This is a genomic window from Labedella endophytica (genome assembly GCF_003990045.1).
Lineage (GTDB): Bacteria > Actinomycetota > Actinomycetes > Actinomycetales > Microbacteriaceae > Labedella > Labedella endophytica.
Genome location: NZ_RZGZ01000005.1, coordinates 1 through 55,790, shown reverse-complemented (window position 1 = coordinate 55,790; position 55,790 = coordinate 1). Strand labels below are relative to the sequence as shown.

General features: G+C 68.9%; 52 protein-coding genes and 4 tRNA genes (1 of these 56 running past the window's edge). 29 read left to right on the top strand and 27 right to left on the bottom strand.

Annotated features, from left to right (window positions below):
* The 3 genes in view from ELQ94_RS15375 to ELQ94_RS15365 are tightly spaced (at most 1 nt apart) and all read left to right on the top strand, a layout consistent with a single transcriptional unit that may run on beyond the window.
* Positions 1-1,039, top strand: the 3' portion of a protein-coding gene (locus ELQ94_RS15375) for an ABC transporter ATP-binding protein (RefSeq protein ID WP_127051256.1). It extends 443 nt beyond the left edge of the window; 1,039 of the gene's 1,482 nt are visible here — the last part of the coding sequence; its start codon lies off the left edge, out of view; its stop codon occupies positions 1,037-1,039.
* Positions 1,036-1,833 (top strand): energy-coupling factor transporter transmembrane component T family protein, encoded by a 798-nt coding sequence (locus ELQ94_RS15370; RefSeq protein ID WP_127051255.1) that lies wholly within the window; start codon positions 1,036-1,038, stop codon positions 1,831-1,833. Before ELQ94_RS15375 ends, ELQ94_RS15370 begins: the two co-directional genes overlap by 4 nt.
* Before the next feature lies 1 nt (position 1,834).
* The gene (locus tag ELQ94_RS15365; RefSeq protein WP_243697065.1) at positions 1,835-2,452 is read left to right on the top strand and encodes a nucleoside/nucleotide kinase family protein; all 618 of its coding nucleotides are present in this window, start codon (positions 1,835-1,837) and stop codon (positions 2,450-2,452) included.
* A 33-nt stretch (positions 2,453-2,485) separates the two neighbouring features.
* Here ELQ94_RS15365 and ELQ94_RS15360 read toward each other — a convergent pair whose 3' ends face one another.
* From ELQ94_RS15360 to orn, 5 genes are all read right to left on the bottom strand, one after another.
* A complete protein-coding gene (locus tag ELQ94_RS15360) occupies positions 2,486-3,715 on the bottom strand; it encodes a D-alanyl-D-alanine carboxypeptidase family protein (protein WP_127051254.1) in 1,230 nt (409 codons plus the stop codon).
* Positions 3,716-3,773: 58 nt separating this feature from the next.
* Entirely contained in the window at positions 3,774-4,115 is a 342-nt protein-coding gene (locus ELQ94_RS15355) for a metallopeptidase family protein (protein ID WP_127051384.1), read from the bottom strand.
* 52 nt (positions 4,116-4,167) lie between these two features.
* Positions 4,168-5,787, bottom strand: a complete 1,620-nt coding sequence (locus tag ELQ94_RS15350; RefSeq protein ID WP_127051253.1) for a serine/threonine protein kinase — start codon at positions 5,785-5,787, stop codon at positions 4,168-4,170.
* Between the two features lie 203 nt (positions 5,788-5,990).
* Positions 5,991-6,063, bottom strand: a tRNA-His gene (locus ELQ94_RS15345).
* Between the two features lie 52 nt (positions 6,064-6,115).
* The gene (gene orn, locus ELQ94_RS15340) at positions 6,116-6,736 is read right to left on the bottom strand and encodes an oligoribonuclease (protein WP_127051252.1); all 621 of its coding nucleotides are present in this window, start codon (positions 6,734-6,736) and stop codon (positions 6,116-6,118) included.
* A gap of 121 nt (positions 6,737-6,857) precedes the next feature.
* On the opposite strand from orn, the gene ELQ94_RS15335 reads away from it, so the two are divergent.
* Positions 6,858-7,079 (top strand): SCO4848 family membrane protein, encoded by a 222-nt coding sequence (locus ELQ94_RS15335; RefSeq protein WP_127051251.1) that lies wholly within the window; start codon positions 6,858-6,860, stop codon positions 7,077-7,079.
* Positions 7,080-7,143: 64 nt separating this feature from the next.
* Here the strand turns inward: ELQ94_RS15335 and ELQ94_RS15330 are convergent.
* Positions 7,144-7,215: transfer RNA gene (locus ELQ94_RS15330), tRNA-Arg, on the bottom strand.
* 155 nt (positions 7,216-7,370) lie between these two features.
* Between ELQ94_RS15330 and mvk the strand changes: the two genes are divergently transcribed.
* From mvk to nadE, 4 genes are read left to right on the top strand one after another with little or no spacing between them, the layout of a single operon-like run.
* Positions 7,371-8,321: a mevalonate kinase gene (mvk, locus tag ELQ94_RS15325; RefSeq protein ID WP_166404861.1), complete on the top strand. Its 951-nt coding sequence runs from the start codon at positions 7,371-7,373 to the stop codon at positions 8,319-8,321.
* Positions 8,318-9,292, top strand: a complete 975-nt coding sequence (gene mvaD / locus ELQ94_RS15320) for a diphosphomevalonate decarboxylase (protein ID WP_127051250.1) — start codon at positions 8,318-8,320, stop codon at positions 9,290-9,292. Before mvk ends, mvaD begins: the two co-directional genes overlap by 4 nt.
* Positions 9,289-10,380, top strand: a complete 1,092-nt coding sequence (locus ELQ94_RS15315) for a phosphomevalonate kinase (protein WP_127051249.1) — start codon at positions 9,289-9,291, stop codon at positions 10,378-10,380. The genes mvaD and ELQ94_RS15315 overlap by 4 nt, the downstream gene beginning before the upstream one ends.
* A gap of 23 nt (positions 10,381-10,403) precedes the next feature.
* Complete coding sequence (nadE, locus tag ELQ94_RS15310) at positions 10,404-11,237, top strand: ammonia-dependent NAD(+) synthetase (RefSeq protein WP_127051248.1); 834 nt, start codon at positions 10,404-10,406, stop codon at positions 11,235-11,237.
* 102 nt (positions 11,238-11,339) lie between these two features.
* Here nadE and ELQ94_RS15305 read toward each other — a convergent pair whose 3' ends face one another.
* On the bottom strand, positions 11,340-12,128 hold the full coding sequence (locus tag ELQ94_RS15305) for a hypothetical protein (RefSeq protein WP_208007755.1): 789 nt from the start codon (positions 12,126-12,128) through the stop codon (positions 11,340-11,342).
* A gap of 105 nt (positions 12,129-12,233) precedes the next feature.
* Entirely contained in the window at positions 12,234-12,503 is a 270-nt protein-coding gene (locus ELQ94_RS15300) for a hypothetical protein (RefSeq protein WP_127051247.1), read from the bottom strand.
* A gap of 303 nt (positions 12,504-12,806) precedes the next feature.
* Here ELQ94_RS15300 and ELQ94_RS17375 point away from each other — a divergent pair, with 303 nt between their 5' ends.
* The 4 genes from ELQ94_RS17375 (at position 12,807) to ELQ94_RS15280 (ending at position 15,888) form a co-directional block, all read left to right on the top strand.
* On the top strand, positions 12,807-13,124 hold the full coding sequence (locus tag ELQ94_RS17375; RefSeq protein ID WP_166404859.1) for a single-stranded DNA-binding protein: 318 nt from the start codon (positions 12,807-12,809) through the stop codon (positions 13,122-13,124).
* A 67-nt stretch (positions 13,125-13,191) separates the two neighbouring features.
* The gene (locus tag ELQ94_RS15290; protein WP_243697064.1) at positions 13,192-13,689 is read left to right on the top strand and encodes a DUF6993 domain-containing protein; all 498 of its coding nucleotides are present in this window, start codon (positions 13,192-13,194) and stop codon (positions 13,687-13,689) included.
* A gap of 40 nt (positions 13,690-13,729) precedes the next feature.
* Positions 13,730-15,412, top strand: coding sequence for an energy-dependent translational throttle protein EttA (gene ettA, locus ELQ94_RS15285; RefSeq protein ID WP_127051245.1), 1,683 nt, complete (start codon positions 13,730-13,732; stop codon positions 15,410-15,412).
* Positions 15,409-15,888 (top strand): acyl-CoA thioesterase, encoded by a 480-nt coding sequence (locus ELQ94_RS15280; protein ID WP_208007761.1) that lies wholly within the window; start codon positions 15,409-15,411, stop codon positions 15,886-15,888. The genes ettA and ELQ94_RS15280 overlap by 4 nt, the downstream gene beginning before the upstream one ends.
* Positions 15,889-15,916: 28 nt before the next feature.
* On the opposite strand, the gene ELQ94_RS15275 is transcribed toward ELQ94_RS15280, so the two are convergent.
* Positions 15,917-16,780: an acyl-CoA thioesterase gene (locus tag ELQ94_RS15275; RefSeq protein WP_208007753.1), complete on the bottom strand. Its 864-nt coding sequence runs from the start codon at positions 16,778-16,780 to the stop codon at positions 15,917-15,919.
* Positions 16,781-16,834: 54 nt separating this feature from the next.
* Here ELQ94_RS15275 and ELQ94_RS15270 point away from each other — a divergent pair, with 54 nt between their 5' ends.
* The gene (locus ELQ94_RS15270) at positions 16,835-17,494 is read left to right on the top strand and encodes a DUF8185 domain-containing protein (protein WP_127051243.1); all 660 of its coding nucleotides are present in this window, start codon (positions 16,835-16,837) and stop codon (positions 17,492-17,494) included.
* A gap of 10 nt (positions 17,495-17,504) precedes the next feature.
* On the opposite strand, the gene ELQ94_RS15265 is transcribed toward ELQ94_RS15270, so the two are convergent.
* The 3 genes from ELQ94_RS15265 to pepN all read right to left on the bottom strand — a co-directional run bounded on the left by ELQ94_RS15265 (position 17,505) and on the right by pepN (position 21,564).
* Positions 17,505-17,897: a globin gene (locus ELQ94_RS15265; RefSeq protein WP_127051242.1), complete on the bottom strand. Its 393-nt coding sequence runs from the start codon at positions 17,895-17,897 to the stop codon at positions 17,505-17,507.
* A complete protein-coding gene (locus tag ELQ94_RS15260) occupies positions 17,890-18,933 on the bottom strand; it encodes a mechanosensitive ion channel family protein (protein WP_127051241.1) in 1,044 nt (347 codons plus the stop codon). The genes ELQ94_RS15265 and ELQ94_RS15260 overlap by 8 nt, the downstream gene beginning before the upstream one ends.
* Positions 18,934-19,017: 84 nt before the next feature.
* Complete coding sequence (pepN, locus tag ELQ94_RS15255) at positions 19,018-21,564, bottom strand: aminopeptidase N (RefSeq protein ID WP_127051240.1); 2,547 nt, start codon at positions 21,562-21,564, stop codon at positions 19,018-19,020.
* Positions 21,565-21,652: 88 nt separating this feature from the next.
* Between pepN and ELQ94_RS15250 the strand changes: the two genes are divergently transcribed.
* From ELQ94_RS15250 to ELQ94_RS15240, 3 genes are read left to right on the top strand one after another with little or no spacing between them, the layout of a single operon-like run.
* Positions 21,653-22,279, top strand: coding sequence for a mycothiol-dependent nitroreductase Rv2466c family protein (locus ELQ94_RS15250; RefSeq protein WP_127051239.1), 627 nt, complete (start codon positions 21,653-21,655; stop codon positions 22,277-22,279).
* Positions 22,280-22,332: 53 nt separating this feature from the next.
* Positions 22,333-22,806: a ribose-5-phosphate isomerase gene (locus ELQ94_RS15245; RefSeq protein ID WP_127051238.1), complete on the top strand. Its 474-nt coding sequence runs from the start codon at positions 22,333-22,335 to the stop codon at positions 22,804-22,806.
* Positions 22,799-23,809 carry an Fpg/Nei family DNA glycosylase gene (locus ELQ94_RS15240; protein WP_127051237.1) on the top strand — a complete coding sequence of 337 codons (1,011 nt, stop codon included), beginning with the start codon at positions 22,799-22,801 and terminating at the stop codon, positions 23,807-23,809. The genes ELQ94_RS15245 and ELQ94_RS15240 overlap by 8 nt, the downstream gene beginning before the upstream one ends.
* Positions 23,810-23,907: 98 nt before the next feature.
* Here the strand turns inward: ELQ94_RS15240 and ELQ94_RS15235 are convergent, their stop codons facing one another.
* Together ELQ94_RS15235 and ELQ94_RS15230 are read right to left on the bottom strand one after the other, a co-directional pair.
* The gene (locus ELQ94_RS15235; RefSeq protein ID WP_127051236.1) at positions 23,908-24,390 is read right to left on the bottom strand and encodes a Dps family protein; all 483 of its coding nucleotides are present in this window, start codon (positions 24,388-24,390) and stop codon (positions 23,908-23,910) included.
* A 114-nt stretch (positions 24,391-24,504) separates the two neighbouring features.
* The gene (locus ELQ94_RS15230) at positions 24,505-28,344 is read right to left on the bottom strand and encodes an SCO7613 C-terminal domain-containing membrane protein (protein ID WP_127051235.1); all 3,840 of its coding nucleotides are present in this window, start codon (positions 28,342-28,344) and stop codon (positions 24,505-24,507) included.
* Positions 28,345-28,462: 118 nt separating this feature from the next.
* Here ELQ94_RS15230 and ELQ94_RS15225 point away from each other — a divergent pair, with 118 nt between their 5' ends.
* A complete protein-coding gene (locus ELQ94_RS15225) occupies positions 28,463-29,008 on the top strand; it encodes a gamma carbonic anhydrase family protein (protein ID WP_127051234.1) in 546 nt (181 codons plus the stop codon).
* A gap of 151 nt (positions 29,009-29,159) precedes the next feature.
* On the top strand, positions 29,160-30,683 hold the full coding sequence (gene putP, locus ELQ94_RS15220) for a sodium/proline symporter PutP (protein WP_127051233.1): 1,524 nt from the start codon (positions 29,160-29,162) through the stop codon (positions 30,681-30,683).
* Here the strand turns inward: putP and ELQ94_RS15215 are convergent.
* Positions 30,680-30,877, bottom strand: a complete 198-nt coding sequence (locus tag ELQ94_RS15215) for a hypothetical protein (protein WP_127051232.1) — start codon at positions 30,875-30,877, stop codon at positions 30,680-30,682. The genes putP and ELQ94_RS15215 overlap by 4 nt on opposite strands.
* Positions 30,878-31,139: 262 nt before the next feature.
* A tRNA-Gly gene (locus ELQ94_RS15210) sits at positions 31,140-31,213 on the bottom strand.
* A 211-nt stretch (positions 31,214-31,424) separates the two neighbouring features.
* On the opposite strand from ELQ94_RS15210, the gene ELQ94_RS15205 reads away from it, so the two are divergent.
* From ELQ94_RS15205 to clpX, 5 genes are all read left to right on the top strand, one after another.
* Positions 31,425-31,501: transfer RNA gene (locus tag ELQ94_RS15205), tRNA-Pro, on the top strand.
* A 43-nt stretch (positions 31,502-31,544) separates the two neighbouring features.
* Positions 31,545-32,894 carry a trigger factor gene (gene tig / locus ELQ94_RS15200; RefSeq protein WP_127051231.1) on the top strand — a complete coding sequence of 450 codons (1,350 nt, stop codon included), beginning with the start codon at positions 31,545-31,547 and terminating at the stop codon, positions 32,892-32,894.
* Between the two features lie 158 nt (positions 32,895-33,052).
* Positions 33,053-33,667 (top strand): ATP-dependent Clp protease proteolytic subunit, encoded by a 615-nt coding sequence (locus ELQ94_RS15195; RefSeq protein WP_127051230.1) that lies wholly within the window; start codon positions 33,053-33,055, stop codon positions 33,665-33,667.
* A gap of 35 nt (positions 33,668-33,702) precedes the next feature.
* Positions 33,703-34,371, top strand: a complete 669-nt coding sequence (locus ELQ94_RS15190) for an ATP-dependent Clp protease proteolytic subunit (protein WP_127051229.1) — start codon at positions 33,703-33,705, stop codon at positions 34,369-34,371.
* 138 nt (positions 34,372-34,509) lie between these two features.
* A complete protein-coding gene (gene clpX, locus ELQ94_RS15185) occupies positions 34,510-35,787 on the top strand; it encodes an ATP-dependent Clp protease ATP-binding subunit ClpX (protein ID WP_127051228.1) in 1,278 nt (425 codons plus the stop codon).
* Positions 35,788-35,872: 85 nt separating this feature from the next.
* On the opposite strand, the gene ELQ94_RS15180 is transcribed toward clpX, so the two are convergent.
* Entirely contained in the window at positions 35,873-37,912 is a 2,040-nt protein-coding gene (locus ELQ94_RS15180) for a M3 family metallopeptidase (protein ID WP_127051227.1), read from the bottom strand.
* A 63-nt stretch (positions 37,913-37,975) separates the two neighbouring features.
* Here ELQ94_RS15180 and ELQ94_RS15175 point away from each other — a divergent pair, with 63 nt between their 5' ends.
* On the top strand, positions 37,976-38,794 hold the full coding sequence (locus ELQ94_RS15175) for a methyltransferase domain-containing protein (protein WP_127051226.1): 819 nt from the start codon (positions 37,976-37,978) through the stop codon (positions 38,792-38,794).
* Between the two features lie 8 nt (positions 38,795-38,802).
* Here the strand turns inward: ELQ94_RS15175 and ELQ94_RS15170 are convergent, their stop codons facing one another.
* The 7 genes from ELQ94_RS15170 to ELQ94_RS15140 all read right to left on the bottom strand — a co-directional run bounded on the left by ELQ94_RS15170 (position 38,803) and on the right by ELQ94_RS15140 (position 47,359).
* Entirely contained in the window at positions 38,803-39,048 is a 246-nt protein-coding gene (locus ELQ94_RS15170) for a hypothetical protein (protein WP_127051225.1), read from the bottom strand.
* A complete protein-coding gene (locus tag ELQ94_RS15165) occupies positions 39,045-39,527 on the bottom strand; it encodes a GNAT family N-acetyltransferase (protein ID WP_127051224.1) in 483 nt (160 codons plus the stop codon). The genes ELQ94_RS15170 and ELQ94_RS15165 overlap by 4 nt, the downstream gene beginning before the upstream one ends.
* A gap of 11 nt (positions 39,528-39,538) precedes the next feature.
* A complete protein-coding gene (gene valS, locus ELQ94_RS15160; protein WP_127051223.1) occupies positions 39,539-42,124 on the bottom strand; it encodes a valine--tRNA ligase in 2,586 nt (861 codons plus the stop codon).
* A gap of 76 nt (positions 42,125-42,200) precedes the next feature.
* Positions 42,201-43,877 (bottom strand): dipeptide ABC transporter ATP-binding protein, encoded by a 1,677-nt coding sequence (locus tag ELQ94_RS15155; protein ID WP_127051222.1) that lies wholly within the window; start codon positions 43,875-43,877, stop codon positions 42,201-42,203.
* A complete protein-coding gene (locus tag ELQ94_RS15150) occupies positions 43,874-44,740 on the bottom strand; it encodes an ABC transporter permease (protein ID WP_127051380.1) in 867 nt (288 codons plus the stop codon). The genes ELQ94_RS15155 and ELQ94_RS15150 overlap by 4 nt, the downstream gene beginning before the upstream one ends.
* Before the next feature lie 2 nt (positions 44,741-44,742).
* Positions 44,743-45,714, bottom strand: coding sequence for an ABC transporter permease (locus ELQ94_RS15145; RefSeq protein WP_243697062.1), 972 nt, complete (start codon positions 45,712-45,714; stop codon positions 44,743-44,745).
* 4 nt (positions 45,715-45,718) lie between these two features.
* Entirely contained in the window at positions 45,719-47,359 is a 1,641-nt protein-coding gene (locus tag ELQ94_RS15140) for an ABC transporter substrate-binding protein (RefSeq protein ID WP_127051220.1), read from the bottom strand.
* Positions 47,360-47,469: 110 nt separating this feature from the next.
* Between ELQ94_RS15140 and ELQ94_RS15135 the strand changes: the two genes are divergently transcribed.
* The 5 genes from ELQ94_RS15135 to ndk all read left to right on the top strand — a co-directional run bounded on the left by ELQ94_RS15135 (position 47,470) and on the right by ndk (position 53,831).
* Positions 47,470-48,105, top strand: coding sequence for a TetR family transcriptional regulator (locus tag ELQ94_RS15135; RefSeq protein WP_127051219.1), 636 nt, complete (start codon positions 47,470-47,472; stop codon positions 48,103-48,105).
* 198 nt (positions 48,106-48,303) lie between these two features.
* Complete coding sequence (ileS, locus tag ELQ94_RS15130; protein ID WP_127051218.1) at positions 48,304-51,684, top strand: isoleucine--tRNA ligase; 3,381 nt, start codon at positions 48,304-48,306, stop codon at positions 51,682-51,684.
* Positions 51,681-53,018 (top strand): bifunctional folylpolyglutamate synthase/dihydrofolate synthase, encoded by a 1,338-nt coding sequence (locus ELQ94_RS15125; protein ID WP_127051217.1) that lies wholly within the window; start codon positions 51,681-51,683, stop codon positions 53,016-53,018. Before ileS ends, ELQ94_RS15125 begins: the two co-directional genes overlap by 4 nt.
* Positions 53,015-53,401, top strand: coding sequence for a DUF4233 domain-containing protein (locus ELQ94_RS15120; protein ID WP_243697061.1), 387 nt, complete (start codon positions 53,015-53,017; stop codon positions 53,399-53,401). The genes ELQ94_RS15125 and ELQ94_RS15120 overlap by 4 nt, the downstream gene beginning before the upstream one ends.
* Positions 53,402-53,411: 10 nt before the next feature.
* Positions 53,412-53,831, top strand: a complete 420-nt coding sequence (ndk, locus tag ELQ94_RS15115) for a nucleoside-diphosphate kinase (protein ID WP_106565180.1) — start codon at positions 53,412-53,414, stop codon at positions 53,829-53,831.
* A 146-nt stretch (positions 53,832-53,977) separates the two neighbouring features.
* Here the strand turns inward: ndk and ELQ94_RS15110 are convergent, their stop codons facing one another.
* The 3 genes from ELQ94_RS15110 to ELQ94_RS15100 all read right to left on the bottom strand — a co-directional run.
* A complete protein-coding gene (locus ELQ94_RS15110; RefSeq protein ID WP_127051215.1) occupies positions 53,978-54,787 on the bottom strand; it encodes a hypothetical protein in 810 nt (269 codons plus the stop codon).
* Positions 54,760-55,308 (bottom strand): hypothetical protein, encoded by a 549-nt coding sequence (locus ELQ94_RS15105; protein WP_166404857.1) that lies wholly within the window; start codon positions 55,306-55,308, stop codon positions 54,760-54,762. Before ELQ94_RS15105 ends, ELQ94_RS15110 begins: the two co-directional genes overlap by 28 nt.
* Before the next feature lie 64 nt (positions 55,309-55,372).
* On the bottom strand, positions 55,373-55,790 hold a 418-nt coding region (locus ELQ94_RS15100; RefSeq protein WP_133447508.1), incomplete at its 5' end, for an HNH endonuclease signature motif containing protein.

Below are 55,790 nucleotides of genomic sequence, written 5' to 3'. Positions count from 1 at the left end.
GCGGCTCGCTCTCGCGGGGGTGCTCGCGATGGAACCCGACGTCGTCCTCCTGGACGAGCCGACCGCCAACCTCGACCCGGCCGGGGTCGCCGACGTGCGCCGGGCGATCGAGGACGCCGTCGTGCCGACCGGTGCGACGCTCGTCGTCGTCGAGCACCGGACGGAGGTCTGGCTCGATCTCATCACGCGCGTCATCGTCTTGGACGCTGGCGGGGGGCTGCTCGCCGACGGATCCCCCGAGCACGTCTTCGCGATCGCCGGTGACGCTCTCGCTGCGGCCGGCGTGTGGGTGCCAGGAGTCCCCATGGCGCTACCGCTCGCCGGTCCGCCGCGCGTCGGCGCCCCCACGACCGCACTGGCCGCCATCGACCTGTCGATCGGTCGGCCCGGTGCCGGGGTGATCCGTCGTGGTGTCGATCTCAGGGTCCCGGAAGCGACGTCGACGGTCGTGGTGGGGCCGAACGGCGCGGGCAAGTCGACCCTCGCCCTGACCCTGGCCGGCCTCCTCCCGGAACGATCGGGGCTCGTGACGGTCTCCGAACAGCTCCGCGCGCGGCGGGGCCGCCGCCCGTCACAGTGGTCGTCGCGCGAGTTGCTCACGCGCATCGGGACCGTCTTCCAGGACCCCGAGCATCAGTTCCTGGCTTCGACCGTGCGGGACGAGCTCGCGATCGGTCCTCGAGCGCTGAAGCTCGGCGAGAGCGAGGCGACGGCGCGCGTCGACGAGCTGCTCGACATCCTCGGACTGACGGACCTCGCGCGGGCCAATCCGTTCACGCTCTCCGGGGGGCAGAAGCGTCGGCTGTCCGTCGGCACCGTGCTCGCCTCCCGTCCGGCCGTGATCATCCTCGACGAGCCGACCTTCGGGCAGGACCGCGTGAGCTGGACGCGACTCGTGGGGCTCCTCCAGGACCTCGTGGGGGAGGGGAGCACGGTCGTCTCCGTCACGCACGACGCCGGGGTCGTTCTCCACCTCGGGCAACAGGTCGTCACGGTGGACGCGCCCGTCGTGCCGGACGGCGACCGGGTGGCGGCATGACCGCACCGCAGCTCGCAACGAGCGCGACGCTCCGCGACGGCGCCTTCCTCGATCGGGTCAATCCCGTGTCGAAGATCATCGCGATGGTGATCCTGTCCGTACCACTCATCGCCACGATCGACTGGGTGAGCGCCGCGGTGGCCGTCACGATCGAACTCGTCCTCCTTCCGCTCTGCGGGCTCGCCCTCGGACCGCTCCTGCGGAGAGCCGCCCCGCTCGCGTTGTTCGCCCCCATCGCGGGTATCAGCATGCTGCTCTATGCCGAGCCGGAGGGGCGTGTGTACGCACAATTCTTGCTGGCCACGGTGAGCGACGGCTCGATCGCCCTCGCGGTCGCCGTCACGCTGCGCGTCTTCGCTCTCGGATTGCCGACGATCCTGCTCTTCTCCCGCGTGGATGCCACGGAGCTTGCGGACGCGCTCGCCCAGGTGGCCCGGCTGCCCGCCCGATTCGTCTTGGGTGTCGTCGCGGGGGTCCGGTTGCTCGGTCTCTTCGTCGACGACTGGCGCAGCATGGGACTCGCCCGGCGCGCACGGGGCGTCGCCGATGTCGGGGTGATCCGGCGGTTCTTCTCCATGGCGTTCCTCCTGCTCGTCTTCGCGGTCCGCCGCGGCTCCAAACTCGCGACGGCGATGGAGGCGAGGGGGTTCGGTGCCCGGCCGACCAGGACCTGGGCACGATCGTCATCGGTGTCCATGTGGGACGGTGTCTTCCTGGTCGGTTGCGCGGGCGTGATGGTCACGGCGCTCGGCGCGGCCATCGCCGCCGGTACGTTCCGATTCGTGGGGTCCTGAGGTGAGCGGGTCGTCCGCCGGGCCGCTCGTCCCCTTCGGCAGCGTGGCGGAGGCGCTCTCCCGTCCGGACGCGGTCGTTCTCATCGACGGGCGCAGCGGCGCCGGCAAGTCGACCTTCGCCGATGCCCTCGTGGCGTCGTGGCCGGGGTCCGTCGAACCCGTCCTCGTGCGGATGGACGACGTGTATCCCGGATGGAGCGGGCTCGACGCGGCGACGCGGCACGTGGGGGCCGAGCTCCTCGGACCCAGGCGGGCCGGACGGGCTGGCCGGTGGCGCCGACACGACTGGCGCACAGGAGGACCGGCCGAGTGGCACGACGTCCCTGCCGGCCGTCCGCTCGTGCTCGAGGGATGCGGTGCATTGTCGAGGTCGAACGCGGCGGCGGCGAACCTCCGGATCTGGCTGGAGGCCGCAGGCGACGTGCGCAAGACGCGCGCGCTCGAGCGGGATGCCGGCGCCTTCGATGCCCACTGGGACATGTGGACCGATCAGATGGAGGCCTTCATCGACCGCGAGGGCCCGATCGCTGTCGCCGACGTCGTCCTGCGCAACGATGACCTGCAGGCGACCCGCTGGCTCGATGAGACGCTGTCCCGACCGCTCGGTGATCGGCGCTGATCGCGCACCGGGTGGTGGCGACTCGCGATCCGCTCAGTCGGTCGTGAGGTCGGCGACGAGCGCCGAGATGATCGGCACGGGGTTCGTCAGGCGCCACAACACGCCGGGATCCTGCAGCCGGGCGTCGAGCTTCAGGGGCGCGGTCTCCGTGCGGCCCCCCGCCGTCACCTCGACGGAACCGACGACCGTTCCTGGGCCCGATGCCTCGACGGGTTCGACCGTGGTCCGCACCAGCGGGGTGCCCAGCGACCAGTGGGGAGCCGACACGGAGGATCCGGCGGAGGCGGTGACGGTCTCTCCCCACGGGGTCTTGATCGACACCAGGGGAGTGCCGACGTCGACGAGCGGCTCGTCCACGACGGCGGTCCGTGCCTGCTCGACGAGCGCGCGGACGGAGGCCTCGAGACTGTCCCAGTCCGCCTGCCGCAGGATCGCACCGTACGCATGGTAGGTCTCGTCGCCGACTTCGACGGAGACGCGGAACAACAGACAGATCCCGGCCGCGTCGGTGTAGCTGCGTGAGACGCCGGTGATCCCGAGCTCGGGCAGATATGTCGTGGTGTTCTCGATCCCGCGGCGGGACGGGAGACCGTCGACCTCGCTCGTGAGGATCGAGTCGATCGCCGGATCCTGCAGGGCGAGAGCCGCGACGACCGAGAGATCCGCGGCGGTGCCGGCGCTCTCCTCCGAGAGGCCGGTCGCGTCCGCGAGGGTGATGTCGTCGAGTCCGTTCTCGGCGAGCCAGGCTCGAGCCGCGACGAGGTACTCGTCGACGGAACCGAAGGCCCACCGGACGAGGGTGTCCGCGTGGTTGTTGCTCGAGCCGAGGAGGAGCGCCTGCAGCATGCCCCGCTCGGTCCACTGGTCGTCGGTGTAGACCGTGACGGTGCGGGCGCCGGCTGCCTGGTAGTCGCGGTATGACAGGAAATCGGCTGAGGTGATCGGGACGACCTCGCCTTCGTCCGAGGCCGCGAGCGGGTGTTCGTCGAGGACGACGAGGGCGGCGATGACCTTCGTGGCCGCCGCCATCGGAACCGGCTCCGTGTCACCCGCGACCGCGAGGGGCGTCCCCTCCACGTCCTCCGTGAGCGCGCTCGCACCGTCCGACGGCAGGACGGGCGCCGATCCCTGGACCGCGGGAGGCGCGATGTCGCTGACCGTCGTCTCCGGCAGGGGGCCGAGAAGCGTCGCGGGACCGTAGAGTCCGACGGCGAGGATCACGAGAGTGCCGGTCGCGACCCCGATGACCCGCCCTACACCCATGAGGGGACCCGTTCTGCCGACATGGCCCCAGGCTAGCCCCCGGTGGTGGGACCGCCCGTCAGCCCCACCCGAGTCGGTGCAATTCGGCGTCGTCGAGGCCGAAGTAGTGCCCGATCTCGTGCACGAGGGTGACGCGCACCTCGGCGCGGAGAGCCTGCTCGTCGTCCACGTGGTGCAGGAGAGGCTCGCGGTAGAGGCTGATCGTGTCCGGGAGCTCGCCGAAACCGTACTGGCCGCGTTCGGTGAGAGCGACCCCGTGGTAGAGGCCGAGGAGATCGAGGGAGCCGTCCTCCGGCCTGTCCTCGACGATGATCGCGACGTTGTCGAGATCGTCCACCATGTCGTCCGGCAGGGTGTCGAAGACCTCCTCGACGAGGGCCTCGAAGTCGTCAGGGGTCATGTCGATCACGAGGCCCCATCGTAGACCGTCGGTCCGCGGTATCCCCGAGGAGTCAGCCGTTGCCCTTGCCCGAGTTGTTCCCCGGTCCGTTGCCGTTGCCGTTGCCCGGGTTCCCGTTTCCATTGCCGGAGTTTCCGTTGCCGGGGTTGCCGGGGGCGAAGGGTTCGGGATCCGGGATCTCCGACGGCGTATCCTCCGGTGGCGTCGTCTCGTCGGGCGTCGTCTCGTCCGGAACCGTGTCGTCGGGGGCTGTGTCGTCCGGGGACGTCGGTGTCGGAGCGGACGGAGCCGGTTCGGTACCGTCGGTCTCGGACGGCGACGTGGTGTCGGTTCCCGTGTCCGTCCCGTCCGTGTCGGGATCGGTGTCCGTGGCGGGGACGGCGTCCGGGGTCGCCGAGGTCTGCCGATCGGACACGAGGGTCGAGACCCCGGAGGAGACGGTGTCGATCGAGGTCAGGAGTACTCCGAGTGTGAGGCCGTCCGTGGCTGTCGACGTCGCGGAACGGTCGGCGACGACCCACGAGGTCAACCCGGCACCGAGCGCGAGGGTGACGGCAGCGATGGCGATCGCGCCGACCACACGACGGGACCTGCGCGGCCGGGACGATGCGGTGCGTCCGACGGCTCTGCGGGTCCGTCGATTCGCCGCGAGCGGGGGTTCGACGGAATTGGAGTCGTCGGCGAGAACGATTCTCTGCGTGATCGAGTCGACGGGAGCGGCGGCGGTCGATTCCATGGCCGACGTCGGGTCGAGCGTGACCGCCTGGACCCCCGCACCGGTCGTCGGGAGAGCGGCTGTCGCGTCGGACACGATCGGCCCGGTGCCCTCCGTGCTGAGGATCCCGCGAGCGGACGCCGCCACCTCGAGCGCGGTCGGACGATCCTCCGGCGTCCGCGAGGTCATCGCAGTGAGCAGCGACTTCCACGCGTATCCGATGTCTCCGGGGATCGTGGGGTCGCGCTGGACCCGAGCGACGAGCGACTCCGCCATGTTTCCGGGGAAGGCGCGCTCGCGGGTGAAGCTCTCGAGGAGCACGAGACCGAGGGAGTAGACATCGCCGGCGGGCGCCGGCGCCACGCCACGGGTCTGCTCGGGGCTGAGGTACGCCGCGGTGCCCATGATTGTGCCCGGAGTCGTCAGCCGTGCGGAGTCCACCAGGTGGGCGATCCCGAAGTCGGCGAGTTTCGCCCGGAATTCTCGGGTCGGGGAGATGGACGGTGCCAGAAGCACGTTCGAGGGCTTGACGTCGCGGTGCACCATTCCGGCCTCATGCACGGCGTGCAGCGCCTCGGCGAGGTCACCGGCCATCGCGGCGACGTCCACCCGGCCGATCGGACCACCGGCGATCCGATCGCGCAACGTCGGACCGTCGACGAGCTCCATCACGAGGAACGCGTCCTGGTCCGCTACGACCCGCGCGTCGTAGAGGGTGACGAGCGACGGGTGGTTGAGCGCTGCGAGGAGTCGCACCTCCATCGCCGCCCGGGAGGCGTGCTTGTCGCCGTCGGAGGCCTCTCCGAACAGCTTCACGGCGACGCCGCGGTCGAGGACCTCGTCCGTAGCGCGGTACACGTTCGCCATGCCGCCCCGGCCGATGAGGCCGTCGAGGCGATAGCGGCCACCCAGGAGGTGACCGGTGAGGGCATCACCCTGAACGTGTCCGACGGTCATCGGTCCTCCTCGCGTGCAGACACGCCGAATGTCTGCTCATCCCAGTCTGGGGGCCGGCGGCCGGGACGAATGGGGCGTTGACAGAGGCCGGTTCGTCGTTTCGGCCCTCGTCGGCGATCTTCCCTCCGCTCAGAACGGCACGGGAGGTTCGGCCGAAATCGACGAAACCCCGTCCGGACGAGCCGGACGGGGTTTCATGAGCGGGTGAGTAACGGGGCTTGAACCCGCGACCTCCTGGACCACAACCAGGCGCTCTGCCAACTGAGCTATACCCACCATGTGCGGTCGTTCCGGGCGGACCCGGAACACGCGACCGAGAAAGATTCTATTACACGTTCGAGGTGTATGCGTGCACGGTGGCCGCTGCGGCCGCTTTGGCGTCGTCGGACGTGGGGCCTGGCAGCGGCACGAACACGACCGAACGGTAGTACGCCAGTTCACGGATGGACTCGAGGATGTCGGCGAGGGCACGGTGCCCTCCGTCCTTCGACGGCGCGTTGAAGTAGGCCCGCGGGTACCAGCGGCGGGCGAGTTCCTTCACGGACGAGACGTCGACGTTGCGGTAGTGCAGGTGGCCGTCGAGTCGCGGCATGAACTTGGCGAGGAACGCCCGATCGGTGCCGATCGAGTTTCCCGCGAGCGGGGCCTTCTGCGCTTCGGGGATGTGCTCGATGACGTACTGCAGGACGCGGAACTCGGCGTCCGCGAGCTCGAGGCCGTCGGGGATCTCGTCGATGAGTCCAGAGGTGGTGTGCATCGTCGTGACGAACTCGCCCATGTTGGCGAGCGCGGCCTCGCTCGGCTTGATCACGACGCTGAGCCCCTCGTCGACGGGCTTGAGGTCGAAGTCGGTGATGACGACGGCGATCTCGACGAGCTCGTCGACCGCGAGGTCGAGTCCCGTCATTTCGCAGTCGATCCAGACGAGGAGGTCGCTACCAGTGGTCATGAAGCGATCCTATCCGCGACCTCCGACGTGGAACCCCGGCGCGGAACCTCGGCGTGGAACCCCGGCGTCGGTGCTCGACCGATCAGCCGGCGCGGGACCCTCCGATTAGGCTGGCCGCATCATGCTCGTCGCCCTCGCCATCGCCCTCCTCGTCAATGCCGCGTACAACGTCATCGTCTGGCCGCGGTTCCTCGCCCGCATCGCGAAGGACCCTCGCGCGCGAGCCGCCGACGGCTCGCGCACGACCTTCTACCGCGTGCACCTGGTCCTGATCGCGATCGCCTTGGTCCTGGCCGCGGTATCGGCCGTCCTGGGCATCGCGGCACTCGTCACGTCGGCCTGATCGGGGCGACCGGCGGATCCGTCTCCGACGCATTCCGTCTCCGGCGGATCGCGCCGGACGGCAGTCCCCCCGGAGGGATTCGAACCCCCGGCCATGCGGGTAGAAACCGCGTGCTCTTCCGCTGAGCTACGGGGGGAGGACCAGAACAGGCTACTACGAGGGCGCGACGGCTCTCCGAGTGCGTACGGGGCCTCTCGGCGCAACCGCGCTCCGGGTGGACTCCGACCGGGTACAGTCGTGGGCGGCGCGCGAACGGCCGCGTCCGTCCGGAACCCTCGGGAGGAATCGGCAGTGGAATCACGAAGCGGCGTGCTCGGTACCGGGCACACGCGGGCGAAGTTCATCCTGATGGGCGAACACTCCGTGGTGTACGGCCGTCCGGCGATCGCCCTTCCGCTTCCCGCCCTGTCGATGGACGTCGAGATCCTTCGAAGCCCGGGCGAGGCACGCATCGAGTCCTCCCTGTTCTCGGGCCTGCTCTCCGAGACACCGGATCAGCTGGCGGGTCCGCTCGCCGCGATCGAGGCGGCCGGTGAGGCGTTCGCCGTGCCCCGTCGGGACCTCTCGGTCGTGATCCGGAGCTCCATCCCGGCAGAACGCGGCCTCGGATCGAGCGCAGCGGCCGCCGGCGCTCTCGTGCACGCGTTCGCCGACGTCGCCGGACGCGCACTGTCGGACCGGGAACACCTCGATCTCGTGCAGGTGGCGGAGCGCGTCGCCCACGGGACCCCGAGCGGGCTCGATGCCGTGGCAACGAATTCTCGGGTACCCGTGATGTTCCGCTCGGGAGAGGCCTCGCCCCTTCCGCTGACCCTCGAGGCCTCGTTCGTCATCGCGGACACGGGGGAGCGCGGCCGCACGCGCGACGCCGTGGCCGCCGTACGCTCGGTCCATGACGCCCGCCCTCGATGGGCCACGGCACGTATCGATCGTCTGGGCGAGCTCGCGGAGGGTGCCGCCGACGACCTGGCGCAGGGATCGGCGGATCGCCTCGGGCAGCGGATGTCCGAGGCGCACGGTCTCCTCTCCGATCTGGGTGTGACCTCCGGCCGCCTCGACGACCTCGTCGCGGCCGCGGCCGCGGCAGGGGCCGCCGGCGCCAAGCTCACGGGGGGCGGGCGCGGCGGATGCATCGTCGCACTCGTCGCGACATCCGGGGAGGCCTCGGCCGTGTCCGCTGCTCTCCGGGAGGCCGGTGCCCACGCGACCTGGACCTACGACACGATGGTGCCCGTCGCATGACCGGCTCGTCGACTGCTGTCGCTCATTCCAACATCGCCCTCATCAAGTACTGGGGGAAGGTCGATTCGCGGCTCGCGATCCCGGCGACGAGCAGCGTATCCCTCACCCTCGACGCCTATCGCACCGAGACGACCGTGGAATGGGGGGCTGAGCAGGACTCCGTCGTCCTCGACGGTGCCGTCCTCAGCGGTGTGCCGGCGGACCGCGTCTCCCGCTTCCTCGATCTCGTCCGGGATCTCGCCGGCCGTTCGGACCACGCCACAGTGGTTTCGCGCAACACGGTGCCGACCGCGGCGGGACTCGCTTCCTCCGCATCGGGGTTCGCCGCCCTCGCGGCGGCCGCGACGTCCGCCGCCGGTCTCACGCTCGCCCCGCGCGACCTCTCGATCCTCGCCCGCAAGGGCTCCGGATCCGCGTCACGCTCCGTCTTCGGGGGGCTCGCCGTCTGGTACGCGGGCACGGACGACCTCTCGTCCTACGCCGAACCGCTCGTGGACCCGGGACTCGATCTCGCGATGGTCGTCGCCGTCGTGAACGCCGGGACGAAGGAGATCTCGAGCCGGGACGCCATGAGACTGACGGCGGAGACTTCGCCGTACTACGACGCGTGGGTGTCCGCCTCCCGTTCGGACTTCTCGTCGATGCTCGATGCGATCGGCGCGGGGGACTTCACGCGGGTCGGCGAGCTCGCGGAATCGAACGCGATGCGGATGCACGCGTCCATGCTCGGCTCGACCCCGCCCGTGACGTACTGGGAGCCCGACAGCGTCCGGTGCCTCCGCCTCGTCCGCGAGCTCCGATCCGCCGGGGCCGAGTGCTACGCCACCATGGATGCCGGACCCAACGTCAAGATCCTCTGCCGTCGCCCGGACCTCGCCACCATCCGGACCGCTGTGGAGGAGCTCGGCGTCGCCGGGGTCACCACGGCGCTCCCGGGACCGGGCGTCCGCATCGATCGGGCGACCGCATGATCGAGGTCTCGGCGCCAGGAAAGCTCTTCATCGCGGGGGAGTACGCCGTCGTCGAACCGGGGTACCCCGCCGTGCTCATCGCGGTCGACCGTTTCGTCACCGTGACACTCGCGGCCGCGGCCACCGGTACCGGCCGGTTGATCTCCGATCAGTTCGGCCACCTCCCCGTCCTCTGGCGACGCGACGGCGACAGGCTCGTGATCGATCGCGACCAGCGGCCGTTCGACTACGTCCTCTCGGCCATCCGCGTCGTCGAGGCGTTCGCCGTCGACTCGGGCCGTCCGCTCGCGTTCTACGACCTCACGATCCGGAGCGAGCTCGATGATCGCTCCGGTCGCAAGTTCGGACTCGGTTCGAGCGCGGCGGTCACCGTGGCGACGGTCACGGCGCTCGACCGGTTCTACGGACTCGGTCTCGACGAGTTGTCGCGATTGAAACTCGCCCTTCTCGCGACCATCGGGGTCAATCCGCTCGCCTCGGGCGGCGACGTGGCCGCGAGCCTCTACGGCGGCTGGATCGCCTTCTCCTCGCCCGACCGCGAGTGGGTCCTCGACCATCACGCCCGCTCCGGTGTGTCGAGTGTCGTCGCCGCCGACTGGCCGGGTCTCTCCATCCGACGGTTGTCCCCGCTGTCGGGCGGACGCCTGGTCGTCGGCTGGACCGGCGAACCGGCCTCGACGGCCCAACTCGTCGACGGCATCCAGCAGCGCAAGCGCCGCGTGGACACCCACTACGAGCAATTCCTCGGCGACAGCAGGGCCTGCGTTGATGCACTCGTCGAGGCGTTCGACTCCGACGACCTCGCGGGCGCACAGGCGCAACTCCACCGGGCGCGGCGACTCCTCGTCCGTCTCGGCGTCAGCATGGGCATGTCGATCGAGACGCCGGAGTTGACGCTCCTCTGCGATTCGGCCGAGTACGTCGGCGCCGCGGCCAAGTCGTCGGGAGCCGGTGGCGGGGACTGCGGGATCGTGCTCGCCGACGAGGCGACCGACCTCGATCCCATGTTCCGGCGGTGGGAGCTCGGCGATATCCGACGACTCTCGCTGCACGTCCACGGCGGTGCCGAACCCGAAACCACGGCGTAACGCGTCGGAGTTAGGCTGGCGGTATGAGTGATCGTCAGAGCGCCATCATTGCCGAACTGGGTTCCGTTCCGGAAATCGATCCCGCCGGGGAGATCGAGGAACGCGTGGCGTTCCTCGTCGAATACGCCACGATCACCTCGGCCTCGGGATTCGTCCTCGGCATCAGCGGGGGACAGGACTCCTCGCTCGCCGGGCGCCTGTGCCAGCTGGCGGTCGAGCGACTGCGGTCCGAGGGGCGGGAAGCGGAGTTCATCGCAGTCCGGCTCCCGTACGGGGTGCAGCACGACGAGGACGATGCTCAGCTCGCCCTCGGCTTCATCTCTCCGGACCGGACCGTGACCTTCAACGTCAAGCGCGGGGTCGACGGCTTCTTCGACGAGTACGCCGATGCCGTGGGAGATCGGATGACCGACTTCACCAAGGGCAACGTCAAGGCACGGGCACGCATGGTCTCCCAGTACGCGATCGCCGGCCAGCGTTCGCTGCTCGTGGTGGGGACGGACCACGCGGCTGAGGCGCTCACCGGGTTCTTCACCAAGTTCGGCGATGGCGGGGCGGACATCCTCCCGCTCAGCGGACTCACGAAGCGACAGGGCAAGGCTCTCCTGCGCCACCTCGACGCTCCCGCGCGGCTCTACGAGAAGGCGCCGACGGCCGATCTTCTCGACGAGACCCCCGGTCAGACGGACGAGGCGAACCTCGGTCTCACCTATCAGGACATCGACGACTACCTGGAGGGGCGCGAGGTGCCCGCCGACGTGGCGGAGGCGATCGAGACCCGCTTCCTCGCCACGCGTCACAAACGCACCGTTCCGGTCACACCGTCCGACGACTGGTGGCGCGCTCCCTCCAACTGACCGGCTGCCATCTCGATCGGCCCTGTCGCTCGGCGAGACCGGAGACGACGATGCCCTCCCGCTCGTGAGCGGGAGGGCATCGTCGTGAGCGAGGTGGGTTCGTCAGGCCGAGCGGTCGTCGTGCAGGCGGGGCTTCTGCGTTGCCGCGATGCGCTGGTCGATGGCCGCGACGTCCTCGATGAGTTTCTGCGTCTGGGTGTCTGTGCGGCTCTCGGCGAGCGAGCGGTCCGACGGGAGCACGCGAGTCGGCGCATCCGCCGACGAGCCGTCGGCGCGGGCGGACTGGGCCGCCGGCGCCGGCGCCGAGTTCGCGTCTGGCGCGGAGCTGTGCGCCTTGTGGTGCTGCTCCGCCACCCAGCCGTCCTGGCGACGGACGAGGTCCCGCTCGGATTCGTCGGTGGTGAAGGACCAGCGCTCGATGTCGTTCTGGAAGAGCCGCTTCGCCTTCGACGGACGGTTCTGCCAATCGATGAGGCGGTCCCGGAACTCGGTGAGGGCCGGCGCGAGCTCGTACCCGAACGTCGCCGAGTTGCGCTTCATCTCGGCGAGCTGGTGAGCGGCCCAGTCGGCTGCGATCGGTGCAGACTTGATCGGCAGCATACGCACGTGGATGTCGGCCTGGCCCACCGCGCGATCGGCAAGCACCTGCTCGCCGGGAGTGAGCGAGTTCCACACGGATGCCTCGGTCGCGGCGTCGATGAACGCGGCGATGGCCGCGGCCTTCTGCTCGCGCTCGCGCTGATCGACCAGGCGGCGCACGGCGGCCTTCGCGATCGAGGCGGAGACGAGGCCGGACACGATGATCGCGAGAACGATCGTGGCAGCCGTGAAGAGAATCGGGCGCGTGTCCGACGCGGTCAGCCACGTCGTGAAGTCATTCCACCAGTCCATGCGCCGAACGTTACCCCCGCGCGGCCCGCCACCGGCGCATTGGCGCGGTGTGTGGCGCGACGCATTGCTGCCCCCCATTCACGTGTGACGTTCCGCAGGCGCCCGTCACCCTCCCGCGCGAAGGCACTCGAGCGCGTCATCGAGCGACCAGAACCGTCCGTGGTCCACGAATCGTGCGTGGGACGACGAGTATCGCTTCGCGAGGTAGACCTCGCCCCCTGCGGTGTCGATCCGCTCGACGCGTCCGACCACCGCGAAGGAGTCGGTCGAGACGCGCCACAGGCGGTCTCCCCGAGCATCGATGCGCAACCGGCCGATCGGAGAACCGACGGTGCTGATGGAGGCGACGGGAACCGGCGCGATGGTGTCGATCATGGCTGATGTCCTTCCTCGTGCGCGGCCGGCCCCGCGATGCTGATGAACGAAACGCTACGGGCGACCACCGACATCGACCCGGCCGAGCAGATCGAGACGCGTCGCGTGCGGACCCGTCGTCCACAGGACGGACCATGGGCGCGGCATCCCCACGACGTCGATCGACCTCCGACGGGTGCGGTCGCGACGCGCATACTCGATGAGCGGTCGTCGCTCCGGCGGACCCGGCATTCGCACCGGGGCGGCGATCGTCCACCGGACGGTGGCACGTCGTGGCGGGTTCGCGGGACGAGAGGGGCGCCGATGGCAGACCGCGTCAGCGTGGGCGGGCACGTCGAGGCAGCACCCCGCATCGTGGTCACGGCGGAGGGACTCGCCGTGGCGAGCTTCTGCGTGCGAACTCGCCCGGAGAACGACTCCCGCATCCGACTTCCCGCCGGATCCGCCCCGGGCCGCGTCCTCGTCACGGCGCTCGGCGATCTCGCCCGCTCCGTGCGCAAGGCCGTCGCAGCCGGGGACCGGGTGGTGGTGAGCGGCGTGCTGGTGTTGCGGGCGCTGGACGACGGCGCGGTCTCCGCCGAGGTCCACGCCGAGGCGATCGGCCTCGACATCCGGGGTTGAGGCTTGTCTCCTAGACTCGGACGAGCACGTCACCGACCGCACAGCGGTCCGACTACAGGGAGCGTCCGTGGGAACCGATCGACTCGACACACGCCGGTTCACCGCGGTCTCCCGGGGACTCCTCACCGCCCTCGGGCTCGCCGCGGTCGTCGTGGTCTCCGGCTGCACGAGCGAACCGCCCGCCGAACCCGAGACGACGAGTCCCGCGCCGGTGGCGACGGAGACGGCGACCGCTGTCGCCCTCGTCCCGGATGGATCGGCCGAGGACAACAAGCCCTTCTTCGACCAGGTCAACTCCGGCGTGGCCGCGAACGCCGATGCCGGTGGGCGCGACTTCGTCGACGCCCTGGTCTCGGCCGGTTTCGACAAGGCCGCGATGGAGGTCACGAACGACGCGACGACCCTCGGTGATCGAGCCGAGTCGATCCAGTTCAGCGTGAGGTGGGGCGACTCCTGTCTGATCGGACAGTTCGGCCCGGCCGTCGACGGCTACCACTCCACCGTGCAACCGGTGCTCGGCACGGGACTCTGCCTCATCGGCGACACCCGCGCCATCGACTGGTAGGGAGCGCCGCCCGCCGAGCCTCACCTAGGATGGAACGGATATGGCCGAATACATCTATTCCATGGTCCGCGCCCGCAAGGCGGTCGGAGACAAGCTCATCCTCGACGACGTCACGATGGCGTTCCTTCCCGGCGCGAAGATCGGCGTCGTCGGTCCGAACGGCGCCGGTAAGTCCACGATCCTCAAGATCATGGCCGGGCTCGACACCCCGAGCAACGGCGAAGCGAAGCTGACCCCCGGGTTCTCGGTGGGCATCCTCATGCAGGAGCCCGAGCTCGACGAGTCGAAGACCGTGCTCGAGAACGTCCAGGAGGGCGTCGGGGAGATCAAGGGCAAGGTCGATCGCTTCAACGAGATCTCCCTCGCGATGGCCGAACCCGATGCCGACTTCGACGCGCTCCTCGCCGAGATGGGAGTCCTCCAGGAGGCCATCGACGCCGCCGACGCGTGGGACCTCGACTCCCAGCTCGAACAGGCGATGGACGCGCTCCGCACGCCCCCTGGTGATGCGAGCGTCGCGAACCTGTCCGGTGGAGAGAAGCGCCGCGTGGCTCTCTGCAAGCTCCTCCTCCAGAAGCCGGATCTGCTCCTGCTCGACGAGCCCACCAACCACCTCGACGCCGAGAGCGTGCTCTGGCTCGAGCAGCACCTGGCCAAGTATCCCGGCGCCGTGCTCGCCGTGACACACGACCGGTACTTCCTCGACCACGTCGCGGAGTGGATCGCCGAGGTCGACCGCGGGCACCTGTACCCCTACGAGGGCAACTACTCGACCTACCTCGAGAAGAAGCAGGAACGCCTCTCCGTCCAGGGCAAGAAGGACGCGAAGCTCGCCAAGCGCCTCTCGTCCGAGCTCGAGTGGGTCCGCTCGAACGCGAAGGGTCGCCAGGCCAAGTCGAAGGCGCGGCTCGCCCGCTACGAGGAGATGGCCTCCGAGGCCGAACGCACCCGCGTCCTCGATTTCGAGGAGATCGTCATCCCCGTCGGCCCCCGCCTCGGCAGCCAGGTCATCGACGCGTCGAAGCTCCAGAAGGGCTTCGGCGACCGCATCCTGATCGACGGACTCACCTTCACGCTCCCGCGGAACGGCATCGTCGGCGTCATCGGCCCGAACGGTGTCGGAAAGACGACGCTCTTCAAGACCATCGTGGGCCTCGAGCCTCTCGACGGCGGCAACCTGAAGGTCGGCGAGACCGTGGACATCTCCTACGTCGACCAGAGCCGTGGGGGCATCGACCCCAACAAGAACCTCTGGGAGGTCGTCTCAGACGGCCAGGACTACATCCAGGTCGGCAAGACCGAGATCCCGTCGCGGGCCTACGTCTCCCAGTTCGGGTTCAAGGGCCCGGACCAGCAGAAGAAGGCCGGGGTGCTCTCCGGTGGTGAGCGCAACCGCCTGAATCTCGCGCTCACGCTCAAGCAGGGCGGCAACCTGCTCCTCCTCGACGAGCCCACCAACGACCTCGACGTTGAGACCCTCGGAAGCCTCGAGAACGCGCTGCTCGAATTCCCCGGCTGCGCCGTGGTCATCACACACGACCGGTGGTTCCTCGACCGCATCGCGACGCACATCCTGTCGTACGAGGGCACCGAGGAGAACCCGGGCAACTGGTACTGGTTCGAGGGCAACTTCGAGGCGTACGAGGAGAACAAGATCGAGCGCCTCGGACCGGACGCGGCCAAGCCGAACCGCTCGGCGTACCGCAAGCTCACCCGCGACTGATGCGGGTCCACGTCCCCGTCCACCTCCGCTGGGGCGACCTCGACGCGTACAACCACGTCAACAACGTCGAGCTCATGCGCCTCCTCGAAGAGGCGCGTGTGCGCGCGTTCTGGCGCAGCGGCGAGGACGAGGACGGCGTCGACCGGGGCATGGCCCTCATCGAAGCCGAGGTGGGGGCCGACACGGTGACGCTCATCGCGAGGCACGAGGTCGTGTACCTCGCGCCCATCGCCTATCGTCGCGCGCCGCTCGACGTGCAACTGTGGATCTCCCACCTCGGGGGCGCGAGCCTCGACGTCTGCTACGACGTCTTCGGCTCGGGGGAGGCCTCTGGAGACCTGTACGCCCGCGCCGTGAGCACCATCGTGCTCCTCGACACGGCGACGAACAGACCGCGCCGGATCACCGACGAGGAGCGCCTCGCCTGGTCGGTCTACCTGGGCGAACCGCTGCAACTCGGACGCTCGCGCTCCTGACGCAGGCCCGCACGCGGAGTGATGCCGCTCACGACGGGATGCGGACCATCCCCTCCTGGGCCACCGTCGCCACGAGCTCGCCGCTCCGCGTGAAGAACGATCCGCGCGAGAGCCCGCGACCGCCGGTCGCGCTCGGCGAGTCCTGGACGTAGAGCAGCCAGTCGTCCACGCGCGCGGGGCGGTGCCACCACATGGCGTGGTCGAGACTCGCGATCTTGGCCCCGGGCGTCGCCCACGGGATGCCGTGGCGACGGAGCACCGGCTCGAGGATGGTGTAGTCGCTCGCGTAGGCGAGCGCCGCCTGGTGGATGAGGGGCGAATCGGGCAGAGGACTCGTTGCGCGCATCCAGACGGCCTGCCGGTCGGTGTGCTCGCCGTCGACACTCAGATAGATCGGCGAGGGCACGTGGCGCATGTCGAACGGACGATCATTCGCCCACGTCTGCGCGATCGGGTGGTCGATGTCGGCGAGCACCTCGGCCGCCGACGGCAGGTCCTCCGGCTGGGGGATGCCCTCCGGGACGAGGTGCTGGTGCTCGAGACCGTCGTCGTGGTCCTGGAACGAGGCGATGAGCGACAGGATCGGGACCCCGTTCTGGTAAGCCTGCGTCCGGCGGGTGGAGAAGGAGCGACCGTCGTGGATACGATCCACCGCGAACGTGATCGGCCTGCTCGCATCCCCGGCGCGCAGGAAGTACCCGTGCATCGAGTGGACCGAGCGGTCCTCGGGTACCGTCCGCATCGAAGCCGTCAGCGATTGCGCGAGCACCTGTCCGCCGTACACGCGGCCGTGCGGCATCCACTGCGACGGACCGGTGAAGATGTCATCGGTCGTGCGAGCTCCTGTGTCGGTGAGGTCCATCGTGCGGAGGAGCGACTCGATCGGGTTCATCAGCGGGCCTCTCTGGACGCCGCGGTGGCGCCGGTCACGTAAGTTTATGAGCACATGAGTACCACCATCACTTTCCCCGACCCCGCGTCCGTCTCCGATCTGCGCACGTTCCTGACACGCGCCGCCCGCGTGGACGACACGGCCGTTCGCCTCGTCCTCGCTGGCGGCGTCCTCGCCCTGTACACGGCGGCGCTGTCGCCCCGCGGCCTCATGGATCGGGGCTTCACGGTATTGGGCCTGCGGACGATGCGGGCCGCCTCGGAGACCGACCTCGACATCGTGGTGCCCGTGCGCGGAGTGCTCGACCGACTGGCGACCCCGGATACGAGCTCGGGGGAGTCCCTCGATCTGGTCCTCCCGGACCAGCGCGTCGGGACCGTCTGGGCCGGCATCTCACCACCGCGATCGGGCTGGCTGCCGGTCGGTGAGGTGCCTGCGGCGGCTCTCGCCGACGCGACGCGGAGCGGGGTCGCCGAGGTGGCCGATTCCGTGCCAACGGCGGCGGGAGACCACATCGTGCATTCCGTCCGCCAGGGCGTCTGGGCACGTCCGATCGCCGGGCGCGACGACCTACCGGCCGGGGCTGCCTTCGCCGCGGACGCCTACGGATTCATCCCCGATGGGGCGGAGTCCGTTCCCATCTTCGCGAGCGGCTCGTGGGTGCGGCTGAGCCCCCGGCGCGGACACGTCCTCGCTCGGCGCAGCGCCCTCTGACGCCGACGACCTACTCGTCGAAGGTGTTGACCATCGCGTGGGCCGCACGCTCGAGATAGGCCCACAGCTCGGCCTCGTGCAGGGGCGACAGGTCGAGGGTGTCGAGCGCCGTCCGCATGTGGAGGAGCCACCGGTCACGGGCGTCCGGGTTCACCTTGAATGGCATGTGCCGCATGCGGAGACGCGGGTGACCGCGCGTCTCGCCGTAGGTCGACGGCCCGCCCCAGTACTGCTCGAGGAAGAGCAGGAGTCGCTCCGCAGCGGGGCCGAGATCCTCCTCCGGGTACATCGGCTTCAGCACCGGGTCTCCCGCGACGCCGCGGTAGAACTCGGTGACGAGCTTCTCGAAGGTCGGCCGTCCGCCGACGTCGTCGTAGAAGGACTTCGCGAGCAGATCATTCATTCGGGGCTCCCGTCTTCCCATCGGTGCCGGCTTTCGGCCGGCGGCCGCGTGGTGGCTTCTTGGTGACGGGCATGTCGACGACGCCGACGGGCTTCGTGCGCGGGGGTCGCGCACCGGAGACGCTCGCCGCTCCATCGAAGCCCTCGAGCACGACGCTCTTGAGCGAGGGCAGCTTGACGTCCATCTCGTCCATCGCTGCCTTCAGGCGCAGCCGAAGCTCGCGCGCGACGTCGTCCTTGGCGCTCGTCCGGGTCTTGATGACGAGACGCACCACGAGCGCGTCGTCCGAGATGCTCTCGAGGCCCCAGGACTCGGGGCGCTCGAGGATGCGAGTGCGCCACTTCGTCTCGCGCGAGAAGGTCGACGCGGTCTCGAGCAGCGTGTCCTGCACCGCGTCGACGTCGACGTCGTAGGGCACGGCGAGATCGACGATCACTCGGGCCCAGCCCTGCGACATGTTTCCGACGCGCAGGATCTCACCGTTCCGGACGAACCAGAGCGTCCCGTTCACGTCGCGGACCTGGGTGATGCGGATCCCGACGGCCTCGACGACACCCGTCGCCGGCCCGAGGTCGACGACGTCTCCGACGCCGAGCTGGTCCTCCATCACCATGAAGAGACCGTTGAGCACGTCCTTGACGATGTTCTGCGCACCGAAACCGAGGCCCGCGCCGAGCGCAGCGGTGAGGAGAGCGAGGGAACCGATGATGCTCTGGTCGATCGTGTTGACGATGAGCACGATCGAGATGACCGACACGACGACGTTGACGATGTTCGAGAGAACCGTGCCGATGGTGCGCGTGCGCTGCACGACCCGCACGGCGGCGAGCGGCGAGACGGACAGCTCCTTCGTGTCATCGGCGTTGTTCTGCCGCTTGACGCCGTTGACGATGCGGTCGACGACGTGTCGGATCACGAGGCGCATCAGCCAGACCGTCGCGAAGGCGAACAGGACGATCAGGGCGATGAGCGCGAGCTTGCCGAGGAAGGTGGCGAAGAAGACGTCCATGGCCGTCTGGATCTCGGTGAGGTTCATTGGTTCAAGACTAGCGACGGCCCCGTCCGGAAACCCTGAACGCCGGGCCCCGAAACGGGACCCGGCGTTCGTTGGAGGGATCGATCAGCGCGCGTCGCGTGCCTGAGCGGCGACCGCCCGTTCGACTCCGGCGAGGTTCTCGACCACGAGGCGGCGGAGCGCCGGGGCCGCGTCCGCGTTGGCGGAGAGCCACGATCGCGTCATGTCGACGAGTCCCTGATCGGCGAGCGCCGACGGGTACATGCCGGCCACGAGGTACTCGGCGATCTTGTAGCTGCGCGACTCCCAGATCTGCTCGATCGAGGCGAAGTACCGCTCCACGAAGGGTCGGAGCACCTCGCTGTCCGCGGCGCGCTGGAAGCCCAGTCCCGTCGTGCGGACGATCGTGTTCGGCAGCTTGTCGGAGCCGAACACCGAGGACCACGCGGCCGCCTTGCCCTCGGACGTCGGGATCGCCGCTCGTGCGTGGGCGGCCGACTGCTGACCCGTCGCCGTGTTGTCCGCCGCGAGCTCGGCGTCGATGAGGTCGCCGTCGGCGCGGCCACCGGCGGCGAGAGCGATGAGGAGCTCCCAGCCGAGGTCGGTGTCGATGTCGAGGCCTTCGAGGGTCTCGGTACGGTCGCGCAGATCCTCGATGACGTCGAGGTGCTCGTCGGCCGATGCGAGTGCCGCGAAGAACTTGACGAACTGGAACTGGGCGTCGCTCCCCGGCTCGGCGTTCCGCGCCAGGGTCCACAGCGTCGACGCGGCCTCGTGGGCCGTCTCCTTCTGCTTCTCCGGAGCCACGTAGGCACCGACGGCGAGCAGCAGCTGGCTGAGCGTCGTGCGGATGGTCGTCGACTCGGTCTCGCTCGCGATGTTGCCGAGCACGAGCGACACGTAGTCGCTCGCCGGCGTCTCCGCGTCGCGGGTCGCGTCCCAGGCCGAACCCCACACGAGCGACCGCGCGAGCGGGCTCTCGATGTCCGAGAGGTGCGCGATCGCCGTGGCGAGCGACACGTCGTCGAGGCGGATCTTGGCGTACGCGAGATCGTCGTCGTTCAGGAGCACGAGGTCGGGTCGCGTCAGTCCGATGAGCTCGGGCACGGGGGACTCGGCGCCGTCGACGTCGATCTCCACGCGGTGCGTGCGTACGAGGCTCTCGCCCTCGAGCGAGTAGAAGCCGATCGCGAGTCGGTGCGGTCGCAACGTCGGGTAATCGGACACGGCCGACTGCTCGACGACGAACGAGGCGATGGCCCCGGCGTCGTCCGTCTCGATCGCGGCACGGAGCGTGTTGACGCCCGCGGTCTCGAGCCACAGCTTCGACCAGGACCGGAGTTCGCGCCCGCTCGTGGCCTCGAGCTCGTCGAGGAGGTCTGTGAGGACCGTGTTGCCGTAGGCGTGTTTCGCGAAGTACGCGGAGACCCCGGCGAGGAAGTCCTCCTGGCCGACCCACGCGACGAGCTGCTTCAGCACGGAGGCGCCCTTGGCGTAGGTGATGCCGTCGAAGTTGACCTGGACGTCCTCGAGGTCGCGGATCTCCGCGACGATCGGGTGTGTCGAGGGCAGCTGGTCCTGCTTGTACGCCCACGACTTCTCCATTGCGGAGAACGTCGTCCATGCCTCGGTCCACTCGGTCGCCTCGGCGACAGCGAGCGTCGAGGCGTACTCGGCGAAGGACTCGTTCAGCCAGAGGTCGTTCCACCACTTCATGGTGACGAGGTCGCCGAACCACATGTGGGCGAGCTCGTGGAGGATCGTGACGACGCGGCGTTCCTTGACGGCGTCCGTCACCTTGGAGCGGAAGACGTAGGTCTCCGTGAAGGTGATCGCTCCGGCGTTCTCCATGGCGCCGGCGTTGAACTCCGGCACGAACAGCTGGTCGTACTTCTCGAACGGGTACGCCATGCCGAAGGCGTTCTCGTAGAACGCGAAGCCCTCGCGGGTCTTGTCGAAGATGTAGTCGGAGTCCACGAAGTCGGCCAGGCTCTTGCGTGCGTAGATGCCGAGGGGGATCGTGCGACCGTCGTTCGAGGTGAGCTCGCTGTGCACGGACACATAGGGTCCCGCGACGATCGCCGTGACGTAGGACGACAGGACCGGCGTGGGAGCGAAGGTCCACGTGCTGACGCCGTCTCCCGCGGGGACCGGCTCGGGGGTGGGGGAGTTGCTCACGACGGCCCACGCCGACGGCGCCGTGACGGTGAAGGAGAACGTCGCCTTGAGGTCGGGCTGCTCGAAGACCGCGAACACCCGGCGAGAGTCGGGAACCTCGAACTGCGAGTACAGGTACACCTCGCCGTCGACGGGGTCGACGAAGCGGTGCAGCCCCTCGCCGGTGTTCGTGTAGAGCGCGTCGGCGACGATGGTGAGTTCGTTCTCCTCGGCGAGGCCGTCGATCGCGATACGCACGCCGTCGCTCACGACGGCAGGGTCGAGCTCGCGTCCGTTGAGCGTGACCGAGTGGACCTGGGCCGTGATGGCGTCGATGAACGTCGATGCTCCAGCGGTGGCCGAGAAGCGGACCGTGGTGGTGCTGAGGAACGTCTCGTCACCGGTGGTGAGGTCGAGCGTGACGTCGTAGCTCGACGTCGACACGATGGCCGCCCGTTCGATCGCTTCGGCGCGGGTGAGGTTCTCTCCGGGCAACAGTGCCTCCTGTGATCTGTATGGATTCTGTCCATCGGCAAGCCTAGTGCGGGCCCTCGCGCCGGAGCCCGGGCGTTAGAGTCGGATCATGACTTCCTCCGATCAGACGAGCGCGCCGGTTTCCGTGGACTTCTGGTTCGATCCGTCCTGCCCCTGGGCATGGATGACCTCCCGGTGGGTCGACGAGGTCGCGCGGCAGCGCCCCCTCGACGTCACCTGGCACATCATGAGCCTCGCCGTCTTGAACGAGGACAAGGACGTCTCGGAGGACTACCGCGCCTTCTTCCCGCGCGCGCTGCGCTACACGCGCCTCGTCTCGGCGGCGAAGGAGCTGCACGGCGACGCGATCGTCAAGCCGCTCTACGACGCTCTCGGCACGCGGATCCACCCGGGCGGCAGCACAGACGTCGACTCGGTGATCGCGGGAGCCCTCGAGGAGGTCGGTCTCGACGCCGACTTCGCGCGTCACGCGGACTCGGACGAATTCGACGGTCCCATGCGGTCAAGCCACGCCGACGGGATCGGACGCGTCGGCCAGGAGGTCGGCACCCCCATCGTGTCGGTCGACGGCGTCGCCTTCTTCGGTCCTGTGATCTCTCCCGCCCCCAAGGGCGACGAAGCGCTCGCGCTGTGGGACGGCATCGTCGCGGCGGCCCGTTACCCCGGATTCTTCGAGCTCAAGCGCACCCGCACGGTCGACCCGATCTTCGACTGAACGGACCTCGTCGATCGCGCGTCGAGGTATTCGCACGACCCTAAACTGGGCGCATGCGCATCCACATCGCCACCGATCACGCCGGACTCGAGTTGTCCCGTCGGCTGCAGGACCACTTGATCCGGGCCGGCCATGAGGTCGTCGATCACGGTCCCACGTCCTACGAGCCGCTCGACGACTACCCCGCGTTCTGCATCGCGGCGGCCGAAGCGGTCGTGCGCGATCAGGCGGCGGGGGTCGACGCGCTCGGAGTGGTCTTCGGCGGTTCGGGTAACGGCGAGCAGATCGCCGCGAACAAGGTCGACGGCATCCGGGCCGCCCTCGTGTGGAACGAGAGCACGGCGCTGCTCGCCCGTCAACACAACGACGCCAATGTGATCTCGATCGGAGCGCGTCAGCACCCCGAGGACGAGGCGATCTCGTTCATCGACGCCTTCATCGCCGAGCCGTTCTCACACGATGAGCGCCACGTGCGGCGCATCGGCCAGATCGCCGCGTACGAGGAGTCGCGCCCCACCGATGCCTGAGGGTCATTCCGTCCACCGCATCGCCCGTCAGTTCGGGCACAACTTCGTCGGTCGCCGGGTGACGGCGTCGTCGCCACAGGGACGGTTCGCGGAGGGAGCGACGGTGCTCGATGGGCGCGAGATGCTCGGTGCCGTCGCCGTGGGCAAGCAGATGTTCCTCGAGTTCGACGGGGGAGTGTTCCTCCGCGTGCACCTGGGGCTCTACGGGGCGTGGGACTTCGCCGGGCGGATCGACACGGATCCGACCATCATGTCGGCCGGTGGGCGGATGGGGCAGACCAATCAGCGCGGCACGGTCCTCCCGGCCGAGGGTCGTTCCGACACGGTCGCCGACGGTGCGTTCGAGGACTCGGTGTCGAGCATCGGAGCTCCCCGTCGATCCCGCGTGCGCATGTCGGAGCAGACGAATGACCTCCCGGAGCAGGAGGGCGAGTCGTTCCCGGCGCCTCCCGTCGGCGCCGTCCGGGTGCGTTTGCTGACGCAGGACGCCGTCGCGGACCTCCGCGGACCGACCGCGTGCGAGCTGCTCGACGCCGTCGGCGTCCAGGCCGTCATCGACCGCTTGGGGCCGGATCCTCTCGTGGACGAGATCGAAACGGGGGAACGGCGCTTCGTCGAACGCGCGGGGAAGCGGGGCGTCGCGATCGGTCTCCTCCTGATGGACCAGTCGGTCGTCAGCGGGATCGGCAACGTGTATCGCGCGGAGCTCCTCTTCCGGGCACGCCTCAACCCGCACACGGCAGGGAAGCTCGTCCCCACGGACACGTTGCGCGCCCTCTGGCGAGACTGGGTGGAGCTGCTTCGGATCGGGGTCGAGACGGGGCAGATGATGACGATGGACGATCTCGACGAGGCCGGCTACCGACGAGCGATGTCGCACCGCGCCGATCGTCACTGGGTGTACAAGCGTGAGGGTCTGCCGTGTCGCGTGTGCGGGACGTCGATCGTCCTCGAGGAGATGGGTGCGCGCAAGCTCTACTGGTGCCCGGTCTGCCAGGCCTGACGAGACCGAGACCCGGCCCGCGCCGGACATGACGAAGGACCCTCCCGGTCATCGGGAGGGTCCTTCGTCATATTCGGAGTGCGGAGAGGTACGACCGACTACTTGCTGATGTGGGCGACGAGGAACCAGCGGTCCTTCTCGAGGCCACGGGCGATCTCGATCGCGACGTCCTGACTCGAGGCGTCGATCTCGCCCAGTTCGTCGACGGCGGCGTGCACGCCCACGAGCGCTGCGTCGATCTGAGCGACGATCTCGGCGATCGTGTTGTCGGACTGCTGGAATCCGGCGGTCAGCGTACCGGTCGTGGTCTTCGACGCGACAGTCGCGAGGCGGGCGTCGATCGGCAGGCCGAGAGCGACGATGCGCTCCGCGGCGAGGTCGGCCCACTCCTGGGCGTGGGCGACGACGTCGTCCAGCAGCTCGTGCACGCCGATGAAGTTCGCTCCGCGCACGTGCCAGTGAGCCTGCTTGCCGTTGACGACGATCGCCGTGAGGTCGATCACGAGGGGGCTGAGGAACTGGGCGACGCCGGCGGCGACGTCGGGGCTGACGGAGGTCTGGGAAACGGTGATATCGGTCATGCTGCTCTCCTTGAGGTCTACTGGGTACAACCGTACGCGTCCCTCGTCATTCCGCAAGCAAGACAAGGCTCGGCTTAGTTGCGTTTGACCTGGGGTTTTCTTCTAAGGCAAGCCTCACCGAAGGGCCAGGAGCGCCGTCCTCGCCGAGCGGATGTCGCGCATCCGCTGCTCGTAGCGGGCGGCGAAGACGATGAGCACCGTTCCTCCGATCCCCGCCCACAGCCACCAGTAGCCGGCCTCGTAGAGCCCCGAGATCCAGGGCCACAGCTGCGCGAGGGCGTGGACGATGACGACGACTCCTCCGATGACGAGCGGAGCCTGCAGACGCCACCACACCCCGATGAGGAGGACGACCACTGCGGCGACACCGACGGCCACCACCCGCCACAGCGTTGTGTCGCCGAAGTCATGCGCGAGGGACGGAAGGAGCAAGAGCACGAGCCCCGGAGCGAGCATCGGCCAGGATCGAGCGTCTGGTCGTCGTCGGAGGGCGAGCGCCCCGGCCACGACGGCGGCGGATCCGAGCGGGACACTCACCCACTCGACGTCTGGAACGGCGCCGAGCATCGCGATGCCCACACCGATGCCCCCGACGACGGACGTGGTCACGGTGATCGATGCGATCCGTTCGGGCCTCGTCGTCGCGACCACCGCGATGGCGCAGATCACGAGCAACCACGGGAGTGCCGACGTGCCTCCGATCTCTCCGCGCAAGACGGCGAGCGCGATGACGATCGCGATGGTGGGGCCCGAGGCGGTCGCTGCGACGTGACCGAGCGCGAGCGACGGACGCAGCCGGGATACGGTGATGGCCCCGCCGAGGAGGGCGACGGAGACGACGGCGAGCAACCACAGCCGTTCGGCCACAGCCTCGTCGCCCGCTCGGAGGGGGTTCGCGAGGGAACCGATCAGGACGGGGGCCGCGACGGCGACGACGGCTCCGAACCATCCGATCGATCGAGCACGCACCGTGGCCGTGTCGCGGACGGCGACGAGGCACACGAGGAGGAGCAGCAGTCCGGCCCCGACGACCAGCTGGCCACGCAGAGAGTCGCCGGTGGTGGATGCGAAGGTGCTGGGGAGGACGGCCACGGTGATGGCCCCGGCCAGGACGGCTTCGGTCCCGAGCAGCCGGGAGGGTGAGGTCGGCGCATGCGAGGAGTCGCGGCGCCGGATGACGAGGGAGACGGAGGCGATGACGAGGAGCAGCCCGGCGACGGGGAGCGAGTAGTACTCGATGGTCTCCTCACCCCGATCGCCGAGGAACCACCAGAGGGCACCCACCGCGAGGAGAGCGCCGAACCACGCGAGGTGACGGCGTGGGTAGCGGTCGCCGATGGGGCGGAACGCCACCAGGACGGGCGCGACGGCGAGGACGAGCAGGGAGAGCGGACCGATCGGGGATCCCTCGATCGCGGTGAGGACGACGACCGCTCCTCCCGTGACGAAGAGGGCGATCTCTGCGGCGAGCGCGACACGGGCCCGGTTCCGGGTGGGCTCCACGGAGGGAGCGGTCCCGCGGCTGGCGTTCGACCGCACCGCACCGACGGCGGCAACGAGCACGAGGACGGTTGCGGCGGCCAGAGTGCCGAGGCCCTCGACAGAGCGCGCGAGGAGCACGGAGAGTTCCGCCGCGAGGATCGCGGTCGTCGGCACGCACGTCGCGGCGGCGATGATGCGCGGCGGCACCGGACGCGATGCGCGCAACCAGGCCCCCTGGGCGACGAGAACGACCGCGGCGAGCGCGACGCGCCAGCCGACGTCCGACCATGCGGTCTGGACGACGGCGACGGCGAGCCAGGCGCCGAGAGTCGCGACCGTCGCGATCGCCGCGGTGACGATCGCGTCGACCCGGGGCACCCGATCGCCGAGCAGAGCGAGGACGACGAGGATCACGGCGCCGACGGCGGCGACCCCAAAGGCGTCGGGGACCCGCGGGGCTGCGGTGCCGATCGTGGCGATCCAGGACGGGGCGACGCCCCCCGCACCGAGGGCGATGAGGGTCGCAGCGATCGACGCGATGACGGGGAGGGGGCGTCCGGGCACGCGCCCGTCCGCGGCGAGGAGGCGCGCAGCCACTGCGGCCAGGACGACGAGTAGCGTGATGATCGGCCAGGCGGCTGAACTCGCGGGAGCGAGGGCCGCACACAGCACGAGTAGACCGATACCGCAGCCGAAAGCGCTCGCCCGCACGACGGCCGGCAGCCGCCGTCGTCTCGCCGTGGCCAGGGACACCGTCGCCCCCACGAGGAGCAGGGCGACCGACGCGAGAGCCCACGGCACGGCGAGGGCGCCGGCCGTGACGGCGATCGCGACGAGGACCACGGGGACCCAGGCGGCGCCCCGCGCGAAAGCGGTCCGGCCGATGATCCGCAGGGCGACCCGTGAGAGGAGCGCGGTCGCGGCCACCCCGAAGGCCGATTCCGCGATCCCGTCGGCTCGCGCGACGAGCGGATCGAGGACTCCCGACCGGAACCACGCCGCGGTCAGTGTGTCCGCGAGAGCGTCGAGGATCACCCAGAGGGGCGGGACGACGGCAAGGGCACCGATCCCGCTCACGATCGCCGCTGCCACACGGAGTGTGGCACGGAGGGCGGACCCCACTCTCCGTGCGATCGCGAGGATGACGGTCGCGCCGAGCACGAGGAGTGTGGGACGCCACGCGTCGTCCGCGGGGGAGCTCGCGCCGAGCGCCGGGGCGGTGGCGAAGGCGAGACCGCTCACCGAGAGGGCGAGCCCGATCGACGCGAGCACCGTCCAGGCAGCGCCGACCGGGGATGTCGAGCGAGGGTGCAGAACGCCGATCACGAGCGACCATGCTGCGGTCGTGATGGTCAGGGCCAGGGGAGCGCCCGCTTCGGTCAACGACGGGAACGCCAGGGCGGCCATGGCGGTCGCGACGGCTCCCGCGACGAGCGATACCGCTCGGAGGACGACGCGCTCGGGGCCGGGTACCCGCGCGGTGCGCTCGAGGGCGATCAGGAGCATCGCGCTCACCGCTCCGAGCATGCCCCGGGTCGAATCGTCCGCGAGGGAGGCCGTCGCCCCCACCACGAGAGAGAACAGACCGACGGGTGCGATGACGGCGGCCGACACCGACGTCGACCGCAATCCGGTGAGCCGGGAGGTCGCGAGCAGCACTCCGATGAGAACCGCGAACGCGATCCCCGTGTAGAGCCAGGCGTCGAGCGCGTCGGCGTCGAACAATCGGTTGAGCCGGATGATCCAGACGTCGAGCAGGAGTAAGACGACTCCGATGACCGCGACCCCCTCGGCCGTCCCGGCCAGGTGACGCGAACGCAGCGCCCAGGCGATGCCGAGTACGACGAGGCTCGCCACCGCGGTGAGGACCGATCGGAGTTCCACGGACGCGACGACGTAGGCGAGGACCGCGAAGAAGATGGCGGCCACGGACACCATGACGACGCCGGCTGTGAGGAGCAGGATCTGACCGGGCGATCGCTTCGCCTCACCGGGATCACGAGGGATGTGACTCGGCGGAGGACCGACGGTCGTGGCCGTCCGCGACTCGGGCTCGGCAGGCCACGCACCAGCGGCCGCGGTATCCGATGCGGCGATCGCTGACGGGTCAGACGCTGACGGGCCAGACGTTGACGTTGCAGACGGCGCAGACGGCGCAGACGGCGGAGCGAACGGCTGTGGGGCGCGGCGGGCGGGGGTGGGCGAGGCCGGGATCGCCGATCGCTCCAGCGCCTCCTGCCGGATTTGCGCGATGATCGTCTGTCGCTCGGACTCGGTGCGCACGATCGAGCGAGCGACCGCGAGGAGTTCGGCGGAGAGCGGTGAGCGGAGATCGAGACCGCAGAATCCGCACACCGCGCCGGGCAGCCGTCGGAAGCACGACGGGCAGAGGGTGGTGTCGACGAGATCCTGGGGCGACGACGGCCAGAATCTCGGCGTCGGGCTGGTCCGAGCGTGCGGCGATTCGGTCATGTCGCACACTCTGCCAGAGGCCCCGGTCGTCGCAGGGGACCGTCCCCCGGATCTGGGGGCGGGTCGTTCTCCCCAGGCCGACCTCCTCTCGTCGGGATGGACGGACTAGCGTTGCGGAATGAGCGAAGAGACCGACGCCGCCAGCCCGCCATTGTCCCTGCCGGGAGTGCCGGCGCCTCGGGTCGCGGAGGACGCCTTCCTCGCGCCGGGCGCCCGGATCGTCGGGAACGTGACAATCGGTGCCGGCGCGAGTGTCTGGTACAACGCGGTGCTCCGCGCGGAACGTGCCCCGATCGAGATCGGAGAACGCAGCAACCTGCAGGACGGCGTCGCGGTGCACGTCGATGCCGGACACGGCGTCTCGATCGGGGTCGGGGTCTCCGTCGGACACAATGCCGTCGTGCACGGCTGTCGGATCGGGGACGGCAGCCTCATCGGCATGGGAGCGGTGGTCCTGAGCGGCGCCGAGATCGGCGAGGAATGCCTCGTCGCCGGGGGAGCCGTCGTGCTCGAGGGGACCGTCGTACCTCCCCGGAGCCTCGTGGCCGGCGTGCCCGCGAGAGTGCGCCGATCGCTCACCGAGGAGGAGGTCGACGGGTTGCGGAGGAACGCTACGACCTATGTCGAGCTGAGTGCGCTCCACCGCGCTGCCTCGGCGGGATAGCCGGCCGAGGAGGCGGTCGAGGGACCGCGACGGTTCGGCTTCCCGCGTGATCCTCGCTAGTATTCCGAGCTGATCCTGCGCGCTCGGTCCGCACGACGAGCGTGGGGAAGCCCTTTTCTCGGAACGACTGACTCACCAGGGAGCCGACACCGTGTCCGACCTGACATTCCATCTCATCGCCCTCGCGATCTACTTCGCCGCCATGATCGGCATCGGCGTCTACGCCTTCCGGCAGACCAAGGACCACGAGGACTACATGCTCGGGGGTCGGAACCTCAGCCCTGGCACCGCAGCGCTCAGCGCGGGCGCGTCCGACATGTCCGGATGGCTCATGCTGGGCCTGCCCGGCGCGATCTTCGTCTCCGGTCTCGTCGAGGCCTGGATCGGTATCGGGCTCCTCATCGGCGCGTACCTCAACTGGCGTTTCGTCGCTCCGCGTCTGCGCGCGTACACGCAAGTGGCGAACAACTCGATCACGGTGCCGAGCTACTTCGAGAACCGGTTGCACGACACGTCACGGTCCCTGCGTCTCGTGAGCGGCGTCGTCGTCCTCGTCTTCTTCACCTTCTACATCTCCTCCGGCATGGTCGCGGGCGGCGTGTTCTTCGAGAGCGCCTTCGACGGCGACTACCTGACCGGGATGCTGCTCGTCGCGGGCGTCACGCTCGCCTACACGCTCTTCGGCGGCTTCCTCGGCGCGACCTTCACCGATGTCGTGCAGGGGCTCATGATGCTCCTCGCCCTCATCGCGATCCCGGTCGTCGCGATCTTCTCGCTCGGCGGCCTCGACGGCGTGAGCGAGGCGATCGTCGCCTCGGGCGTCGATCACGCGGGGCTCATCCCCGAGGATTGGAACTGGGTCGCCGTCGTCGGTATCGTCTCGGCCCTCGGTTGGGGCCTCGGCTATTGCGGTCAGCCGCACATCATCGTGCGATTCATGGCTCTGCGGGACCCGCACTCGGCCATCGCCGGTCGACGCATCGGCATGGGATGGATGCTGCTGTCGATGATCGGTGCGATCGTCTCGGGGATCGTCGGGGTCGCCTACGTACAGCAGAACGGCATCGACATCTCCGATCCCGAGACGATCGTGCTCGTCATGGCGCAGGTGCTGTTCCACCCGCTCGTGAGCGGACTGATCCTCGCGGCCGTGCTCGCCGCGATCATGTCGACGATCTCGAGCCAGCTCATCGTGTGCTCGTCCGCACTCGTGGAGGACCTCTTCATGGTGGTCGCGAAGAGGAAGCCGCAGCCGAAGACGCTCGTCCTCGCCGGTCGCGGAGCGGTCCTCGCCGTCGCCGCCATCGCGTGCGTGCTCGCGATCAGTCCGTCGGACTCGATCCTCGCTCTCGTCGGATTCGCCTGGGCCGGGTTCGGGGCCGCATTCGGTCCGATCATCCTCCTCAGCCTGTTCTGGAAGAAGCTCACGAACTGGGGCGCGCTCGCCGGTATGGTCGCGGGTGCCGCGACCGTGTTCATCTGGGCGAGCCTCGGGACCGAGCTCTACGAGATCATCCCCGGCTTCATCGCCAACCTCGTGATCTCCGTCGTCGTGAGCCTCGCGACGCACCGGGCGGGTACGGAGAAGGAGGCCGAGATCGAGCGCGAGTTCACCGAGACGGGCGCCCTCGCGATCGTCAAGCCGGACGCGGCCGCCGCGAACGAGCGCGGCTAGCGTCGTCCTCGGGGGCTGATGCGGCCGACCCGCGTCAGGCCCCCGAGGCAGATCGTGACCCCGACGACGAATGCGGCACCGAGCCCCGGGCGGCCGAGGAAGAACGCGCAGAGAGCCGCGACGGCGAAGGCGGTGCCGAGGAACGTCCAGAGCGCGCGTGCCCGCGTGCGTCGTCGCTGCTCCCGCTCGTTCATGCCGACACCGCGCTGATCATGCCCACCAGCCTACGGCGATGCCCGAGGCCGATAGGGCGACACCACCGCGATGCGGAGGAGGCGTCGCTTCGCAACAGCTGAACGGTTGCACAGGCTCGGAGATCGGCACAGGCTCGGAGATCGCACAGGCTCGGAGATCGCACAGGCTCGGAGATCGCACAGGCTCGGAGATCGCACAGGCTCGGAGGCGTCGCGCCGGTCCACGAGCCGTGGAATCGCGACCCAACAAGATCGCGAGGAATGGAGGGGCTGACGAGAATCGAACTCGCATCATCTGTTTGGAAGACAGAGGCTTTACCACTAAGCTACAGCCCCGTAATCGACGGGATTCCGTCGAACGGGATTCAATTGTGAAACGTCGACCACGACCTGTTCGGCCGCAGACGCGATGCAACATTACTACATCGACGTGGCCGGTTCGTGCACGCGAGTCCAGGCGCGCGACGCGATTGAGGCTAGACTGCATGAGGTCCATCCGCCCGACGAGAAGCTCCGCGAGGTCGAGTGACCGCCGGCTCGAGACAGCCGGGGCGTAGCTCAGCTTGGTAGAGCGCCCGGTTTGGGACCGGGAGGTCGCAGGTTCGAATCCTGTCGCCCCGACCACGACCACTGACGTCAGATCCATCAAACAGGAGAACGTACCAACGTGAAGACCACCGTCGAAAAGCTCAGCCCGACGCGCGTCAAGCTCGCGATCGCCGTGACGCCGGACGAGCTGAAGCCCAGCATCGACCACGCCTACGGACACATCGCCGAGCAGATCAACGTGCCCGGATTCCGCAAGGGCAAGATCCCGCCGCCCATCATCGACCAGCGCGTCGGCAAGGGCGCCGTGCTCGAGCACGCCGTCAACGAGGGCCTCGACAAGTTCTACCGCGAGGCCGTCACGACCGAGGGCATCCGCACGCTCGGACGCCCCGAGGCCGACATCACCGGATGGCCGAGTGACAAGGACTTCTCGGGCGACCTGCTCGTCACGATCGAGGTCGACGTGCGCCCCGAGGTCGAGGTGCCCGCTCTCGACGAGATCACGATCGAGGTCGAGCCCGCAGCGGTCACCGACGCCGACATCGACGAGGAGCTCGAGCGTCTCCGCACGCGCTTCGGCACGCTCGTGACCGTCGACCGTCCCGCCAAGACCGGCGACTTCGCCCAGATCGACCTCATCGCCACGATCAACGGCGAAGAGGTCGACAACGCCTCCGGCATCTCCTACGAGCTCGGCTCGGGCGAGCTGCTCGAGGGCATCGACGAGGTCCTCGAGTCGCTCACGGCCGGTGAGACCACGACGTTCTCCTCCGACCTCCTCGGTGGCGAGCACGCCGGCGAGACCGCGGAGATCACCGTGACGATCACGGCCGTCAAGGAGCGCGAGCTCCCCGAGGCCGACGACGACTTCGCGCAGATCGCGAGCGAGTTCGACACGATCGCCGAGCTCCGTGGCAGCCTCACCGAACAGGTCGAGCGCCAGAAGGCGTTCGGTCAGGGCAACGAGGCGCGCACCAAGCTCGTCGACGTGCTGCTCGAGAAGGTCGACGTGCCCGTTCCGCCGAAGCTCATCGAGGACGAGGTGCACCGCCACCTCGAGGGCGAGGGTCGTCTCGAGGACGACGCTCACCGTGCCGAGGTGACCGAGTCGAGCGAGAAGACGTTCAAGACGCAGATCCTCTTCGACCAGATCGCCGAGACCGAGAAGGTCCAGGTCAGCCAGGAGGAGCTCACCTCGTACCTGATCCAGGGCGCCGCGCAGTACGGCATGGAGCCCGGCGAGTTCATCAAGGTACTCGACGAGAACGGTCAGATCCCGCAGATGATGGGCGAGGTCGCACGCAACAAGGCGATCGCGATCACCCTCGGCAAGGTCTCGGTCGTCGACACCGACGGCAAGCCCGTCGACCTGAGCGGGTTCATCCCCTCCGACGACGACGAGATCGAAGAGTCCGAAGACGACACCGTCGCGGACGACGCGACCGACGACGAGTCGGCCTCGAAGTAGTCTCGAGATCCACCCGTGAGCGGGCCCTCGACCTCCGGGTCGGCGGCCCGCTTCGTCGTTACCGCGGCGCGATATGCGCCCACGGCGAACACGGCGACCGGCGTGCGTTGCACCCGATAAGTTCGATAACGCAAGCGACAACTGAAACGGAGCGCGACATGGCAGAGCCTCTGATGGCCCAGAGTGTATTCGATCGACTTCTGAGGGACCGGATCATCTGGCTGGGCTCCGAGGTCCGGGATGAGAACGCGAACGAGATCTGCGCGAAGATCTTGCTCCTCGCGGCCGAGGACCCCAAGAAGGACATCTACCTCTACATCAACTCGCCCGGTGGCTCGATCACCGCGGGCATGGCGATCTACGACACGATGCAGTTCGTGCCGAACGACATCGTCACCGTGGGAATCGGCATGGCGGCCTCGATGGGGCAGTTGCTCCTCACGAGCGGGACCAAGGGCAAGCGCTACATCACGCCGAATGCGCGCGTGCTGCTGCACCAGCCGCACGGTGGATTCGGCGGGACGTCGAGCGACATCCAGACGCAGGCGCAGCTCATCATCGACATGAAGAACCGTTTGGCCCAGATCACGGCAGACCAGACGGGCAAGTCGCTCGAGCAGGTCAACGCCGACGGCGACCGGGACCGCTGGTTCACCGCCGAGCAGGCCCTCGAATACGGCTTCGTCGACCACATCCGCGAGTCGGCGACCGAAGTGATCGGCGGCGGCGGCACCGAGGTCGCCGACGGCGGCACCGGAAACCCCGCGGTCTGATCGCCGGCCAGAGAACGAGAGACAGGACGAACCCCATGCAGACCCCCACGTTCGCCGCGGCCGGCCGCTCCATGGAGATGCCGGGAGCGCGCTACATCCTCCCGAGCTTCGAGGAGCGCACCGCCTACGGCTACAAGCGCCAGGACCCCTACGCCAAGCTTTTCGAGGACCGCATCATCTTCCTCGGAGTCCAGGTGGACGACGCGTCGGCCGACGACGTCATGGCCCAGCTCCTCGTCCTCGAGAGCATGGACCCCGATCGCGACATCGTCATGTACATCAACTCGCCTGGTGGCTCGTTCACCGCGATGACGGCGATCTACGACACGATGCAGTACATCCGCCCCCACGTCTCCACGGTCGTTCTCGGCCAGGCGGCATCGGCGGCTGCGGTGCTGACCGCTGCCGGTACGCCCGGCAAGCGCCTCGCGCTCCCGAACGCCCGCATCCTGATCCACCAGCCAGCCGTGGGCGAAGCGGGCCAGGGCCAGGCCTCGGACATCGAGATCCAGGCGGCTGAGATCCTACGCATGCGTACGTGGCTGGAAGAGACGCTCTCGCGTCACTCCAACCGCTCGCAGGAGCAGGTCAACAAGGACATCGACCGGGACAAGATCCTCGGCGCGGCCGAGGCCCTCGAGTACGGCCTCATCGACCAGGTCCTCACGACCCGGAAGAACCCGCTGGCCCTTACCCAGGGCTGATCCCCGGACACCGTCCGGATCCGCTCCACGACGCTGCGCAATCGACCTCGAAAAGCCGAGGCGGTTGCGCAGCGTTGTCGGGGGGAGCGGCTAGGCTGACAGAACAGTACGTACCACCGCGTAAGAGGGAGTGACCGCATGGCTCGGATAGGCGAGAGCGCAGATCTCCTGAAGTGCTCGTTCTGCGGCAAGAGCCAGAAGCAGGTCCAGCAGCTCATCGCGGGGCCCGGCGTCTACATCTGCGACGAGTGCGTCGAACTCTGCAACGAGATCATCGAGGAACGTCTGGCGGAAGCCGGCGAAGAACCGGCCGGTGATTTCGAGCTCCCGAAGCCGAAGGAGATCTTCTCCTTCCTCGAGGAGTACGTCATCGGTCAGATCGCCGCGAAGAAGGCGCTGTCCGTCGCCGTGTACAACCACTACAAGCGTGTCAAGGCGAAGTCGGCCCTCACGAGTGCGGACGCCCTCGGCGACGACATCGAGATCGCCAAGAGCAACATCCTGCTCATCGGTCCCACCGGGTGCGGCAAGACGTATCTCGCTCAGACGCTCGCGAAGCGGCTCAACGTCCCCTTCGCGGTCGCCGATGCCACCGCGCTCACCGAGGCCGGCTACGTGGGCGAGGACGTCGAGAACATCCTCCTCAAGCTCATCCAGGCCGCCGACTACGACGTCAAGCGCGCCGAGAGCGGCATCATCTACATCGACGAGGTCGACAAGATCGCGCGCAAGGCGGAGAACCCCTCCATCACGCGCGACGTCTCGGGCGAGGGTGTGCAGCAGGCCCTCCTCAAGATCCTCGAGGGTACCGTCGCCTCCGTTCCGCCGCAGGGCGGCCGCAAGCACCCGCACCAGGAGTTCATTCAGATCGACACGACGAACGTCCTGTTCATCGTCGCCGGCGCCTTCGCGGGGCTCGAGGAGATCATCTCGGCCCGCGCCGGCAAGAAGGGCATCGGCTTCGGTGCCCCTCTGCACTCGAAGCTCGACGAGATCGACCTCTTCACCGAGGTCCTGCCGGAAGACCTCCACAAGTTCGGCCTCATCCCCGAGTTCATCGGCCGACTTCCCGTCGTGACGACGGTGACGCCGCTCGACCAGCACGCCCTCATGGAAATCCTCACGGTTCCCCGGAATGCGCTCGTCAAGCAGTACCAGCGCATGTTCCAGATCGACGGGGTCGAGCTCGAGTTCGCTCCCGACGCCCTCGAGGCGATCGCCGACCTCGCGGTTCTCCGCAAGACCGGTGCCCGTGGTCTCCGCGCGATCATGGAAGAGGTCCTCGGGCCGATCATGTTCGAGGTGCCGTCGACGGACGAGGTCGCTCGCGTCGTGGTCACCCGGGCGTCCGTGCTCGACAACGCCGCTCCGACGATCGTCCCCCACGCCGAGCGTCGCCAGGAGAAGTCCGCGTAGACCCTGCGCCCCGCCTCCGCGCCGCGCACAGAGAACGGCGCCCCTCCTCCGGGAGGGGCGCCGTTTCGTATGACGGGAACTCGCGTCAGTCCGCGAGCAGCCCGCGACGGGTCAGAAGCGGAGTGATGTCGGCGTCGCGGCCGCGGAACTCGCGGTAGGAAGCGATGGGGTCGGCGGAACCGCCGATGCCGAGCACGTAGCGGCGGAAGCGGTCACCGTTCTCCCGCGTGAGCCCTCCGTTCTCGCGGAACCATTCGACGGTGTCCGCATCGAGCACCTCGCTCCAGATGTATGAGTAGTACCCGGCGTCGTAGCCGCCGGAGAACGTGTGGGCGAAGTAGGTGCTCGCGTACCGAGGCGGAACGGCCGGATCGTCGAGACCCACTCGAGCGAGGGCCTCGGCCTCGAACGTCGCGACATCGGTGATGACGTCGTCGGCGCTCACACGGTGCCAGGCCTGGTCGAGGAGGGCCGCCGCGAGGTACTCGCTCGTGCTGAAGCCCTCGTTGAACGCGGCGGAGGCGTGCAGCTTCTGGACGAGTTCAGCCGGCATCGGCTCCCCCGTCTCGTGGTGCACGGCGTAGCTCTCCAGGATCTCGGGCCACAGCATCCACATCTCGTTCACCTGGCTCGGGAACTCGACGAAGTCGCGATGCACGCTCGTCCCCGAGAATCGGGGGTAGGTGACCTCGGCGAGAAGGCCGTGGAGAGCGTGGCCGAACTCGTGGAAGGCGGTGACGACCTCGTCGTAGCTGAGCAGCGTCGGCTCCCCGGCGGCCGGCCGCGGGACGTTCAAATTGTTCACGACGATCGTCGGGTGGTCGAGCAGCCTGTTCTGTGCGATGAGCGAGTTCATCCACGCGCCCCCGCGCTTCGAGTCCCGCGTGTAGAGGTCGAGGAGGAAGAGGCCGAGTGCGCTGCCGTCCTCGTCAAAGACCTCGAAGACGCGCACGTCGGGGTGGTAGGCGACGAGGTCGGAGCGCTCGGTGAAGGACAGGCCGTAGAGCTTCGAGGCGGCCGTGAAGATGCCGTCGTGGTAGACGCGCTCCGCCTCGAAGTAGGGCCGCATGGCCGCGGTGTCGACGTCGAACCGCTCACGGCGCACGACCTCGGAGAGGAAGGCCCAGTCCCAGCTCTCCACGGTGTCGGCACCGGCGACGCGCTGGAGTTCCGCCTGCTCGGCGCGTGCGTTGCGGGCGGCGGCCGGCGCGAGCCGTTCGAGCATGTCGGCGACGTTCTGCGGATTCTTCGCCGTCTGGTCGGCGGTCACGAAGGAGGCGTGGTCGGGGAATCCCAGGAGTCGGGCGCGCTCGGCGCGGAGTCGCACGATCTCGAGGAGGACGGCGCGGTTGTCGTGCTCGCCTCCGCGAGTTCCCCGCGCTCTCGACGCGGTCATGATGCGCTCGCGGAGCCCCCGGTTCCGGAGCGACGCGAGCGACGGGTGACCTGTGGGGAGGACGAGCGTGATCACGGAGGAATCCTCGAGCCCGCGGTCTCGTGCTGCTCGTTCCGCCGCCGAGATCTCGCCGGCACTCAGACCGTCGAGCTCCGCCGGATCGTCGACGACGACGGCGAGCTCGTTGGTGTCGGCGAGGAGGTTCTTCTCGAACGTTGTCGTGAGTGAGGACAACCGGGTGTTGTACTCGGTCAGCCGCGCCTTGTCCGCAGCGGAGAGGCCGGCTCCCGCCAGGGTGAACTCGGTGTGATAGCGCTCGAGCAGGTAGGCCTGCTCGGCGTCGAGGCCGAGGCCGTCACGGGACGCCCACAGGGTGCGGATCCGCTCGTAGAGCCGGGAATCGAGTCGGATGGAGTCGTCGTGGGCGGCGAGTACGGGTGCGATCCGCTCCTCGATCGCGTTCGTCTCGTCGTTCGAATCCGCCGAGCTCTTGTTGTAGAACACGTGGAGGACGCGGGAGAGGATAGCTCCGGAACGTTCCAGGGCCACCAGGGTGTTCTCGAAATCGGCGGGGGAGTCCTGGGAGGCGATCGCCTCGACCTCGGCCTTCTGCTCCGCGATGCCGCGCTCGATCGCCGGGAGGTAGTGGTCGTCCGTGATGAGCTCGAACGGCGGGAGCTGATAGGGGAGGGTGCTGGGCTGGAAGAAGGGGTTGTCCGATGTCGACATCCCCCCAGACTACGACCTCGTCACACAACGGACCCATCGCCGAACGCCGCCTAGGCTCGGACCATGACTGATGCCCCACAGCGCACCGAGCGGTACACCCATGGACACCACGACAGCGTTCTGCGCGCCCACGCCTGGCGCACCGTGGAGAACTCCGCGTCCTATCTCGTCCCGCACCTGCGCCCCGGGTGCTCCGTCCTCGATGTGGGGAGCGGACCCGGCACGATCACGGTGGACATCGCCCGTCGTGTGGCTCCCGGGCGGGTCGTCGGAATCGACGCCGTGGCCGACGTGGTGGGGCAGGCGACGGCTCTGGCGGATTCCGAAGGGCTCCGGAACGTGGAGTTCGCGACCGGGGACGCCTATGCCCTCGACTTCCCCGACGACTCCTTCGACATCGTCCACGCACACCAGGTCCTCCAGCACCTCGGCGACCCCGTTGCCGCCCTCCGCGAGATGCGCCGCGTCACACGGCCCGGCGGCATCGTGGCCGCTCGCGACGTGATCTACGTCGCCGCTGCGTGGTACCCGCTCCTTCCAGGGCTCGCGGAGTGGATGCGCATCTACCAAGGGGTGGCTCACGCGAACGGCGGCGATCCGAACGCCGGTCGCGCTCTCAAGGCTCTTGCACACGAGGCCGGATTCTCCGACGTGACGAGCACGGCGTCCATCTGGTGCTTCTCCGACCGCGCGGATCGCGAATGGTGGGGCGGCGCCTGGGCCGAGCGCGCTGTCGCGTCGAGCTTCGCTCCACAGTCGATCGAGGCCGGGGTGGCGACCCGCGAGGACCTGGAGGCCGTCTCGGCAGCCTGGACCGAGTGGGTCGGCGACGACGACGCCTGGTTCTCGATGCCCCACGGGGAGATCATCGCGCGGGTCTGATCACGGCGTCACCAGGCGTCGGAGTCGTCTCCATCGGCCTCGTGCACGATCCGGGCGATCCCGGCCTCGATGGTCACGACGGTGCCGTCGTCGAGCGTCGCGATCGGGCGCCCCTCGAGCCAGGTGAGCGTCCACGACGTGCCGGTGCCTCCGGAACCGGCCGCGACCTCGGCCTCGGCGATCGCGGGACGGATCGTCTCCGGAACGGCGGCCGGTGGCGCGTCGCCGAACCCCCATCGCGTACCGAGTTTCATGAGTCGGTCCTGTCCGACTCCGACGGGCTGCTCGCGCGAGCCGGCATCTCGTAGGTGACCCACGTCGTGCGCGCGGCGATCCTGTCGTACACACGCTGCGCCGTCGTGTTGTCCTCCGCCGTGATCCAGGAGACGCCGGAGTGCCCCTCCGCCGCAGCGAGCGAACGGACGTACTCGAGGAGGTCGGTCGCGACGCCGGCCCCGCGAGCGACCTGGTCGACGAAGAGGTCGTCGAGGTAGAGTCCCGTGGTTCCCTCGAGGGGCTGAGCGATCGTCCGCACGTGCGCGAGTCCGATCAGCTCGCCGTCAGCATCCTCCGCGACGAACGCGCGCAGCCCGTGATCGCCGCGCACGATCCACTGCCACGTGCGCACGGAGCGTTCGTCGGAGGTCGGCGTCCGATAGAAGGCGGCGTAGCCCTCGAACAGTGTGAGCCAGCGGAAGAAGTCGTCCTCGCGGGCGGCTCGAATGGTGGTCATGAGGGATCCGTTCAGGCGTCGGTCGGAGCGAGTTCGACTCGCGTGACCGCGAGTTCCCCTCCCTCGACGATGGAGAGGTCCGCGATCCGGCCGACGGCCTTCAGATCGTCGGCGACGGCGCGCAGGCGCTCGGCGGACTCGGCGGGGGCCGCGATCTCGGCGGACGTCACGGGCGTCTTCTGGGAGGCCTTCGCATCGGTCTTCGCGCGGCGGATCGATGTGAGGGCGAGGCTCGCGAGCGCGAGCAGCTCCGGCTCGCCGCCGGCGGCGACCGCGAGCTCGTCCGGCGTGGGCCAGGCCGCGACGTGCACCGACGTGTCGTGCCACCACGACCAGGACTCCTCCGTCGTGTAGGGGATGACGGGGGCGAAGAGACGCAGGAGTACGTCGAGGGCGAGGCGGAGGGCGGCTGCGGCCGACTCCTGTCCCGGGGTGCCCTCGGCGTACGCGCGCTCCTTGACGAGCTCGAGGTAGTCGTCGCAGAACGTCCAGAAGAAGCTCTCCGTGATCTCGAGGGCCCGTGCGTGGTCGTACGCGTCGAGCGCGGCCGTGGCGTCGCCGACCACGCGACGCAGCGTCGCGAGCATGCTGAGGTCGACCGGCTCGGTGACCGTCGCGTTCTCCGATGCCGGGAAGGAGAGGATGAACTTGGACGCGTTCAGGACCTTGATCGCGAGGCGACGGCCGATCTTCACCTGGGTCGGGTTCTGCGGATCGAATCCGGCATCCGTCCCGAGGCGGGCCGATGCCGCCCAGTAGCGGACGGCATCCGAGCCATGCTGCTCGAGGACGCCGGCCGGCGTGATGACGTTGCCTTTCGACTTCGACATCTTCTTGCGGTCGGGGTCGAGGATCCAGCCGGAGAGACCGGCGTGCTCCCACGGCTTCTCCCCGAATTCGAGCGCGGATCGGAGCATCGTCGAGAACAGCCAGGTGCGGATGATGTCCTGTCCCTGGGGGCGCAGCGAGAACGGGAAGACGGCGTTCCAGAGCTCCGGGTCGGTGTCCCACTTGCCCGCGAGCTGCGGAGTGAGCGACGACGTCGCCCACGTGTCCATGATGTCCACCTCGCCGATGAAGCCTCCGGGCACGCCGCGCTGCGACTCCTCGTACCCGTCGGGTGTTTCGCTCGACGGGTCGACGGGCAGAGACTCCATGCTCGGAACGATGGGGGAGTCGTGGACGGGCTCGCCGTCGGCATCGAGGGGGTACCAGAGGGGGATCGGGACACCGAAGAAGCGCTGGCGCGAGATGAGCCAGTCGCCGCTCAGGCCGTTGACCCAGTTCTCGTAGCGCACCCGCATGAAGTCGGGGTGCCACTCGAGCTCGCGGCCGAGCTCGAGGAGGCGGGCCTTGAGGTCCTCGTCGCGGGCCCCGTTGCGGACGTACCACTGGCGAGTCGAGACGATCTCGAGCGGGCGGTCGCCCTTCTCGAAGAACTTCACCGGGTGGGTGATGGCCCGCGGCTCGCCGATGAGGTCGCCGGACTCCTTCAGGAGATCGACGACGGCCTGCTTGGCGCTGAACACGGTCTTGCCCGTGATGGCAGCCCACGCGTCGAGCGCGGCCGGGGAGATCAGCGCATCGGGGGCGTCCGCGATGATCCGGCCGTCGCGACCCACGATGGTCCGGTTGGGGAGGTCGAGCTCGCGCCACCACACCACGTCGGTGACGTCGCCGAAGGTGCAGACCATCGCGATGCCCGCGCCCTTGTCCTTCTGGGCGAGGTGATGGGGGAGCACCGGGACCTCGACGCCGAAGAGCGGTGTCGTCACCGTGGTTCCGAAGTACGGCGCGAAGCGCTCGTCGTCCGGGTGCGCGACGAGAGCGACGCAGGCGGCGAGCAGCTCGGGGCGGGTCGTCTCGATCTCGATCGTGCCGCCGTCCGGGCGATGGAACGCGATCCGGTGATAGGCGGCCGGCTGCTCCTTGTCCTCGAGTTCCGCCTGGGCGACGGCGGTCCGGAACGTGACGTCCCACAGCGTCGGTGCCATCGCCTGATACGCCTCGCCGCGCTCGAGGTTGCGGAGGAACGACTTCTGGCTGATGCGGAGGGAGTCGTGGTCGATCGTGCGGTAGCTCTGCGTCCAGTCGACCGAGAGTCCGAGCGAGCGCCACAGCGCCTCGAACTGCTTCTCGTCCTCCACGGTGAGGCGTTCGCAGAGCTCGATGAAGTTGCGACGGCTCACGGGCACCTGGTCGGCCGCCTTGACGCTCTTGCCCTCGCCGCCGTCATGGGGCGGGACGAAGCCCTCGACGTACGGCAGCGTGGGGTCGCAACGCACGCCGTAGTAGTTCTGGACGCGGCGCTCGGTGGGGAGGCCGTTGTCGTCCCAGCCCATCGGGTAGAAGACGGTGTGCCCGGTCATGCGCTGGTAGCGCGCGATGACGTCGGTGTGGGTGTAGCTGAAGACGTGGCCGATGTGCAGCGAACCGGAGGCCGTGGGCGGCGGCGTGTCGATGGAGTAGACCGATGCATGCCCGCGGGAGATGGCGGCGTCACGATCGAATCGGTAGGTCCCGTCGGTCTCCCAGACGCTTCCCCACTTGTCCTCGAGGCCTTCGAGTGCGGGCTTGTCGGGCAGGGCGTTGCTCATGGAGTCTCCGATTCGATGTGGGCGGCACCGTGTCAACGTGCCTCTTGTGCCCGTCCATCCTACGGGAGGACGCCCGTCATCCGTCCTGCCCGGCCTCGCCGTCCTGACCGGGCAGTCGGGGCACATCGGCCAGCAGCCGCCGCGTGTACGGATGCCGAGGTGCTCGGAACACGGTCTCGACCGGTCCGGTCTCCACGATCTCGCCCTCGTGCATGACGGCGACGCGATCGCTCATGTGCCGGACGACACCCAGATCGTGGGAGATGAAGACGTAGGCGAGACCGCGTCGACGCTGCAGATCGTCGAGGAGGTCGAGCACGCCGGCGGCCACCGTCGCGTCGAGCGCCGAGACGGGTTCGTCGAGGACCAGGACCCGGGGGCCGGCGGCGAGGGCTCGCGCGATCGCGACGCGCTGTCGCTGGCCGCCCGAGAGTGTCGAGGGCGATCGGTCGAGCAGCTCGGGCCCGAGGGCGACGTCGGCGAGGAGCCGCGTCGCGGTCGAGCGACGCGCGGAGGCGACCGTTTCGGACGGGAGGGCGTCGATGAGGACGCCTGCGACCGAGGCGCGGGGGTCGAAGGCGCTCGAGGTGTCCTGAGCGACCGAGCCGACGAGCCGACGGCGTGACCGCCGGCGGCGCTCGGAGACCCCCGACCACGGTTCTCCGTCGAGCCGCACCTCGCCCCGGTCGGGTGTCGCCAGCGCCAGCAGGAGGCGCGCGAGCGTGGTCTTCCCCGAACCCGATTCCCCGACGATGCCGAGTGTCTCGCCCGCGGCGACCGCGAGATCGGCGGCTCGGACCGCGACCGTCGCGTCATCGCCGCGGCCGAACGTCTTGGCGAGGCCGTCCGCCTCGATGAGGGGCCAGGGGGAGGTCGCCACGGTCGTCGATCCGTCCCGGTCGGACGTCGGCTGGGCGATCGCGGGCGACGGCGGTGCGGACAGCGGCGTCCCTCTCGGAACACCGGCGGGCACGGCCCGGACGAGCGCGGTCGTATACGGGTGCCGACCGCCCGCGAGCATCGTCTCGGCGGTCCCCTGGTCGACGACCTCCCCGGCGCGCATGACGATCACCCGATCGGCCAGACGTGAGACGACCCCGAGATCGTGACTGATGAGCAGGAGCGAGCTGCCCGCGTCCCGGAGGTCGCCGAGCAGCCGCAGGATACCCGCCTGGACGGTCATGTCGAGGGCCGTCGTGGGCTCGTCCGCAATGAGGAGTCGCGGTGACGCCGCGATCGCGGAGGCGATGAGGGCGCGCTGGCGGAGACCACCGGACAATTCGTGCGGATACTGGCGGGCACGCAGTTCCGGCCGAGGGATGCCGACCCGTTCGAGCAGTTCCTCGACGGCGATCGTCCGATCCGACCGCGTCGCACCCCCGGCGCGGCGGTGCAGGCGGAGGGGGTCGCCCACCTCGGCGGCGATCCGGCGAAGCGGGTCGAGCGAGACGAGTGCGTCCTGCGAGACGAGTCCGGCCTCGCCACCCCGTAGGCGTCGGAGCGCGCGCTCGTCGGCGGTGAGCACATCGACGCCCGCCAACTCGAGACGGTCGGCCGTGACGGTGGCGCCGGTCCCCGCGAGCCCGAGCACGGACCGGGCCGTCACGCTCTTGCCCGAACCGGACTCGCCGACGATCGCGACGCACTCGCCCTCCGACACGCTGAGGGACACGCCGCGTACGACGCGCGTCCGACCGCCGTCGAACGAGACATCGAGGCCATCGATCCGGAGGAGGGGGCCTGCCGCGGTCATCGCGCCCTCCGCCCGCGAGCGTCGAGCGCTCGGCCGATCGCCGTCGCCGAGAGCGTCGTCGCGACGATCATGAGTCCGGGGAACACCGTCAACCACCACGCCGTCGTGAGATACACCCGCGCCGACGCCAGCATCGCTCCCCACTCGGGCGCCGGCGGCTGGGCTCCGAGGCCGAGGAAGCTCAACGAGGACGCCCAGACGACGGCCTGACCGACGCCCAGCGTCGCGAGGGCGAGCAGGGGCGAGAGCGCGTTGGGCAGGATCGTGCGCACGAGGATGCGGGCCGGGCCGTGCCCGAGGAGTCGTGCCGCCTCGACGTATCCGGACGAACGGACGGTCAGGAGGCTCGTGCGGATGATGCGCGCGTATCCCGGTGCGGTCGAGAGCCCCACGGCGATGGTCGCGGCGACGGGGCCGGGACCGAGCACGAGGATGACGAGGAGCGCCGAGAGGAGGGCGGGGAAGGCGAACAGGACCTCGACCGCACGTCCGACGATGGCGTCGCCGATCCGCCCACCGAAGACGGCGAGGACCCCGAGGAGCAGCGCCGTGACGAGCCCGATGGCCGTCGCGGCGAAGCCGATCACGAGACTCGATCCGGCCCCGTGCACGACGCGTGTGTACACGTCGCGGCCCGATTCGTCGGTGCCGAACCAGTGGGAGAAGGACGGGGGAGAGAACGCGTCGAGGGGAGCGACGGCCGCGGGATCCTGGGGGGCGATCAGCCCGGGAGCGAAGCACGCGAGCGCGAGGAAGGCGGCGAATCCCACGGAGAGGACGACACCGGGCCCGACGCGACGACGGCCGGTCGGGGGTGCGGGGGGCCGGAGCGGGTCGACGCTCCGCCCGTCGACCGCTGTCATCGTCATCGTCCCCCCACCGCCGTCCGCGGATCGACGAGCCTCGTGACGGCGTCGGTGACGAGGGTGAGGATCACGTAGACCAGAGCGGACACCAGCACGACGCCCGTCACGACCGGGATGTCGCGCACGGTGATCGCCGAGAGCAGGGTGCGACCGAGTCCCGGGCGCGCGAAGATCGTCTCGACGACCACGGCTCCACCGATGAGGTATCCGAAGGCCCACGCGGAGAGGCCGAGAGCCGGCAAGGCTGCGTGACGCAGGGCATGACGAACCCGGAGGCCGACCCGCGTCTCGCCCCGGGCGAGGGCGGACGTCGCGAACGGGGCGTCGAGTGCCTCCTGCAGCGATCCCCGCATCACTTGGGCGAGGAATCCCGCGATGGGGACGGCGAGCGTCACGACGGGCAGGACGAGACCGGTGGGCGTTCCCGTCGAGACGGGCGGGAACCACGACAACGCGGTGCTGAAGACGGCGATGAGGATCGTCGCGAGCCAGAAGTGGGGGAGGGCCGACGCGACGATCTCGAGGGTGTCACCGATTCGCGCGGCGATGCGGGATCCCTGCGACTGAGCCAGCGTGAGCCCGATCGCGAGGATCCACGCGACGAGGAGAGCCAGGACGGCGAGCACGAGAGTTCCCGGCACCGCATCGAGGAGGATCGTCGCGACCGGCTGACGCAGGGCGTACGAGCTGCCGAGATCGAGGCGCAGCAGGGAGAGCATCGCGATGCCGTACTGCACGACGAGCGGCTGGTCGAAGCCGAACTGCCGCCTGACCGCCTCGACCGCTTCCTCGGAGGCCTGCGAACCGGGTCCACCGAGCGCAGCCTCGGCCGGGTCACCCGGGACCAGCCGGGTGATGAAGAAGACGAGCGTCGCCGACGCCCAGAGCACGATGAATGCACGCACGACCGACTCGCCGAGCCACCGCAGAGCGGCGGTCCGGCGCGTCGGAGACGAACGGCCGCGGTTCACCCGGTCAGGAGAGCCAGGCGTCGGCGAAGCTCGGGGTCGACACCGTGCCGAGGGCGCGCGCGTCATGGACGTCCGTCGACAGCAGGAAGTGGTTCTGCTGGTCGTAGAGCGGCAGGATGTAGAAGCCCTCGAGCACGTCGGCCTGGGCCTCCTCATAGAGCGACGTACGCTCGGCGTCGTCGACGGTGGCGCTCGCCTCATCGAGGAGGGTATCGATGGCCGGGTCGTCCACCTGGGCGTGGTTCGCGAAGTACCCGCTCGGGGCTGGGGTGATCCCGTCGGAGTGGTACAGGATCCTCAGAACGTCCGGCCCGACCTTCGTGTACGGGGCGCTCACGAGGTCGTACTCGTTGGCGCCGAGCGCCTCGTACCAGCTCGCGAGGTCGAGCAGTTCGAGCTGGACGTCGAAGCCGACCTCGGCCGCGTTCGCCTGCAGCTGCTCGAAGAGCGAGATCTCGGCGGGGATCGACTGGTTGGTGCTGACCGGGAAGGTGAGGGTGAGCCGCTCCCCATCCTTCGTGCGGAAGCCATCGGCGTCCGTCTCGGACCAGCCGGCCTCATCGAGGAGGTCGCCGGCCGCTTCGGGATCGAACGAGAAGAGCGACTCGTCGGAGTATGCCGCCGGTTCGACGCTCGCGAGGGGCGAGGACGAGCGCTCGGCGGTGCCCTGGAAGAGGGAACTCACCGCGTCGTCGACGTTGACGCTGCGGATGAAGGCCTCCCGCACGTTCACGTCGTCGAAGGGAGCCGTGCCCGAGTTGAGCTCGAGGCGGTTCGTGGCGCCGGGTCGGGGCGCGTCGAGCTCGACGAGGCTGTCGGAGCCCTCGGCCTGGACGAGCACATCCGGCTGCACGTTGTCGATGACATCGACCTCACCGCTCTGCAGGGCCGCATAGCGCGAGGCCGAGTCGGGGATGAAACGCCATTCGATCCCGTCGAGGTAGGCCGAGCCGTCGTGACCGGCGTCGGCGGGAGCCGAGGTGTAGTCGTCGTTGCGGACGAGGGTCACGCGGTCCTGCTTCGTCCAGGACTCGACGACGAAGGGCCCGGTGCCGATCGGGCTCTCGCAGTTCTCCTCGATGCCGCGTTCGAGACCGGCGGGCGATTCGATCGCGAGCCACGGCTGGGACAGGGACTCGAGAAGGGCGCTGTCGGGTTCGGAGAGGGTGAAGCGCGCCGTGAGGTCGTCGACCGCTTCCACGGACGTCACCTTCTCGACGGCGAGGTACCCCGTGGACGATTGCGTTGCGGGATCCTGGAGGTGAGCGATGTTCGCCGCGACCGCGTCGGCATCGAGGGGAGTGCCGTCCGTGAACGTCACGCCGTCCGCGAGCGCGAACTCCCAGGTCAGTCCGTCGTCCGACACCGTCCACGAGTCCGCGAGCCACGGAATGATGGCGCCGTCCGCGTCGCGGGAGACGAGGGACTCGAGGAACTGGGTGGCGAGGAGCGCCTGCGGGTAGTTGCCGCCGACGTGCGGATCGAGGCACGTGGGTTCGGCGTCACCGCTCGCGTATGTGAGCGTGCCTCCCTCGGTGGGCCCGGTCGCGGCGGGCTCGGGGTCCGAGCTGCAGGCGCTCAGGGCGAGAGCGGAGATGACCGCCGTCGCGAGGACGGCGGATGAACGGGAGAGCTGGGGGCGCACGGAAGTCCTCGGAACGATGGGGCGATTGATGTACTGAGTACGGAAAGAGTCTACGGGAGGCGCAGGCCGCCAGGTGCACGCCGGTCGATCCGCTGCGGCAGGATGGGGTCATGGGTTCCAGCGAGCGCGAGACACCGGGATCGCACGTCCGCGTCGGTCGGCCGCGGCGTTCGTCTCCCGTGATGCTCGAGGAGTCCGCCGCCGAGCTCTTCCTCGAGCAGGGCTACGACGGCACGACGATCGATCAGATCTCGAGCCGCGCGGGCGTCGCGCGCACGACCTTCTTCAACTACTTCCCGACCAAGGGCGATCTGCTCTGGGTCGAACTGGACGCCGCCGTTCCGCGCCTCGATGACGCCCTCGCCGCCGTGTCGGCGGGCTCATCGGGACTCGGCGCGGTCGAGGAGGCCCTGGCGGTGGTCGCCGACGACATCACCGGGGCTCGCGTGCCCTGGGCCGTGAGCCAACGCGAGCTCATGGGGACGGCCGACGAGCTCCGGGCGACCGGGCTCGCCCGCCTGCTCGCGGTGAGCGAGGTGCTCGAGCGGCACCTGCGGAGGACGGAACCGGCGCTCGGCGACGCGGGTGCCCGCGCCGCATCCGCATCGATCGCCGCCGCGGCGATGGCGGGAGCGTCCCAGTGGATCGAGGAGGGGACGGCGCGGGGCCCCCTCGCCGATCATCTCCGTGGCGCCGTGAGGCCGGTCGTGGACGGCTGGCGGGGCCGGATCGGCGCTATAGACTAGAGGCACACGCATCGATCCGGCCATCACCGGGGAGCATCCGGAAGAACGGGCCGCACGGCCCCGGTAGAACCGGACGGGGCAGGCCCGTCATCGCCGCAGGGGAGAGGTCTGACCGTCCACCCGGACGGAACGGGCAAGCAGGGTGGTACCGCGTCGGAGACGGCGTCCCTGCGGATTCGATCGATCCGCAGGAGTGACATGACCTACCCCCGATCCTCGGCCTCCGAGAACGGCTCCGCCGCAGCCGACGCGTCGGCGTCCGCGCAGGAGCACGCGCCCGGGGCCTCGTTCGGTGTCGTCCCGAACCCCGTCCTGCCTCGCCTCGAGGAAGACGTGCTCGCCTTCTGGAAGGCCGACGGCACATTCGCCGAGTCGATCGCGCGCCGCGAGGGTGCCCCCGAGTGGGTGTTCTACGACGGTCCACCTTTCGCGAACGGCCTCCCGCACTACGGCCACCTCCTCACGGGCTACGCGAAGGACCTCTTCCCCCGCTACCAGACGATGCGCGGCAAGCAGGTCCACCGCCGCTTCGGCTGGGACACCCACGGCCTCCCCGCCGAGCTCGAGGCCATGCGCCAGCTCGGGATCACCACGAAGGACGAGATCGAGGAGATGGGGATCGGCGCCTTCAACGCGAAGGCGCGCGAGTCGGTCCTGGCATACACGGACGAGTGGCAGGACTACGTCACGCGCCAGGCCCGCTGGGTGGACTTCGAGAACGACTACAAGACGCTCGACGTGACCTTCATGGAGAGCGTGATCTGGGCGTTCAAGCAGCTCCACGACAAGGGCCTCGCCTACGAGGGCTACCGCGTACTGCCCTACTGCTGGAACGACGAGACGCCGCTGTCGAACCACGAACTCCGCATGGACGACGACGTCTACACGATGCGCCAGGACCAGTCCGTCACGGTCACGTTCCCCCTGCTGGGCGAGAAGGCCGAGGCTCTCGGCCTCACCGCCGTGAACGCCCTCGCCTGGACGACGACACCCTGGACGCTCCCCACCAACATGGCCCTCGCGGTCGGACCCGAGATCGTCTACGCGGTGCTGCCCGCCGGACCGAACGGTGCCGCCGACGGAAGCGAGGGAGGGGCGGCTCGGTACCTCCTCGCCGAGGACACCGTGGGTTCCTACGCGAAGGACCTCGGCTATGAGAGCGCCGACGAGGCGCTCTCGGCCGTCGAGCGCACCCTCACGGGCGCCGAGCTCGGCGGGGTGCACTACGACCGGTTGTGGGACTACTACGCGGACACCGAGCAGTTCGGCACCCAGAACGCGTGGCAGATCCTCGTCGCCGACTACGTCGCGACGGGCGAGGGCACCGGGATCGTGCATCAGGCCCCCGCCTACGGCGAGGACGACCAGATCGTGTGCGCCGAGGCGGGGATCCCCGTGATCCTGTCGCTCGACGACGCCGGCCGATTCCTCCAGACGGTCCCCGATGTCGCGGGCGAGCGCTGGTTCGACGCGAACAAGCCGCTCACCCAGTCGCTGCGCGCGTCGAGGCGGCTCCTCCAGGTGCGCAGCTACGAGCACAGCTACCCGCACTGCTGGCGCTGCCGGAACCCCCTCATCTACAAGGCCGTGTCGAGCTGGTTCGTCCGTGTGACGGAGATCAAGGACCGCATGGTCGAGCTCAATGAGCAGATCACGTGGGTGCCGGACAACGTCAAGGACGGCCAGTTCGGCAAGTGGCTCGAGAACGCTCGCGACTGGTCGGTCTCGCGCAATCGCTACTGGGGGTCGCCAATCCCCGTGTGGAAGAGCGACGACCCGAACTACCCGCGCGTCGACGTCTACGGCTCCCTCGACGAACTCGAGCGCGATTTCGGCGTGCGGCCCGACGATCTGCACCGTCCGTTCATCGACGAGCTCACGCGCCCGAACCCGGACGATCCGACCGGGCAGAGCACGATGCGCCGCATCGAGGACGTCTTCGACGTGTGGTTCGACTCGGGGTCGATGCCCTACGCCCAGGTGCACTACCCGTTCGAGAACCAGGAGTGGTTCGACTCGCACAACCCGGCGGACTTCATCGTGGAGTACATCGGCCAGACGCGTGGCTGGTTCTACGTCATGCACGTGCTTGCGACCGCGCTCTTCGACCGCCCGGCGTTCTCGAACGTCATCAGCCACGGCATCGTGCTCGGCAGCGACGGCGCCAAGATGTCGAAGAGCCTGCGCAACTACCCGGACGTCTCCGAGGTCTTCGACCGTGACGGCGCCGACGCGATGCGCTGGTTCCTCATGTCGAGTTCGGTGATCCGCGGCGGCAACCTCGTGGTCACCGAGGCGGGTATCCGCGAGGGCGTGCGGCAGTTCATCCTGCCGCTCTGGAACTCCTGGTACTTCTTCGCCCTCTACGCCAACTCGGCGAAGCCGGGCGGGTACGAGGCGCGCTGGAGCACGGAATCGACGGACGTGCTCGACCGCTACATCCTCGCGAAACTGCGGACGGTCGCCGAGGAGGTCACCCGGCACCTCGACGCACTCGACTCGCCTCTCGCGGCGAACGCGCTCCGCGACTTCGCCGACGTCCTCACCAACTGGTACGTGCGACGTTCCCGTGACCGTTTCTGGACGGGTGTGTCGGAGGAGAGCGCCGAGAGCGCCGGAGCGGACGCCTTCGACACGCTCTACACCGTGCTCGAGGTGCTCACGCGCCTCGCAGCCCCGCTCCTCCCGCTCACGACGGAGCGGGTCTGGAAGGACCTCACGGGCGGGCGCAGCGTGCACCTCACCGATTGGCCCGACGTCGAGGCGCTCCCGCAGGACGACGCCCTCGTCACGGCCATGGACGCCGTACGCACGATCACCGGATCCGTCCTCTCGCTCCGCAAGAAGGAAGGGCTGCGCGTGCGCCTCCCGCTCGCCGGTCTCACGGTCGTCACCGGTGGCGTCGACGATCTCGCGCCGTTCGAGGCGATCCTCCGCGACGAGCTCAACGTGAAGTCGGTGTCGATCGAGGCGCTCGACTCGACGAGCGCCGAACGATTCGGTGTGTCGTCCCGCCTCACGGTCAACGCGCGCGCCGCCGGACCGCGGCTGGGCAAGCGCGTGCAGGAGGCCATCAAGGCCTCGAAGTCGGGCGACTGGTCGGAGACCGACGGCGTCGTCGTAGCTGGTGGCATCGAGCTGGAGCCGCACGAGTACGACCTCGTCCTCGAGGCGGCCGACGGATCGGACGGTTCGGCCGTCGCCGTGCTTCCCTCGGGAGGGTTCGTCCTGCTCGACACGCGACTGACGCCCGAGCTCGAGGCCGAGGGTCTTGCGCGCGACGTCATCCGCGCCGTGCAGGACACCCGCAAGGCCGCGGGCTTCGAGGTGAGCGACCGCATCAGCCTGCACCTCGTCTTCTCCGACCGAGAGGACGAGGCCGCCATCGAACGCTGGACGGGGGAGATCGGGCGCGAGACACTCGCGACCGAACTCGTCTCCGGATGGCAGGAGGACGTCGTCGTCCCCGAGAGCGCCGAGCACGTGGCGACCATCACGGCGGGTACCTACGCCAATGTGGGGTCCGTCCGGATCGCCGTGTCGAGGGTCACCGCATCGATGACCGGAGGAGCACGATGACCGAGGATGCAGAGACCGTCTATCAAGCGCTGCTCGGGCGCATCGGCGAGGGTGCTCCGCGTCGTCGACTCGCCCCGACCCGCCGCGTCCTCGAACTGCTCGGGGACCCCCAGTCGGCGTTCCCGATCATCCAGATCGCCGGAACGAACGGCAAGACGAGCACGAGCCGCATCACGGAGAGCATCCTGCGGGCCTACGGACTGCGCACCGGACTCTTCACGAGTCCGCACTTCGTGTCGTTCACCGAGCGGATCTCGATCGACGGAGAGCCGATCTCCGACGAGGCGATCGCTGCCAACTGGGATGACATCCTGCCGTACGTCGAGATGGTCGATGCCGAACTCGAGGCCGCCGACGAGAAGCGACTGACCTTCTTCGAGGTGCTCACCGTGCTCGCCTTCGCGTCCTTCGCCGATGCGCCGGTCGACGTCGCGGTCATCGAGGTGGGGATGGGTGGCGAATGGGATTCGACGAATGCCGCCGATGCCGCCATCGCGGTCTTCACTCCGATCGGGATGGACCACGCCGCCCAGCTCGGCAACACGGTCGCCGAGATCGCGCGGACCAAGGCAGGCATCATCAAGCCGGGGATCACCGCCGTCACGGCACCGCAGTCCGCCGAGGCCCTTGCCGAGATCGAGCGGGCCGCCGAGTTGAGCGAGGCGACCCTCGTGCGTGCCGGGACCGAGTTCGACCTCCTCGACGATCGGGTGGCCGTCGGTGGTCAACTCATCACGGTGCGAGGCCGCGCCGCGACGTACGACGAGCTGTACCTGCCGCTCTACGGAGATCACCAGGGGGTCAATGCCGCGGTCGCGATCGCGGCCGTCGAGAGCTTCCTCGGAGGGGGAGCGATCCCCCTCTCCGCTGAGCCCCTCGGGGACGGCGTCGGAACGGCCACATCTCCCGGACGGCTGCAGCTCGTCGGCACCGATCCGACGATCCTGGTCGACGCGGCACACAACCCGCACGGGGCCGAGGCCCTCGTCGACGCCCTCGGTCGCTACTTCGACGCCGACGAGATCGCGTTCGTCGTCGGCGTGCTCGCCGACAAGGACGCCGCCGGCATCCTCGCGACGCTCTCGCCGATCGCCACGCGTTTCCACCTCACGCAGCCGCAGTCCGATCGCTCGATCCCGTTCGAGGACCTCACGAGTATCGCTCTGGCAGTCGGCGGCGTCGAGGCCGACGGCTATGAGCGGCTCGAGGACGCACTGGAGGACGCCCGCACCTGGGCGGCCGCCGGTGACAAGCGTCTCGTCGTCGTGACCGGGTCGATCGTGCTCGGAGGAGAGGCGGCCGCATTCGCGGACGACCAGGGGTGGAAGCCGTGAGCCTGTCACGATTCAGCGGACGATCGAGCGGACGCCCGCGTTCGGTCCGAGGATCGTTGCTGTCCATCGTGCTCGGGTTCGAGACCATCGTGGTCTTCCTCGGGGCGCTCGTCGCGTTCGGACTCGATGCGCTCGAGCCCACCGTCGCTCTCGTCGGTGGCGGGGTGCTCGTGCTGGTCATGGTCATCACACTCGCTCTCGCGCAGTTCCGGATCGGGGCCGTCATCGGCACGGTGGTGCAAGCCGCTATCGTTGCTAGCGGCTTCCTCGTCCCCGTCATGTTCTTCATCGGGGGAACGTTCGCCGCGACCTGGGTCTACTGCCTCGTCGTGGGGACGCGGATCGACCGGAGGAACGCGGCCACCGACAGCACGGATATCTGAGGAGAAACTCATGGACGTCGAAGAAACCCTCGTCCTCGTCAAGCCCGACGGGGTCGCCCGCAATCTGACTGGTGAGATCCTGCGCCGGATCGAGGCGAAGGGCTACTCGCTCGTCGACATCCGCATGATCGAGCCGGACCGCGCGCTGCTCGCTCAGCACTACGCCGAGCACGAGGGCAAGCCGTTCTACGAGCCCCTCGTCGAGTTCATGCTCTCCGGTCCCGTCGTCGCCCTGCGCGTCGCCGGCAACCGTGTGATCGAGGGATTCCGCTCGCTCGCCGGGACCACGGATCCGACGACGGCCGCGCCCGGCACGATCCGCGGCGACTTCGGCCGTGACTGGGGTCTCGCCGTGCAGCAGAACCTCGTCCACGGTTCGGACAGCCCCGAGTCCGCCTCGCGCGAGCTCGGTCTCTGGTTCGCCTCCTGAGGACACCCCTGCACTGACACGGTGTTGTGCTGACGCAGTCTCCACGACTACGCAGCGCGCCGTCGGAACGGCCCGGATCCCTCGTGGTCCGGGCCGTTCTGTGTGTCCGCCTCCAGCGATCTCGGTGACAGTGAGAGCCTTTGGGGTCAGCAGCCGATGCCGAGGGGGTCGGCGTTGCAGTCGTCGGGGACGATGACGGTGGTGGCGGTGCCGACGTAGATCCTGTCGGTGCTCGTGGCGTTCACCGTGCCGGTGACCGAGGTCCACGCGTCACCGTCGAGCTGGTACTCGACGCTGTAGTCGACGTGTAGGGTCACCGTGACGGTTCCGCGTTCGATGTAGACGTGTGATGTGGCTGTCTCGCTGAATCGGGGGAGGTCGACATCCTCCCAGGTGGAGCCGGCTGTCGTTGTGCTGGTAGTGGTGCCGTCTCCCCAATCCCAGCGGTACGTGTGTGGGGTGAAGCGGACGGTGACCGGATGGTCGAGCAATGTCCCGTCGTGACTGTTGACCGCCGTGTCGGCGATGGCGTTTATCGGGAGTCCGCGGAGTGCCCAACCATCAGGTTCTGTCCGGATAGTTGGTGCGGTGGGGGAGAAGCTCGCGAGGTCCGCGAGGGTGATCGTGGGGACGGGGGAAGCGCCGTAGGTGTCACGGCAGAGTGAGGTTTCGCCGCATCGGAGGCTGTCCTGGATGTCACGGGGGTCCGCGGAGCCGCCATCACCCCGTGTGGCGCCGTCCGAACCGGTGTCGTTCTGCCCTGGTCCCTGATCAGAGCTACCGAACCCTTCGGAACCGGACAGGTCGACCGAGCCGTCCGAGATGCCGGGATCGACGCAGAGCCCCGATGCAGCACCTCCTTCTCCACACGCAGGGTCGTCTGGAAGAGGTGCGCCTTGATGAGGAAGTGCGGCCACGACCAGAAAGGCTATGAGCAGTAGTCGGGTGACGGCCATTGGTCCATTTCCGCAACGAGCAAGGTCAGAGGATCCGTGTCAGCAGGAACGAAGTAGACGATCAACGGAACTCGCAACATTCGCTCAGGCGCGTCGATGGTGCTGCCGTCCGGGCCCCGTACCTCGGTCCTCGAGAGGTCACGGCACAGCGTGATGGCCTCAGCTTTCCCGAGGTCATCTCGTGGTGGATCCTTCGCGAGTTCGACGGTGTCGAAGGACGTCACGCCCGACACACGTTGCTCGGAGAACGCCGGGTCTTGCTCTCTGAGGACCTTGAAATAATCGGCTGTCACGAGAGGTTCGAGTGACTCGATCGGTGCCGTGCCCGACGAGTACCCGTCAAACGCAGCATTGAACGTCGTGAATGCGTCTTCCGCTGCCAGCAGCCTCACGGATTCATCGTCGATCGGTTCCGCCGAAGTCGGCGGATCTTCTGCCGCACCGCATGCTGCCAGGGAGAACAAGAGCACGAACGCGGCGCCCGTTGTAAGTCCACGCAGAATCCAATTCACGTCCCCCATGCCGACGACGATAGGCGGACGGACGAATGCCGCGTTCGCGCCGTCCACAGGCCGCGCCGAACGCCTACCGGGTTGGAGCTGCAGGTGGTCTGGTTCGACTTTTCGTGGTGTGGGTCCATTGCCAGTGGCCCGGACCTCGGACATAGGGGACGCCGTCCGGCATGGACAACTCCCAGGGACCTCTATCGATGCTCTGGTGATGGCCCCAACACAGGAGGACCCCGTTGTCGGTGTGGGTCTTGCCGCCGTCTCGCCAGGGGATCACGTGGTGGACTTCGCACCATCCGGCGGGGGCGGTGCAGCCGGGGATCACGCATCCGCCGTCACGGGCCGCGATCACTCGGCGCTGCGAGGGGGTGAAGCAGCGCTGCACGGACCCGAGGCCGAGCGCCCGGCCTTTGTCGTTGAAGACGATGTGTTGCATGCCGCGGGAGTCGATCATCTTCTCGATGGCTTGGACGGAGATCGGGGTGTCCATGCCG

What these genes read in the sequence shown, in the direction of transcription:
- ELQ94_RS15370 (WP_127051255.1), top strand. Translation starts at nt 1,036, where the DNA reads ATGACCGCACCGCAGCTCGCAACGAGCGCGACGCTCCGCGACGGCGCC.
- ELQ94_RS15360 (WP_127051254.1), bottom strand. Translation starts at nt 3,715, where the DNA reads ATGGGTGTAGGGCGGGTCATCGGGGTCGCGACCGGCACTCTCGTGATC.
- ELQ94_RS15355 (WP_127051384.1), bottom strand. Translation starts at nt 4,115, where the DNA reads ATGACCCCTGACGACTTCGAGGCCCTCGTCGAGGAGGTCTTCGACACC.
- ELQ94_RS15350 (WP_127051253.1), bottom strand. Translation starts at nt 5,787, where the DNA reads ATGACCGTCGGACACGTTCAGGGTGATGCCCTCACCGGTCACCTCCTG.
- orn (WP_127051252.1), bottom strand. Translation starts at nt 6,736, where the DNA reads ATGACCACTGGTAGCGACCTCCTCGTCTGGATCGACTGCGAAATGACG.
- ELQ94_RS15335 (WP_127051251.1), top strand. Translation starts at nt 6,858, where the DNA reads ATGCTCGTCGCCCTCGCCATCGCCCTCCTCGTCAATGCCGCGTACAAC.
- mvaD (WP_127051250.1), top strand. Translation starts at nt 8,318, where the DNA reads ATGACCGGCTCGTCGACTGCTGTCGCTCATTCCAACATCGCCCTCATC.
- ELQ94_RS15315 (WP_127051249.1), top strand. Translation starts at nt 9,289, where the DNA reads ATGATCGAGGTCTCGGCGCCAGGAAAGCTCTTCATCGCGGGGGAGTAC.
- nadE (WP_127051248.1), top strand. Translation starts at nt 10,404, where the DNA reads ATGAGTGATCGTCAGAGCGCCATCATTGCCGAACTGGGTTCCGTTCCG.
- ELQ94_RS15305 (WP_208007755.1), bottom strand. Translation starts at nt 12,128, where the DNA reads ATGGACTGGTGGAATGACTTCACGACGTGGCTGACCGCGTCGGACACG.
- ELQ94_RS15300 (WP_127051247.1), bottom strand. Translation starts at nt 12,503, where the DNA reads ATGATCGACACCATCGCGCCGGTTCCCGTCGCCTCCATCAGCACCGTC.
- ELQ94_RS17375 (WP_166404859.1), top strand. Translation starts at nt 12,807, where the DNA reads ATGGCAGACCGCGTCAGCGTGGGCGGGCACGTCGAGGCAGCACCCCGC.
- ettA (WP_127051245.1), top strand. Translation starts at nt 13,730, where the DNA reads ATGGCCGAATACATCTATTCCATGGTCCGCGCCCGCAAGGCGGTCGGA.
- ELQ94_RS15275 (WP_208007753.1), bottom strand. Translation starts at nt 16,780, where the DNA reads ATGAACCCGATCGAGTCGCTCCTCCGCACGATGGACCTCACCGACACA.
- ELQ94_RS15270 (WP_127051243.1), top strand. Translation starts at nt 16,835, where the DNA reads ATGAGTACCACCATCACTTTCCCCGACCCCGCGTCCGTCTCCGATCTG.
- ELQ94_RS15265 (WP_127051242.1), bottom strand. Translation starts at nt 17,897, where the DNA reads ATGAATGATCTGCTCGCGAAGTCCTTCTACGACGACGTCGGCGGACGG.
- ELQ94_RS15260 (WP_127051241.1), bottom strand. Translation starts at nt 18,933, where the DNA reads ATGAACCTCACCGAGATCCAGACGGCCATGGACGTCTTCTTCGCCACC.
- ELQ94_RS15250 (WP_127051239.1), top strand. Translation starts at nt 21,653, where the DNA reads ATGACTTCCTCCGATCAGACGAGCGCGCCGGTTTCCGTGGACTTCTGG.
- ELQ94_RS15245 (WP_127051238.1), top strand. Translation starts at nt 22,333, where the DNA reads ATGCGCATCCACATCGCCACCGATCACGCCGGACTCGAGTTGTCCCGT.
- ELQ94_RS15240 (WP_127051237.1), top strand. Translation starts at nt 22,799, where the DNA reads ATGCCTGAGGGTCATTCCGTCCACCGCATCGCCCGTCAGTTCGGGCAC.
- ELQ94_RS15235 (WP_127051236.1), bottom strand. Translation starts at nt 24,390, where the DNA reads ATGACCGATATCACCGTTTCCCAGACCTCCGTCAGCCCCGACGTCGCC.
- ELQ94_RS15230 (WP_127051235.1), bottom strand. Translation starts at nt 28,344, where the DNA reads ATGACCGAATCGCCGCACGCTCGGACCAGCCCGACGCCGAGATTCTGG.
- ELQ94_RS15225 (WP_127051234.1), top strand. Translation starts at nt 28,463, where the DNA reads ATGAGCGAAGAGACCGACGCCGCCAGCCCGCCATTGTCCCTGCCGGGA.
- ELQ94_RS15215 (WP_127051232.1), bottom strand. Translation starts at nt 30,877, where the DNA reads ATGAACGAGCGGGAGCAGCGACGACGCACGCGGGCACGCGCGCTCTGG.
- ELQ94_RS15195 (WP_127051230.1), top strand. Translation starts at nt 33,053, where the DNA reads ATGGCAGAGCCTCTGATGGCCCAGAGTGTATTCGATCGACTTCTGAGG.
- ELQ94_RS15190 (WP_127051229.1), top strand. Translation starts at nt 33,703, where the DNA reads ATGCAGACCCCCACGTTCGCCGCGGCCGGCCGCTCCATGGAGATGCCG.
- clpX (WP_127051228.1), top strand. Translation starts at nt 34,510, where the DNA reads ATGGCTCGGATAGGCGAGAGCGCAGATCTCCTGAAGTGCTCGTTCTGC.
- ELQ94_RS15180 (WP_127051227.1), bottom strand. Translation starts at nt 37,912, where the DNA reads ATGTCGACATCGGACAACCCCTTCTTCCAGCCCAGCACCCTCCCCTAT.
- ELQ94_RS15175 (WP_127051226.1), top strand. Translation starts at nt 37,976, where the DNA reads ATGACTGATGCCCCACAGCGCACCGAGCGGTACACCCATGGACACCAC.
- ELQ94_RS15170 (WP_127051225.1), bottom strand. Translation starts at nt 39,048, where the DNA reads ATGAAACTCGGTACGCGATGGGGGTTCGGCGACGCGCCACCGGCCGCC.
- ELQ94_RS15165 (WP_127051224.1), bottom strand. Translation starts at nt 39,527, where the DNA reads ATGACCACCATTCGAGCCGCCCGCGAGGACGACTTCTTCCGCTGGCTC.
- valS (WP_127051223.1), bottom strand. Translation starts at nt 42,124, where the DNA reads ATGAGCAACGCCCTGCCCGACAAGCCCGCACTCGAAGGCCTCGAGGAC.
- ELQ94_RS15155 (WP_127051222.1), bottom strand. Translation starts at nt 43,877, where the DNA reads ATGACCGCGGCAGGCCCCCTCCTCCGGATCGATGGCCTCGATGTCTCG.
- ELQ94_RS15150 (WP_127051380.1), bottom strand. Translation starts at nt 44,740, where the DNA reads ATGACAGCGGTCGACGGGCGGAGCGTCGACCCGCTCCGGCCCCCCGCA.
- ELQ94_RS15135 (WP_127051219.1), top strand. Translation starts at nt 47,470, where the DNA reads ATGGGTTCCAGCGAGCGCGAGACACCGGGATCGCACGTCCGCGTCGGT.
- ileS (WP_127051218.1), top strand. Translation starts at nt 48,304, where the DNA reads ATGACCTACCCCCGATCCTCGGCCTCCGAGAACGGCTCCGCCGCAGCC.
- ELQ94_RS15125 (WP_127051217.1), top strand. Translation starts at nt 51,681, where the DNA reads ATGACCGAGGATGCAGAGACCGTCTATCAAGCGCTGCTCGGGCGCATC.
- ndk (WP_106565180.1), top strand. Translation starts at nt 53,412, where the DNA reads ATGGACGTCGAAGAAACCCTCGTCCTCGTCAAGCCCGACGGGGTCGCC.
- ELQ94_RS15110 (WP_127051215.1), bottom strand. Translation starts at nt 54,787, where the DNA reads ATGGCCGTCACCCGACTACTGCTCATAGCCTTTCTGGTCGTGGCCGCA.
- ELQ94_RS15105 (WP_166404857.1), bottom strand. Translation starts at nt 55,308, where the DNA reads ATGGGGGACGTGAATTGGATTCTGCGTGGACTTACAACGGGCGCCGCG.